This is a genomic window from Gaetbulibacter sp. NE (genome assembly GCF_025548475.1).
Lineage (GTDB): Bacteria > Bacteroidota > Bacteroidia > Flavobacteriales > Flavobacteriaceae > Gaetbulibacter_B > Gaetbulibacter_B jejuensis.
On sequence record NZ_JAOQHY010000007.1, the window covers coordinates 115,343 to 173,013 of the forward strand.

General features: G+C 32.6%; 56 protein-coding genes and 1 tRNA gene (2 of these 57 running past the window's edge). 35 read left to right on the forward strand and 22 right to left on the reverse strand.

Annotation, left to right across the window (positions count from 1 at the left end; genetic code table 11):
* A protein-coding gene (locus OD803_RS09890) for an energy transducer TonB (protein ID WP_262733287.1) crosses the window boundary here: on the forward strand, positions 1–40 show its 3' portion. The gene continues 887 nt to the left of window position 1, outside the view; the window shows 40 of its 927 coding nt (coding positions 888–927); its start codon lies beyond the left edge, outside the window; its stop codon occupies positions 38–40.
* Between the two features lie 22 nt (positions 41–62).
* Positions 63–1,847, forward strand: a complete 1,785-nt coding sequence (locus OD803_RS09895; RefSeq protein WP_262733288.1) for a 1-deoxy-D-xylulose-5-phosphate synthase — start codon at positions 63–65, stop codon at positions 1,845–1,847.
* Here the strand turns inward: OD803_RS09895 and OD803_RS09900 are convergent.
* Positions 1,821–1,988: a hypothetical protein gene (locus tag OD803_RS09900; RefSeq protein ID WP_161566756.1), complete on the reverse strand. Its 168-nt coding sequence runs from the start codon at positions 1,986–1,988 to the stop codon at positions 1,821–1,823. The two genes, OD803_RS09895 and OD803_RS09900, sit on opposite strands and share 27 nt — an antisense overlap.
* Positions 1,989–2,168: 180 nt before the next feature.
* Positions 2,169–3,512: a deoxyguanosinetriphosphate triphosphohydrolase gene (locus OD803_RS09905; RefSeq protein WP_262733289.1), complete on the reverse strand. Its 1,344-nt coding sequence runs from the start codon at positions 3,510–3,512 to the stop codon at positions 2,169–2,171.
* A gap of 179 nt (positions 3,513–3,691) precedes the next feature.
* On the opposite strand from OD803_RS09905, the gene OD803_RS09910 reads away from it, so the two are divergent.
* Positions 3,692–6,505: a TonB-dependent receptor gene (locus OD803_RS09910; protein ID WP_262733290.1), complete on the forward strand. Its 2,814-nt coding sequence runs from the start codon at positions 3,692–3,694 to the stop codon at positions 6,503–6,505.
* Between the two features lie 52 nt (positions 6,506–6,557).
* A complete protein-coding gene (locus tag OD803_RS09915) occupies positions 6,558–7,745 on the forward strand; it encodes a multidrug transporter (RefSeq protein WP_129760897.1) in 1,188 nt (395 codons plus the stop codon).
* Positions 7,746–7,818: 73 nt separating this feature from the next.
* On the opposite strand, the gene OD803_RS09920 is transcribed toward OD803_RS09915, so the two are convergent.
* On the reverse strand, positions 7,819–8,169 hold the full coding sequence (locus OD803_RS09920; RefSeq protein WP_131508765.1) for a toxin-antitoxin system YwqK family antitoxin: 351 nt from the start codon (positions 8,167–8,169) through the stop codon (positions 7,819–7,821).
* A 300-nt stretch (positions 8,170–8,469) separates the two neighbouring features.
* Here OD803_RS09920 and OD803_RS09925 point away from each other — a divergent pair, with 300 nt between their 5' ends.
* A complete protein-coding gene (locus OD803_RS09925) occupies positions 8,470–10,770 on the forward strand; it encodes an inorganic phosphate transporter (RefSeq protein ID WP_262733291.1) in 2,301 nt (766 codons plus the stop codon).
* A 1-nt stretch (position 10,771) separates the two neighbouring features.
* Here the strand turns inward: OD803_RS09925 and OD803_RS09930 are convergent, their stop codons facing one another.
* Positions 10,772–11,296 (reverse strand): RDD family protein, encoded by a 525-nt coding sequence (locus OD803_RS09930; RefSeq protein WP_262733292.1) that lies wholly within the window; start codon positions 11,294–11,296, stop codon positions 10,772–10,774.
* Positions 11,297–11,760: 464 nt separating this feature from the next.
* On the opposite strand from OD803_RS09930, the gene OD803_RS09935 reads away from it, so the two are divergent.
* On the forward strand, positions 11,761–12,495 hold the full coding sequence (locus OD803_RS09935; RefSeq protein WP_131508762.1) for a LytR/AlgR family response regulator transcription factor: 735 nt from the start codon (positions 11,761–11,763) through the stop codon (positions 12,493–12,495).
* 1 nt (position 12,496) lies between these two features.
* The gene (locus OD803_RS09940) at positions 12,497–14,485 is read left to right on the forward strand and encodes a tetratricopeptide repeat-containing sensor histidine kinase (RefSeq protein ID WP_262733293.1); all 1,989 of its coding nucleotides are present in this window, start codon (positions 12,497–12,499) and stop codon (positions 14,483–14,485) included.
* A 2-nt stretch (positions 14,486–14,487) separates the two neighbouring features.
* Here the strand turns inward: OD803_RS09940 and OD803_RS09945 are convergent, their stop codons facing one another.
* Complete coding sequence (locus OD803_RS09945; protein ID WP_262733294.1) at positions 14,488–15,057, reverse strand: DUF3109 family protein; 570 nt, start codon at positions 15,055–15,057, stop codon at positions 14,488–14,490.
* A 115-nt stretch (positions 15,058–15,172) separates the two neighbouring features.
* Between OD803_RS09945 and OD803_RS09950 the strand changes: the two genes are divergently transcribed.
* The 4 genes from OD803_RS09950 to OD803_RS09965 are packed head-to-tail and all read left to right on the forward strand — an operon-like array spanning position 15,173 to position 17,351.
* Positions 15,173–15,760, forward strand: coding sequence for a MarC family protein (locus OD803_RS09950; protein ID WP_129760890.1), 588 nt, complete (start codon positions 15,173–15,175; stop codon positions 15,758–15,760).
* 12 nt (positions 15,761–15,772) lie between these two features.
* Positions 15,773–15,976, forward strand: coding sequence for a hypothetical protein (locus tag OD803_RS09955; protein WP_131508760.1), 204 nt, complete (start codon positions 15,773–15,775; stop codon positions 15,974–15,976).
* Entirely contained in the window at positions 15,976–16,578 is a 603-nt protein-coding gene (locus OD803_RS09960) for an NAD(P)/FAD-dependent oxidoreductase (RefSeq protein ID WP_262733295.1), read from the forward strand. The genes OD803_RS09955 and OD803_RS09960 overlap by 1 nt, the downstream gene beginning before the upstream one ends.
* Before the next feature lie 29 nt (positions 16,579–16,607).
* The gene (locus OD803_RS09965; protein WP_262733296.1) at positions 16,608–17,351 is read left to right on the forward strand and encodes a hypothetical protein; all 744 of its coding nucleotides are present in this window, start codon (positions 16,608–16,610) and stop codon (positions 17,349–17,351) included.
* A 12-nt stretch (positions 17,352–17,363) separates the two neighbouring features.
* Here OD803_RS09965 and OD803_RS09970 read toward each other — a convergent pair whose 3' ends face one another.
* From OD803_RS09970 to OD803_RS09980, 3 genes are all read right to left on the reverse strand, one after another.
* The gene (locus tag OD803_RS09970) at positions 17,364–18,965 is read right to left on the reverse strand and encodes a S41 family peptidase (protein WP_262733297.1); all 1,602 of its coding nucleotides are present in this window, start codon (positions 18,963–18,965) and stop codon (positions 17,364–17,366) included.
* Positions 18,965–19,396: a deoxycytidylate deaminase gene (locus OD803_RS09975; RefSeq protein ID WP_262733298.1), complete on the reverse strand. Its 432-nt coding sequence runs from the start codon at positions 19,394–19,396 to the stop codon at positions 18,965–18,967. The genes OD803_RS09970 and OD803_RS09975 overlap by 1 nt, the downstream gene beginning before the upstream one ends.
* A gap of 110 nt (positions 19,397–19,506) precedes the next feature.
* Positions 19,507–20,097: a HupE/UreJ family protein gene (locus tag OD803_RS09980; RefSeq protein ID WP_262733299.1), complete on the reverse strand. Its 591-nt coding sequence runs from the start codon at positions 20,095–20,097 to the stop codon at positions 19,507–19,509.
* Positions 20,098–20,218: 121 nt separating this feature from the next.
* On the opposite strand from OD803_RS09980, the gene OD803_RS09985 reads away from it, so the two are divergent.
* Entirely contained in the window at positions 20,219–21,481 is a 1,263-nt protein-coding gene (locus OD803_RS09985) for a Y-family DNA polymerase (protein WP_262733300.1), read from the forward strand.
* Positions 21,472–21,921 (forward strand): LexA family protein, encoded by a 450-nt coding sequence (locus OD803_RS09990; protein ID WP_131508755.1) that lies wholly within the window; start codon positions 21,472–21,474, stop codon positions 21,919–21,921. The genes OD803_RS09985 and OD803_RS09990 overlap by 10 nt, the downstream gene beginning before the upstream one ends.
* 37 nt (positions 21,922–21,958) lie before the next feature.
* Here OD803_RS09990 and OD803_RS09995 read toward each other — a convergent pair.
* Positions 21,959–22,040: transfer RNA gene (locus OD803_RS09995), tRNA-Leu, on the reverse strand.
* A 145-nt stretch (positions 22,041–22,185) separates the two neighbouring features.
* Between OD803_RS09995 and OD803_RS10000 the strand changes: the two genes are divergently transcribed.
* From OD803_RS10000 to pth, 3 genes are all read left to right on the forward strand, one after another.
* Positions 22,186–23,127 carry a ribose-phosphate pyrophosphokinase gene (locus OD803_RS10000; protein ID WP_129760882.1) on the forward strand — a complete coding sequence of 314 codons (942 nt, stop codon included), beginning with the start codon at positions 22,186–22,188 and terminating at the stop codon, positions 23,125–23,127.
* A 90-nt stretch (positions 23,128–23,217) separates the two neighbouring features.
* A complete protein-coding gene (locus tag OD803_RS10005) occupies positions 23,218–23,853 on the forward strand; it encodes a 50S ribosomal protein L25/general stress protein Ctc (protein WP_262733301.1) in 636 nt (211 codons plus the stop codon).
* A 77-nt stretch (positions 23,854–23,930) separates the two neighbouring features.
* A complete protein-coding gene (gene pth, locus OD803_RS10010) occupies positions 23,931–24,563 on the forward strand; it encodes an aminoacyl-tRNA hydrolase (RefSeq protein WP_131508746.1) in 633 nt (210 codons plus the stop codon).
* A 48-nt stretch (positions 24,564–24,611) separates the two neighbouring features.
* On the opposite strand, the gene OD803_RS10015 is transcribed toward pth, so the two are convergent.
* Together OD803_RS10015 and OD803_RS10020 are read right to left on the reverse strand one after the other, a co-directional pair.
* A complete protein-coding gene (locus OD803_RS10015) occupies positions 24,612–27,965 on the reverse strand; it encodes a zinc-dependent metalloprotease (protein WP_262733302.1) in 3,354 nt (1,117 codons plus the stop codon).
* Between the two features lie 83 nt (positions 27,966–28,048).
* A complete protein-coding gene (locus tag OD803_RS10020) occupies positions 28,049–30,091 on the reverse strand; it encodes a zinc-dependent metalloprotease (RefSeq protein WP_262733303.1) in 2,043 nt (680 codons plus the stop codon).
* Positions 30,092–30,293: 202 nt separating this feature from the next.
* Here OD803_RS10020 and OD803_RS10025 point away from each other — a divergent pair, with 202 nt between their 5' ends.
* From OD803_RS10025 to mgtE, 9 genes are all read left to right on the forward strand, one after another.
* Positions 30,294–31,214, forward strand: a complete 921-nt coding sequence (locus OD803_RS10025) for a bifunctional riboflavin kinase/FAD synthetase (protein WP_131508740.1) — start codon at positions 30,294–30,296, stop codon at positions 31,212–31,214.
* Positions 31,215–32,528, forward strand: a complete 1,314-nt coding sequence (locus tag OD803_RS10030; protein WP_262733304.1) for an HTTM domain-containing protein — start codon at positions 31,215–31,217, stop codon at positions 32,526–32,528. It begins immediately after the preceding gene.
* 45 nt (positions 32,529–32,573) lie between these two features.
* Complete coding sequence (gene serS / locus OD803_RS10035; protein WP_262733305.1) at positions 32,574–33,842, forward strand: serine--tRNA ligase; 1,269 nt, start codon at positions 32,574–32,576, stop codon at positions 33,840–33,842.
* 434 nt (positions 33,843–34,276) lie between these two features.
* On the forward strand, positions 34,277–36,052 hold the full coding sequence (locus OD803_RS10040; RefSeq protein WP_262733306.1) for a tetratricopeptide repeat protein: 1,776 nt from the start codon (positions 34,277–34,279) through the stop codon (positions 36,050–36,052).
* An 8-nt stretch (positions 36,053–36,060) separates the two neighbouring features.
* Positions 36,061–36,468 carry a hypothetical protein gene (locus OD803_RS10045; RefSeq protein WP_262733307.1) on the forward strand — a complete coding sequence of 136 codons (408 nt, stop codon included), beginning with the start codon at positions 36,061–36,063 and terminating at the stop codon, positions 36,466–36,468.
* Positions 36,465–36,977, forward strand: a complete 513-nt coding sequence (locus OD803_RS10050) for a GNAT family N-acetyltransferase (RefSeq protein WP_262733308.1) — start codon at positions 36,465–36,467, stop codon at positions 36,975–36,977. Before OD803_RS10045 ends, OD803_RS10050 begins: the two co-directional genes overlap by 4 nt.
* A 51-nt stretch (positions 36,978–37,028) precedes the next feature.
* Positions 37,029–37,352 carry a DUF4286 family protein gene (locus tag OD803_RS10055; RefSeq protein WP_129760873.1) on the forward strand — a complete coding sequence of 108 codons (324 nt, stop codon included), beginning with the start codon at positions 37,029–37,031 and terminating at the stop codon, positions 37,350–37,352.
* A gap of 4 nt (positions 37,353–37,356) precedes the next feature.
* Positions 37,357–38,136, forward strand: coding sequence for a 16S rRNA (adenine(1518)-N(6)/adenine(1519)-N(6))-dimethyltransferase RsmA (rsmA, locus tag OD803_RS10060; protein ID WP_262733309.1), 780 nt, complete (start codon positions 37,357–37,359; stop codon positions 38,134–38,136).
* Positions 38,137–38,178: 42 nt separating this feature from the next.
* Complete coding sequence (gene mgtE / locus OD803_RS10065; RefSeq protein WP_262733310.1) at positions 38,179–39,549, forward strand: magnesium transporter; 1,371 nt, start codon at positions 38,179–38,181, stop codon at positions 39,547–39,549.
* Here the strand turns inward: mgtE and OD803_RS10070 are convergent.
* Positions 39,546–40,067 carry a porin family protein gene (locus tag OD803_RS10070; RefSeq protein WP_262733311.1) on the reverse strand — a complete coding sequence of 174 codons (522 nt, stop codon included), beginning with the start codon at positions 40,065–40,067 and terminating at the stop codon, positions 39,546–39,548. The genes mgtE and OD803_RS10070 overlap by 4 nt on opposite strands.
* Positions 40,067–40,846, reverse strand: a complete 780-nt coding sequence (locus tag OD803_RS10075) for a hypothetical protein (RefSeq protein ID WP_262733312.1) — start codon at positions 40,844–40,846, stop codon at positions 40,067–40,069. Before OD803_RS10075 ends, OD803_RS10070 begins: the two co-directional genes overlap by 1 nt.
* A gap of 191 nt (positions 40,847–41,037) precedes the next feature.
* Between OD803_RS10075 and OD803_RS10080 the strand changes: the two genes are divergently transcribed.
* From OD803_RS10080 to OD803_RS10110, 7 genes are all read left to right on the forward strand, one after another.
* Complete coding sequence (locus OD803_RS10080; protein ID WP_262733313.1) at positions 41,038–41,973, forward strand: 2-hydroxyacid dehydrogenase; 936 nt, start codon at positions 41,038–41,040, stop codon at positions 41,971–41,973.
* Between the two features lie 9 nt (positions 41,974–41,982).
* A complete protein-coding gene (locus OD803_RS14625; protein WP_269468234.1) occupies positions 41,983–42,393 on the forward strand; it encodes a response regulator transcription factor in 411 nt (136 codons plus the stop codon).
* Between the two features lie 108 nt (positions 42,394–42,501).
* Entirely contained in the window at positions 42,502–42,873 is a 372-nt protein-coding gene (locus OD803_RS10090) for a VOC family protein (protein WP_262733328.1), read from the forward strand.
* Positions 42,874–42,907: 34 nt separating this feature from the next.
* Complete coding sequence (locus OD803_RS10095) at positions 42,908–43,417, forward strand: DUF4199 domain-containing protein (RefSeq protein ID WP_262733314.1); 510 nt, start codon at positions 42,908–42,910, stop codon at positions 43,415–43,417.
* Between the two features lie 6 nt (positions 43,418–43,423).
* Positions 43,424–43,882, forward strand: coding sequence for a DUF1801 domain-containing protein (locus OD803_RS10100; protein WP_134200575.1), 459 nt, complete (start codon positions 43,424–43,426; stop codon positions 43,880–43,882).
* A 1-nt stretch (position 43,883) separates the two neighbouring features.
* Positions 43,884–44,270: a VOC family protein gene (locus OD803_RS10105; protein WP_262733315.1), complete on the forward strand. Its 387-nt coding sequence runs from the start codon at positions 43,884–43,886 to the stop codon at positions 44,268–44,270.
* 55 nt (positions 44,271–44,325) lie between these two features.
* Positions 44,326–44,790, forward strand: a complete 465-nt coding sequence (locus tag OD803_RS10110; protein ID WP_129760865.1) for a TM2 domain-containing protein — start codon at positions 44,326–44,328, stop codon at positions 44,788–44,790.
* 53 nt (positions 44,791–44,843) lie between these two features.
* On the opposite strand, the gene arsB is transcribed toward OD803_RS10110, so the two are convergent.
* From arsB to OD803_RS10150, 8 genes are all read right to left on the reverse strand, one after another.
* Complete coding sequence (gene arsB, locus OD803_RS10115) at positions 44,844–45,878, reverse strand: ACR3 family arsenite efflux transporter (protein WP_129760864.1); 1,035 nt, start codon at positions 45,876–45,878, stop codon at positions 44,844–44,846.
* Between the two features lie 2 nt (positions 45,879–45,880).
* A complete protein-coding gene (locus OD803_RS10120) occupies positions 45,881–46,492 on the reverse strand; it encodes a protein-tyrosine-phosphatase (RefSeq protein WP_262733316.1) in 612 nt (203 codons plus the stop codon).
* 216 nt (positions 46,493–46,708) lie between these two features.
* Positions 46,709–47,176 (reverse strand): DUF6428 family protein, encoded by a 468-nt coding sequence (locus OD803_RS10125; protein ID WP_262733317.1) that lies wholly within the window; start codon positions 47,174–47,176, stop codon positions 46,709–46,711.
* Between the two features lie 48 nt (positions 47,177–47,224).
* Positions 47,225–47,557 carry an ArsR/SmtB family transcription factor gene (locus OD803_RS10130; protein WP_262733318.1) on the reverse strand — a complete coding sequence of 111 codons (333 nt, stop codon included), beginning with the start codon at positions 47,555–47,557 and terminating at the stop codon, positions 47,225–47,227.
* Positions 47,558–47,620: 63 nt separating this feature from the next.
* Entirely contained in the window at positions 47,621–48,640 is a 1,020-nt protein-coding gene (locus OD803_RS10135; protein WP_262733319.1) for a carboxypeptidase-like regulatory domain-containing protein, read from the reverse strand.
* Positions 48,627–50,459, reverse strand: coding sequence for a GNAT family N-acyltransferase (locus OD803_RS10140; protein ID WP_129760859.1), 1,833 nt, complete (start codon positions 50,457–50,459; stop codon positions 48,627–48,629). The genes OD803_RS10135 and OD803_RS10140 overlap by 14 nt, the downstream gene beginning before the upstream one ends.
* Positions 50,460–50,481: 22 nt before the next feature.
* Complete coding sequence (locus OD803_RS10145; RefSeq protein ID WP_262733320.1) at positions 50,482–51,732, reverse strand: aspartate kinase; 1,251 nt, start codon at positions 51,730–51,732, stop codon at positions 50,482–50,484.
* Between the two features lies 1 nt (position 51,733).
* Positions 51,734–52,213 carry a GNAT family N-acetyltransferase gene (locus OD803_RS10150; RefSeq protein WP_262733321.1) on the reverse strand — a complete coding sequence of 160 codons (480 nt, stop codon included), beginning with the start codon at positions 52,211–52,213 and terminating at the stop codon, positions 51,734–51,736.
* Positions 52,214–52,335: 122 nt separating this feature from the next.
* Here OD803_RS10150 and fbp point away from each other — a divergent pair, with 122 nt between their 5' ends.
* Positions 52,336–53,346: a class 1 fructose-bisphosphatase gene (fbp, locus tag OD803_RS10155; protein WP_129760856.1), complete on the forward strand. Its 1,011-nt coding sequence runs from the start codon at positions 52,336–52,338 to the stop codon at positions 53,344–53,346.
* Positions 53,347–53,401: 55 nt separating this feature from the next.
* Here fbp and OD803_RS10160 read toward each other — a convergent pair whose 3' ends face one another.
* Entirely contained in the window at positions 53,402–53,833 is a 432-nt protein-coding gene (locus tag OD803_RS10160; protein WP_129760855.1) for a TerB family tellurite resistance protein, read from the reverse strand.
* A gap of 194 nt (positions 53,834–54,027) precedes the next feature.
* On the opposite strand from OD803_RS10160, the gene mfd reads away from it, so the two are divergent.
* Entirely contained in the window at positions 54,028–57,402 is a 3,375-nt protein-coding gene (gene mfd / locus OD803_RS10165; protein WP_262733322.1) for a transcription-repair coupling factor, read from the forward strand.
* Between the two features lie 32 nt (positions 57,403–57,434).
* A protein-coding gene (locus tag OD803_RS10170; protein ID WP_262733323.1) for a TlpA family protein disulfide reductase crosses the window boundary here: on the forward strand, positions 57,435–57,671 show its 5' end (the start). Its footprint extends 1,074 nt past the window's final position; 237 of the gene's 1,311 nt are visible here — the first part of the coding sequence; the start codon lies at positions 57,435–57,437; its stop codon lies off the right edge, out of view.

Sequence of the window (57,671 nt, forward strand, 5' to 3'; positions counted from 1 at the left end):
AATATATTCTTTACCTATTATTTTTGATATTAAAGACTAATTAATTCTTGTACTTTTGTATAGTGCAAAAAAGACATTTAGACCATATTAACGTTCCTAAGGATTTACGTCAATTATCAGTTGATGATTTACCTCAACTTGCCAAAGAACTGCGTGAATTTATCATTAACATTGTCGCAACTAAAGAAGGACATCTTGGTGCTAGTCTTGGTGTGGTAGAACTTACAATAGCGTTACACTACGTATTTAATACACCTGATGATATTTTGGTTTGGGATGTTGGTCATCAAGCGTATGTGCATAAAATTTTAACTGGCAGAAAAACCGTTTTTGACACCAACAGGCAATTTGGTGGTATTAGTGGGTTTCCTAAACGTAGCGAAAGTGAGTTTGACACCTTTGGTGTTGGGCATTCTTCTACATCAATATCAGCAGCTTTAGGAATGGCAATTGCATCTCAATTAAAGGATGAAAACAAACACCATATTGCAGTTATTGGTGATGCATCAATTGCAAGCGGAATGGCTTTTGAAGGTCTTAATCATGCTGGCGTAACTGATGCTAATTTGTTGGTGATTTTAAACGACAATGCTATTGGAATAGACCCAAGTGTTGGCGCTTTAAAACAGTATTTAACCAATGTAAAAAAAGGCACTCAAAAGCAAGACAATATTTTTGAAGCTCTAAACTTTAACTATTCAGGACCAATTGATGGCCATGATTTACCACTTTTAATCTCAGAACTCAACAGACTAAAAACCGTTAAAGGACCAAAGTTTCTTCATATAATAACTACTAAAGGAAAAGGGTTAAAGCAAGCTGAAAACGATCAAGTAAAATATCATGCTCCTGGAAAGTTCAATGCTAAAACAGGAGAACTGATTGTTAAATCGGGTTCTAGCCAACCACCTAAATTTCAGGATGTATTTGGATTAACTATTGTTGAGCTTGCAAAAAACAATAAAAACATAATTGGGATTACTCCTGCGATGCCTACTGGAAGTTCTTTAAAATACATGATGAAAGAATTTCCTAAACGTGCTTTTGACGTTGGTATTGCCGAACAACATGCAGTAACTTTTGCTGCTGGTTTGGTTACCCAAGGATTTACTGTATTTTGTAATATCTATTCTACATTTTTACAACGTGCTTACGACCAAGTAATACACGATGTTGCCACTCAAAATCTTCCAGTCATTTTTTGCTTGGACAGAGCAGGATTGGTTGGTGAAGATGGAGCGACACATCATGGTGTTTTTGATTTGGCTTACTTACGATGTATCCCTAATTTAATTGTTTTTGCACCTAGAAACGAAATTGAACTACGCAATATTATGTACACTGCGCAATTAGGTTTAGACCATCCAATTGCCATAAGGTATCCTAGAGGACGAGGTAGTGTAATAGATTGGAAAACCCCTTTTGAAGCTTTACAAATAGGTAAAGGTATTCAACTAAAAGAAGGTAAAGACGTTGCTGTTTTAAGTATTGGTTCTATTTACAAAAACGTTGAAAATGCTATTGAAAACTGCAAGTATACTGATACAATTGCTCATTTTGATATGCGTTTTGTAAAACCACTTGACGAGAGTTTATTGCATCATATTTTTAAAACATTTAAAGCTGTAATAACAGTTGAAGACGGAACAGTAGTTGGTGGCTTTGGTAGTGCAGTTTTAGAGTTTAAGTCAAAATATGATTACTCAGCAAAAACAGAAGTTGTTGGTATTCCTGATGAATTTATTCAACATGGAACTGTTGACCAATTACAAAAGGTTTCTAAAATGGATGTAGATAGCTTGGTTAAAACTATTGAAGAGCTATTCCTCAGTATCAGTAGTAGCTAAATCTGGTTGCTGATCTACATTGTACATATCAATGTTTTGTACATGCTGTGAATTTTTGCTTTTAGAGATATCGTCTATCATTAGCAAAAACGCTACTGTTACAAAAAATATAACTATCGCACCTAATAGATTTTTTTTCATCTTAGTAGATTTATGGGATTGTGTTAACAAATATAACAAATCATCGTTAAAATACAAATTTTATCGACGAAATGCAATTATTTAATTTCCCATCTATACTCTCAAAGTTCAGGCTTAATTCAACCACTTTAAAAAAAAACAGTTGAAAATTATCAACATTTATATTAACAATTTGAGTATTTATAGGTGATTACCTTTAAGTTTTCTATAGGTTAAAATTGCATTACTGTCAGAAAGTTTTGAAATATAATTACATACAGCCATTAGGCAACTGTAAAAATTATCATCATTCAAATTAACAGTTTTTGGTAATGATTTTAAAACTAAACTATTAAAACTAGAAAGTGAATTATTCAATTTATGGTCGACTGCATCAGTATATACACTCAATAACTGATTTAGGACTTCATAACCCGAAATTTCTTTATCAATCACCTCTTCAGACTGGTAAACATTTGAAATGCTTATTTGAATAATATCCTTTATTTGAGCCTTGTATTTGCTCAAATCCAATAAGGCTTTGGAAAATGTTCCATCCAAAATAGCTTCTTCATTTTCAATAAACAATTCAACAGCTTCATTAATTAGCGTATTAATGGCTAAAGCTCTTAAATAACTAACTCTATCTTGTGTGGTCGTTAATTCGTGATATTTTGAAGTGTTAATTGAGCCTCTAACAAGATTAATAAGATACTCAAGCGCATATTCTTCTTGTATTAACCCAAGATTGATACCATCTTCAAAATCAATAATAGTGTAGCAAATATCATCAGCAGCTTCAACCAAGTAAGTTAGTGGATGTCTACTAAAACTAATATCATTATCATTACCTCGCTTTACAAGACCTAGTTCTTTAACAACATCTAAAAAAACTGATTTTTCACTTTGAAAAAAGCCATATTTTTTATCAGCAATATGAGTTGTTGGCTTTTTAGGTAGTGACTCTTTAGGGTATTTTATAAAAGCACCTAAGGTTGCATAGCTCAACCTTAAACCTCCTTCTCTACCTGGTCTACTCTCGGTTAATATTTTAAAGCCATTGGCATTTCCTTCAAAGTCACATAAATCTTGATACTCTTTTTGCGTAAGTTTATCTTTAAACTTTACACCTTTACCTGTTTTAAAAAACTCTCCTATACTTTTTTCTCCAGAATGTCCAAAAGGCGGATTACCAATATCATGCGCTAAAGCAGCTGCTGCAACAATAGCTCCAAAATCATTTGCTTGATAACCATGAATATTTTGTAAATAAGGATGCTTCTCTATTAACCTTTGTCCTGCCTTTCTACCTAAAGACCTACCCACGACACTTACCTCTAAACTGTGCGTTAAACGAGTATGAACAAAATCGGTTTTAGAAAGTGGAATAACTTGAGTTTTGTCTTGAAGACTTCTAAACTCTGAAGAAAATATAACCCTATCATAATCAACCTCAAAACCTAATCTAGTCTCATCCTGCTCCTTTCTTAGCCTTTTATTAGTATCACCAAATCGTTTTAAAGAGAGTAACTGTTCCCAATTCATAACAAAATATTAAGTGCTCGCAAGATAGCTAATTCAATGTTAATTTAATGTTTAGAGAAACTCAAAAAATCAAGGTTTGGTAACATTTAAATAACTTTTTTATTACCAATGTTTAACTTCTGATTAACCTTGTCTTTACAGTTCAACAGTTTCTTTGCAGCATCAATTTAATTACAATAATGAGAGCATTTACATTACTATTAGTATTTATAATTTCTTCATTCGCTTATAGCCAAAACACAGGCTCTATAGTAGGGAAAATAACCGATAAAGATTACAACAACGAACCTTTAGCATTTGCCAATGTACTTATTAAAGGAACAACTACTGGAACTACTTCAGACTTTGATGGTTTGTATAGTTTTAATGAGATGGATCCAGGGAAATACACCTTAGTATTTAGTTTTGTGGGTTATGAAACTCAAGAAATAGAAGTTGAAGTGGTTGCTGGAAAAGTAACTGAAATCAATGTTCCAATGGGTGCCAATGCTGCTGCATTAGACGAAATTGTAATTAAAACTACTACAAAAAGAGAAAGTGAAGTTGCTTTACTTTTAGACCAGAAAAAAGCCACTGAAATAAAACAAAGTATTGGTGCTGATGAGCTATCAAGAAAAGGTGTTGGCGATGCAGCAGGAGCTGTAGCCCAAATTTCTGGTGTATCCAAACAAGAAGGATCAAGCAACGTTTATGTTCGTGGTTTAGGTGACAGATACCTTAATACAACTATGAATGGGCTTTCGTTACCATCAAACGATGTTAATAAAAAGAATATTGACCTAAACTTATTCTCTTCAGATATTATTGAAAATGTATCTATAAGTAAAGCTTACTCTAGTAAATATTATGGTGATTTTTCTGCTGGTAATGTAGATATCACTTCAAAAAACTACAAAGGAAAAAGCATGTTTGAAATTTTTGGAGGCACTGGTTTTAACACTAATGCTATTGATAAAGATTTTGTACGTAGCGAAGGTACAGGTTACTTTGGTTATTATGGAAGATATGATCACAATCCTTTTGCTGTAATATTATCTCACGGAATTGATCCAGAAAGTGCTGGCACTCCTTTAAATGTTAATTATGGTGCGTCTTTAGGTAGATCATTTGAATTTAACAACGGTTCTAGATTAAGTGTATTTTTAACAGGGTCGTTTGAAAACGGTTACGAGTACAGAAAAGGAAAAGCTGTAGACTATACACTTGTTGAAAAGAAGGCTTTTGATGAGTCAGAAGAATTTGAATACTCTACCACAACAACAGCTATGGCTAATGTTAACTTTAGAGTAGATGACAACAACACATTTAAATACAATTCATTATTTATTAATAACTCATCTGATGAAGTAGGTTATTTTGGTATTGACGGTAATGGACGTAGTAGAGATGCTATATTAAATACAGATGAAGGGTTTTATCAAATGAATGTTCAATTTGACCAAACTCAAATTTTTGTTAACCAACTTTTAGGTGAACATACTTCAGGTAAATTTGATTTGGATTGGGGATTAGGATATAACGTAGTATACTCTAAACAACCAGACAGAAAGCGTATAACATTAGAAAACTACCAATACGCTTTAGATAACGACCCTGCAACTAACCCTACTTTTTACAGTAACGTAGATTTTGACAACCAACGTTATTTTCAAAATATAGAAGATGAAGAGTATAATGGTCGTATTAACTTAGCTTACAACGCTAATGACAACCTAAAATTCAACTTTGGTTACAACGGAAGAAACAAAACAAGAACTTTCAACAACATTCGTTACGGTTATGATATCATTGATTCAGACTACGCTGTAACTGACGTTAATAATTTTAATGATATTTTCTCTTTAGAGAACATGCACATAAACGAAGGTTCTAATGGTGTTTATGAGATAAAAGTTATTAATACAATACCTACTCTATCAAACACTAACAGACCTGGATTACCTGAAAACACCTACAGAGGAGATCTAAGTATTTATGCTGGTTATGTTGATGCTGAAATTAAAGCTGGCGAAAAATGGTTGTTCATTCCAGGTGTTAGACTAGAATCTTTTGAGCAAAAAATTGCATTTGATGTTATTAACTTAGGTACCCAAGGAAATGCTGAAATAACATCTTACCAAAACTTCTTTTTACCAAGTTTAAACATTAAATACGCATTAAACGAAGACTCTAACTTACGTTTTTCTGCAAGTCAAACAGCTTCAATTCCGGAGTTTAAAGAGGTTGCTCCATTTGTATACGAAGATATTTCAACTCGTATTGGAGGTAACCCAGACTTATTAGACGAAGGCTATTCAAAAATATTCAACATAGACTTAAAATATGAGTGGTTCTTTAGTAAAAGTGAATTATTCTCTGTAGCTGCATTTGCTAAACAAATAAATGACCCTGTGAACTTAGTAGTAGGTGCTGATGCTACTGGAACTCAACGTTACTTTAGAACCGGTGAAAAAGCAGAGGTATATGGTGTTGAAGTGGAATTAAGAAAGAACTTAATTGTTAACGAAGATGAAGATTCTGAATTATCTTTTGGTGTTAACGCAACTTACATGCATACCAAACAAGACCTTTACTCTCAAATAGATGGAGACTTTTATGATGTAAGTTTCCAATCTTCTGAAGAAGAGCTACAAGGAGCATCACCATTTATTGTAAATGCAGATATTAACTACGCACCTACAATTAGTGAAAACTACAAACCAGTTGCCAACTTAGTATTCAATTATTTTGCTGATAGAATTGACGCTTTAGGATCAGGACAATTAGGAAACGTAATTGAGAAAGGTGTTCCAACTTTAGATTTTGTTTGGAAAAACACTATCAAGAAAAACTTTGAAGTTAACCTAAGCGCAAAAAACCTTTTAAACCCAAGTATCAAATATGTTAGAGAAACATCTTTAGGTGATATTGTAGTAAACTCTGCTAATGGAAAAGGAGTTTCAGATTACAAAAGAGGTATGAATCTAAGCTTACAACTTAAATATAAATTTTAAACACAAATAAATCTTTTTAAACATTTTAAAAATTAAATTAAACTCAGGAACAATGAAAAATAACTTAATTTTAGGATTAGCAATTATTACGATGCTATTCTCTTGTACTACCGATGATACTTCAGATATCATAATAAACGACAATAGCGTTATCAATAATGGCGGAAATGGTGGCGGAAATGGTGACGATGAATGTCAAGTTATCGCTGCAGCTCAGTACTCTTCAGATGTTGTATTAGAAGCAAACCAATGCTACATCATTAACGGTCCAGTAATTATGGCTGAAGGTAGTAGCCTTATCATTAATGAAGGTGTAACTATTTATGCTGAAGCTGAAGGAGCTGATGTTTATGTTGCTATCTCTCAAGGTGCTAAAATTTTTGCAAACGGTACAGCTACAAACCCAATTGTATTTACATCTAACGCTGCTGCTCCTGCTGCAGGTGATTGGGGAGGATTAATTGTTTTAGGTAAAGCTCCAATTAACTCTGTAACTGGTAATGCAACTTCAACTTCTGAAATCGCAAGTTTACCATTTGGTGGTACTGAAGATGCTGACAACTCTGGTGTTATTCGTTATGTTCGTGTTGAATATGGTGGTGGTGCTGCTGATGGTCAATCAGAAAACAACGGATTCTCTTTTTATGGTGTAGGAAACGGTACAACAGTTGAGTACATCCAAACTTATATTGGTAAAGATGATGGTATCGAGTTCTTTGGTGGTACTGTAAATGTTAGCTATATCTCTATGATTGGATGTGAAGACGATTCTATAGACTGGACTGAAGGTTATACAGGAACAATCACTAATGCTTATGTTGAGCATCTTGCTAGCCACGATAAAGGTATTGAAGCTGATGGTTACAACACAGATTTTAGTAACGAAGGTGGTTATTTCTCTAAACCAACAGTAAACAACTTAACAATTATTGGTCTTGGTTCTACAACTGGTAACGAAGCTATCCGTTTAAGAGCAGGCACACAAGGTATCTTCAACAATGTTTTAATTCAAGGTTTTGAAGAAGGTTTTGATCTTGATGGAGACCAAGGAGACAACCCAACTGGTGCTGGAGTATTAAGTGGAGATCTTTCAGTTACTAATGTTACTTTCACTGATGTAGTAACTAAACTAAAAAATGACACTGGTGAAACTTTTGGTGAAGCAGATTTCATTTCTGGTGATGGTAATGGTACTGGTACTGATTATGCTACTTGGGGAGCAGGTTGGACTCACCAATAAAAACATATCAACTATAAATCAAAAAGGCACTCTTTTCAGAGTGCCTTTTTGATTTAATTTAATAAGGATCAACTTAATTTCTTATAGCTACATCAGTAGATTGTTTCCACTCTTGTACACTAGCAATTTTAGAATCTTTGTAGTCTACTTCTTTTAGTGTATCATCTACCCAAAAAAACCATTTACCAGATTTTTGACCATTGTTATAATTACCAACAGCAACTTTATTACCTTTTAAATCGTAACTTGTCCAAACACCATGCAATTCACCCTTAGCATTAAAAGTTCCTTCTTGTTCAACATTACCATTATCATGATAATAAGTAACCATAGTTAAATCTCCTTTTTTTTCTACCTTAGCATCTACCTGAGCAAAACTTAAACTAGACACCAACATCAATACAACTAATACTATATTTTTCATGTTACTTTGGGTTTCAATTAATGATTATGTAACAAATATAAAGATATATTTACAATTTTAAAACATTTTGGTAACACTTACGTAACATTAAATTAATATTGAAATTATAAAGCCCTGATTTACAATTGTTTATTTTTTTAAAAAATTAAAAATTTAACATTGGAAGTTCACATTTCATAATAAAAACAATAGCTAACCTACTTCTATAATATATGTTAGTTAAAAAGAACATAACATTTTGGTAACATTTCGTTCAATTTAAAACAAGAAATTTGCTAATTAAATTTTGACTCTTTCTTAATGGAAAATATTTATATCTACATGTTGGTCGCTTTAGCTTTTTTAGCAATAGCTGACCTTGTAGTTGGTGTTAGTAATGATGCTGTTAACTTTTTAAACTCTGCTATAGGTTCTAAAGCAATTACGTTTAAAACTATAATGATAGTCGCTAGTCTTGGTGTTGCTCTTGGAGCGTTATCATCTAGCGGAATGATGGAAGTTGCAAGAAAGGGTATCTTTAATCCTGGGCAATTTATGTTTGATGAAATCATGGTCATTTTTATGGCTGTAATGATTACAGATATTCTTTTGCTAGATTTCTTTAATACACTTGGGTTACCTACTTCAACTACTGTATCTATTGTATTTGAATTATTAGGAGCTTCGGTTTGTGTAGCTTTACTTAAAATAAATGCTGATGACACTCAAAGCATTCTAGATCTTGGGACATATATCAATAACGAGAAAGCTATTGAAATCATATTGGGTATTTTGCTCTCAGTAGTTATAGCATTTAGTGTAGGTGCACTAATTCAGTTCATATCAAGAATTTTATTATCGTTTAAATTCGAATCTAAACCAAGTTGGTACGGAGCTGTATTTAGTGGGTTTGCAGTAACTTCAATACTTTATTTCATAATAATAAAAGGTTTAAAAAGTGCAACATTTATGAGTGGTAACTTTTTAGACTTAGTACAAGAAAACACTCTTGCTTTTTTAGGCATCAACCTTATTGCTTGGTCTTTAATATCAATGGTTGTTATCTCTGCATTTAAAACCAATATTTACAAAATGATTATCATCATAGGAACTTTTGCGTTAGCTATGGCTTTTGCTGGTAACGACCTTGTAAACTTTATTGGTGTTCCTATTGCTGCTTTTGACTCTTTCAATAAATGGTCTGCTAGTGGTATTTTGCCTACTGAATTCAGTATGGGCTCTTTAGCTGAAAAGGTTAAAACTGAACCTTACCTTTTACTTATTGCTGGATTAGTAATGGTGCTTACCTTATGGTTTTCTAGTAAGGCAAAGGCTGTTGTAAAAACATCAGTAGATTTATCTCGTCAAGATGATGTAAAAGAGCGTTTTGAACCAAACTTTTTATCGCGTAGTATCGTTAGAGGAAGTATTGCTATATCAAGTAGCTTCAATAGTCTTCTTTCTGCTTCTGCTAAAGAAAAAATTGAAAAACAGTTTGTTAAACCTGTACTTTCTTATACCTCATCTAAAGAAGATGCACCAGCTTTTGACCTTGTAAGAGCATCAGTAAACCTTATGGTTGCTAGTGTACTTATTTCTATAGCAACATCTATGAAATTACCTTTATCAACTACTTATGTAACATTTATGGTTGCAATGGGTACATCATTAGCTGATAGAGCTTGGGGAAGTGAAAGTGCTGTTTACAGAGTTGCTGGAGTTTTAAATGTTATTGGTGGTTGGTTCTTAACTGCTTTGTGCGCATTTACTGCTGCTGCTATTATGGCTGTAATATTATTTTACGGAAAAGGTTATGCGCTATCTGCATTATTAACTATTGCCATAATTCTTCTTGTAAAAAACTATTTAAACCACAGAAAAAAATCTTTATCAATTAAAGAAACTGATAGTTTAAATAAAGCTGAAAGCAGCTCGCTACAAGGCGTTATCGTTGAAAGCGCTGGTAACATTTCAAACGTTATTAAAAGAGGAAATAAAATATATACTGGTGCAATTAATGGTTTAGCTACTCAAAACTTAAACGCACTTAAAAAGAATAAAAAGAATATTGAAAAACTATCTTCTGAGATTGAGGATTTAAGAGATAACATCTTCTATTTTATTAAAAATCTTGAAGACCCAAGTGTTAATGCGAGTAATTTTTACATCAATATTTTAAGCTACTTGCAAGATATGGCACAATCTTTAGAATACATTTCTAAGGTAAGCCACAAACACATTAACAACAATCACAAAAAGCTTAAGTTTAGTCAAATAAAGGAACTTAAAGAGGTTGATGACCTAATTCAACGTTTATTTGATGATACAAAAACTTCATTTGACTCCGAAACTTTTGAAGAAATTGGCAAAGTGCTTAACAATAAAAAAGTGATTTTTGATACGCTTACCCAAAAAATTCAAAAGCAAGTGGAGCGTACTAGAACTGAAGAATCGAGTCCTAAAAACACGACACTTTATTTCAGCATTCTATTAGAAACTAAAGACTTACTTACAGCTACTATGAATTTACTAGAAGAGTATTATCAGGCTTATGACGATACCGTTGTACCTGCAACTATAGCTGTAAACAAAAACAAATCTAAATCGTCTGAAGAAGAGTAGTTTACTCGATTAGAGTATTACCAATAGCTTCAAGGTTAATTTCGGTTTGCTTTTTAGTTTCAAATTTATCAATGTCAACAACATAAGTTTTTGAGATAGAATCGTGCCATCCTTTACCATTTGTTCCCAAAAAGGATAACATATCAAAAGGAATTAATCTGCACAGGCTTCTTATAAAAGCATCTTTCAACGTTATAGGCTCAGCGTCAATTTTAATGACTTTTGTTCTTGTTACATATTTACCTAATGTTCTTTCGGTATACCCTTCCATTAAGGTGTAATAGATAAGTAATAGTAAATAAGTAAAAACGTAGTCCATTACTGTAGACATTCCATTAAACCAATCACTCAATGCATAATTTCCTGTGAACTCCCCTAAATAGTAAAACCCATAAGACAGTCCATATATAACTGCGTATTGTGGCACTAAATCTATAAGATGGTTAACAAAACGCTTGCCTTTGCTTGCTAGTAAGTCTTCAGTAATTTCCATAGGTATGATTTGTTTTTGTTGAGCTATGTACATATTGCGATTTAACCAAAAATAATACGAGAAAACTTACAAAACAAAAAAGAGAGCCTAGACAAGCTCTCTTTTTCCCCAATAATTAACTAAACTAACTAAAACTTTTTATTTAAATTAAAAGGATAGTCACCTTAAACCCTGTGGAAAATATAAAAGTCAGGAATAAACCTGACTTTTATTTGTTGATTAATAGCATTTAATCAGATAAGTGAATCCCCACGATCACTTTATATTTTGGTTAGGTTTCTATAAAATTTGTTACATCAAATATCTATAAATAAAATTGGTTTGTAAATTAGGTTTGTATAAATGGTTATGAAAATTGTATAGTTGGTAAGTAGGAATTTGATTTATTTTGTCAAAAACGCATTATTTAACGTTAATATTTAACATATTACACAAAAACACTGTCAAACCACACATATATTTAAAGTTGCAGATAATATATTGTTATATTTGATATTATGATAAAAGCTGTAATAGTTGATGATGAGCCAAAAGCTATTCAAAGTTTATCTTGGGAATTAACTAATTTTAGTAATGAGATAGAAATTACAAAAACGTTCTCTGACCCTGAAGTTGCCCTAGAATACTTAGAATACAATACTCCTGATTGTTTGTTTTTAGACATTCAAATGCCAGCAATGGATGGATTTCAATTTTTAGACAAGTTACAACACAAGGATTTTGCTGTTGTAATCACTACAGCATATAATGAATATGCCATTAAAGCTTTAAAACACGAAGCTATAGATTATCTTTTAAAACCAATAGACTCTGATGATCTTCAAGACACAATAAAAAAAATCAAAAAGTTTAATTCCAGACTTTTAAATTCATCAAAAATCGAAAAGGCTCTCATAAACTTTAATGCTAAATTTGACCAAAAAAAGATTACCATTAATACCGATGGCAAACTCATATTCGTTACTCTTGATGATATTTTATTTGTTGAATCTGATGGAAATTATAGCACTATATTTTTAGCCGATGGACAAAAAATTGTAGCTACAAAAAAATTAAAAGAAGTCAACGAAATTTTACCAGAACATTACTTTTTTAGAATACACAACTCTTTTATTATTAACCTTAATAAGATAAAAGAGTTTATAAAAAATGAAGGCTATGTTGTTATGCAATCTAACCACAAAATACCTGTAGCCAGACAACGTAAATCTGATTTTTTAGAAAAATTATAGCATGCACAATTTATTGGCAAATACAACTTACAGTAAAAAAGCTCTAGTCATTTTCTTGTTACTATGCGTTAATTGCATAGGTATTTTAAGTATAAGCGCTCAAAACAATAAAAGCACAGACTTTAAAGTCTTACTTGAAAATGTTTTAGACACAAAACCTAACTCTTACACTGTTTTAGACTCTATATTTTATAGAACCAAGTACGACAGCATTAATATGAAAGAGCTAGTCTCTAAGTCTAAAAAACTTGAATATCTTGAAGGTGAAAGCTATGGACTAAATGCACTAGGAACTATATACCGAAATGTCTCGCTATATGATAAAGCAATAGAAACTCATTTAAAATCAAAAGAAATTGCTGTAGAAGCAAAAAATCAAGAGCTAGAAGTTATCAATCTAAACATGCTAGGTGTTGTGTATCGTAGGATGGACTTAGTAAAACCTGCTTTAGATTATCATAAAAAAGCGTTGGATATTGCAAACTCGTTCAAAAACCCAACACAAGAAATGAAACACAGTATTGCTGTATCACAAAATAGTATGGGTAATATTTATTTAGCGTTAAAACAATACGATTTGGCAATTGCTCAGTTTAGTAAATCTCTAGTTTTTGAAACCGAAGCTAATAATAAGTTAGGACTAGCCATAAACTATCAAAATATTGGATATGCTAAAGAAGCCAAGGGCAACTTAGAAGACGCTTTAAAAGATTACCAAACTTCATTACAGTATAACAACGAAATAGACTCCGAAATAGGACGCGTAATTTGCTTTAATAGTATAGGGAAAATCTACATCAAACAAGGTAAATATAACGATGCTAAAACCATACTTGAAGATGCTCTGGAAAAAGCACTTCAGGTTGGAGACCAATTTTATATTGCTTCGTCTTACACCAACTTAGGTTGGGCTCAAATAGAGTTAAATTTAGATACTGAAGCTGAAGACAACTTAAAAAAAGCATTAAAAGTTGGAGAAACTTACGGATTAAAATCTGCAGTAGTTGAAGCCAATGAACATTTGTCTGATTTATACACCAAAAAAGGAGACTATAAAACTGCTATGCAGCATTACAAAACCTCTATAGAGCTTGAAGAAACCATCTCAAACGAAAGAAACCTACAGTATGTTAATGATATTATTGTTCAGTATGAAAACGAAATAAAAAACAATCAAATTCGTGCGCTTGCTAGCGAAAATGAAATGGTAAAATCCAAGCTTGAGAAAAACAAAAAAATATTTTGGTACACACTAGTAGGCCTAATACTTGTTGCTGGAGTTATAATTACACTTAACAGACAACGACAACTAGAGCAAGAAAAACAAATTTTAACCTTAGAGCAAGATATGTTAAGGAGTCAAATGAACCCTCATTTTATCTTTAATTCTCTAAACTCAATAAAGCTCTATATTATAAACAACGAAAAAGAAAACGCTGTTTACTACCTAAACAAATTCTCAAAGCTTATTAGAAAAATACTCATTGCTTCAACCGAAAAGGAAATTTCTTTAGAAGACGAGTTGGACACTATGAGGCTTTACATGAATATTGAAAACATTCGTTTTTCTAACGAAATCAATTTTAAAATTCATATTGACGACACTATAAATACTGCAAGTGTAAAAGTACCTTCAATGATTTTTCAACCTTTTTTAGAAAATGCACTTTGGCATGGGTTATCTACAAAAAAGGATAATAAAAAAATTGACCTTTATGTTACAAAATCCTCAAATGATTATGTAACTGTTACTATTTCTGATAATGGAATAGGTAGAAAAGAATCTGAAAAAATTAATAAGAGTAAACTATTAAAACGAAAATCGGTAGGTATTGCTATAACAAAAGCACGATTATCAAACTTTTCAAAAGGATATACCAGTCAGTACAAATTAAAGATTGATGATCTTTATGACAACCAACAAAAACCTGTTGGTACAAAAGTAATTATTGATATCCCTATACAAACTCAAGCTTTAAGAACTGCTTAAAACTATCTGTTTTGTTTTTGAGCTACTTTTTCGAGCTCCATATACCAATCTTCTCCAAACTTTCGTATTAGTGCTTCTTTTACGAATTTATATATAGGAACCTGAAGTTCTTTTCCCAACGTACACGCATCATCACAAATGTGCCATCTATTATAATTAACTGCTGAAAACTCGCTGTAGTCTTTAACTCTAATAGGATATAAATGACAAGACACTGGTTTTTTCCAGTTGACTTCTCCTTGGTTGTAAGCTTCTTCAATAGCACAAAGTGCAGTTCCTTTTTTATCAAAAATAACATAAGCACAATCAGCGCCATCAATTAAAGGCGTTTCAAACTCACCATCTTCTGTGGTAATAAAAGTACCTTGTTCTTCTATTGACGCAATCCCTTCTTTTCTTAAAAAAGGCTTTACTTTAGGATAAATATCTTCTAGAATTTTTGTCTCATCTTCCTCCAATGGAGCTCCTGCATCACCATCAATACAACACGCACCTTTGCATGCCGAAAGGTTACAAACAAAGTCGTTTTCTATAATATCTTCTGAAACTATGGTTTTTCCTAACTGAAACATGCAGCAAATATAGGTTATATTCAGCATAAAAAAAGCAAATAAACTTTACTGTTATTTAATAGCATATTTCATTTATAATTACCGAAATTTGCAAAAAATTTAAAACCCTATTCTGATGCAATTCGATGTTAAAGAAATATTTACGGCTTTTATGGTATTATTTGCTGTAATAGATATTATTGGTAATATTCCTATCATTATCGACTTACGTAAAAAAGTAGGTCATATTCAAAGTGAAAAGGCTTCAATAATTGCTGGTATTATAATGATTATGTTTTTGTTTTTAGGAAAAACAATTCTGTCATTAATTGGTGTTGGTGTTAACTCATTTGCAGTAGCTGGTGCCTTTATTTTATTCTTTATTGCCTTAGAAATGATTTTGGGTATCACTTTATACAAAGAAGATGAAAACACTGCTATGACAGCTTCGGTGTTCCCTTTGGCGTTTCCGCTAATTGCAGGACCAGGTAGTTTAACCACACTGCTTTCTTTGCGTGCTGAATATAGAATTGAAAATATTATAATTGCTGTAGTACTAAATGTAATTATTATATTTATAGTATTAAAAACCTCTTCTAAAATTGAGCGTTTAATTGGCCAAAACGGAATTAATATTATCCGTAAGGTGTTTGGTGTTGTATTATTAGCAATCGCTGTAAAACTCTTTGCTCACAACATTAAAGCGCTGTTTGAAGTTGTTTAAAACTTATATTAAATGAAAATTTTCACCATAATAGTAACTGTTATTGCTATTGCATTAATAATTTTTAATATCACTCAAGTAGATGTTAATGCTCCTTTTGAAGGACAAAGTGTTATTGCTCTTATCACTATTTTAACCTCACTTTGCGCAATTGTTTTGTTACAAATATTGAGAACCTCAAAATTAATTGAGAAAAAAACTAAAGAGAATAAATAATGTTTGACACTTTAATTATTGGAGGTGGAGCAGCAGGTATGTCTTGTGCATTAGTGTTAGGTTCTGCTAAATTAAAGCCCTACGCTGAAGACAAAAAAATAGGTATTATTGTGCATCAAAAAGCGTCTCATTTACAAAACGCTTTATTTTATAATGTACTTGGTTTAGCCGAAGGCACTACAGGAGAAGCTATTCTAGAAAATGGTAAAATGCATTTAGCATCTCGTTATCCTCATGTTGAACAGATAGACAACGAAAAAGTTTTAGAGATTTCTAAAACTGACAACTATTTTACTGTTACTACCAATAAAAGTAGTTATCAATCTAAAACTGTGGTTGTAGCTGTTGGCTACACTAATCTTTTATCTATTAAAGGATTAGAAAACTATGTAGAACCTCACCCAAGAGCTGCTATAGAAAAAGACCGTATTTGGCTTAAAAACGATGATCATTTAATAGAAGAAGGTTTGTATGTTGCTGGCACATTAGCTGGTTGGAGAAGTCAATTCGCCATAGCATCAGGTAGTGGTGCACAAGTAGCAACTGATATTCTTACGTTATGGAATAATGGCAAACAAAGCCATGTGCATGATAAGGTTTAGAAGGAAATCTCATTAGTAAAATAATATAAATGAAACTTTTTTTATACGGTATTTTTTTCCCTTCTATTTTATTTGCTCAAAATACTAGAACTATTCTTAAAAAAGATATAGAGTTTGTAATCGTAAATGAAATTACTGATAAAAACAGATTTGATACTTCAATAAATAAATTAGCTGAAAAAATAGACTCATTATTAGTTATAAGAGATGGTATAAATGAATGGTCGAACACTAATGTGCCAACTTTAAAACTATACTTTGACCCTAGAGCAGGAAATAACACTTCACCTGTAAAACTAAGATATAATTACTCTCACAAAAAAGTTGAGGTAATGCTTTACAAAAAAAGTAAAGAGCTAGAAAATTTTAAAATCATCAATTCTCTTAAAGAAACATATGATTTATATTCATCAAAAGACTCAACCTTAATTGGCAAGAATCTAAAATATAGATTTAATAATTCTAAAGATTATAATATTATAGAATATAGGGATAGTATTAAAACCATTCATGGTTTTAATTGTTTTAAAGTAATTATAAAAGAGTTAGACAAAAGAAGTTTTAATGATATCGATTTTCAAGAGGTTTTACCTAATTCATTTATTTACAAAGAGATGTACGTTACTGATGAATTCAACAGTATATATTACCCCTTAACTATTAACAAAAATGTTTTAAATGAATACTTCCCCTTGGAAGTGAAAATCTACTCAGATATTTTAAAAGGAAAAGTGACTTTACTTACTACACAAACTATTACTGAACAGCCTTAGAAGTAAAAAACACTACATTTGGTTTTCATCTTCACTAAGTTTAATCACTTCTAAAATCATTTCATCCTTTTCATTTATAATTTGCTCACTGGCATTTCCACCATATAATTGGTCTGCTAAGTCTGCTTTTATAAGTTGCTTCATTGCATCATGATACGCTACAAATGTGATTTTAGTACGCTCTTTTAGGTTTAGATAATCCTGAAACTTTATAACAATGTCATCGCTTACTTCAAAATTGGCTATAAAATCGTCTTTAGTTACGCTTTCATAAACGCTTCGATCTCTATCTAATTCTTCAAACACAAAATTACTTATGTAACCTCTACGTCTTATGTAGTTTAAAGTTTCGTTTTGAATACTAGTATCTAGTGGCACAAAAATATCAGGAATAATACCTCCTCCACCATATACCACTTTTCCGTTAGGTGTTGTAAATTTTAAAGAATCGGCAACCTTTATATTTTCTTGTTCACTCAACTCTCCACTACTTAAACGCTTGTAATAATCGTTATAGTAATCGTCACTATTGCCATTATGATATGGTCGTTGTATAGAACGACCTGTAGGTGTGTAATATCTTGAAACCGTTAAGCGCACAGCACTACCATCTCCTAAAGCCATTTCACGTTGTACCAGTCCTTTTCCATAAGAACGACGACCAACAATGGTTCCTTTGTCATTATCTTGTAAGGCTCCTGCAACTATCTCGCTTGCTGAGGCTGAGTTTTCATTAATAAGAATATAGACTTCGCCTTCTTCAAAATCGCCTCTTCGCGTAGCGTAACTTTTCTCAATTTTTCCTGATTTGTTTTTAGTAAACAAAATCAGTTTATCATCTTCTAAAAACTCATCTATAATTTGTTCAGCAACTCCAAGAAAACCTCCTGGATTATCTCTTAAATCTAATGCCAGTTGGGTTGCTCCTTGATTTTGTAGTTTATCTAATGCTTTTTTAAATTCTTTGTAGGTAGACTCTGCAAAACGATTGATTTTTATATAACCCAATTTGTTAGTAAGCATATAGGCTGCATCAACACTTTTAATAGGAATATCGGTTCGTTTTACAGTAAAATCTAGAAGTTCATCCTCTCCTTTTCTTAAAACTTTTAAATGGACTTTGGTGTTTTTCTCGCCTTTAAGTTTTTCAATAATAGCTTCATTACTCCATTCTCTTCCAAAAATAGAATCGCCATCAGCCATAATAATTCGGTCACCACCTTTTATTCCTGCTTTTTCACTCGGACCTCCTTCGGTTGGTCTTATTACTGTAACAGTGTCTTTATAAGTATAAAAACTCACACCTATACCAATAAAATCACCTTTCATGTTTTCGGTAACACGTTGTAATTCGCTTTTTGGAATATAAGTAGAATGTGGATCGAGATTGTCTAAAATCCCATTTACAGTTACATCAACAATACTATCAGTATTTACCTCGTCAACATACTCATAATCAATATAGTCTATTAACCTGTTGAGTTTGTCTTTTTTACTGTTTGATGTAAATAATCTATCTGAAGTATCTGTAAAGTTTAATTTGCCTCCAATAAAAACACCTGCTGCAACAGCAACACCTATAATAAGTGGTATGTATTTTTTCTGAAATGACATTATGCCTTTACATCTTCTATTAATTTCAATTCAATTCCTGCTTTTTCTAAAAACTTTAAACCTGAATCATCTTTATATGCAGCACTATACACTACTCTAACAATACCTGCTTGATGAATAAGTTTACTACACTCTTTGCATGGTGACAACGTAATGTAAAGTGTTGCTCCTTTACAAGATTGTGTTGATGCTGCTACTTTTAAAATAGCATTGGCTTCGGCATGTAATACATACCATTTTGTGTAGCCTTCATCATCCTCACAGTAATTTTCAAAACCAGTTGGTGTACCATTATAACCATCAGAAATTATCATTCTGTCCTTTACTATTAAAGCGCCTACTTGTTTACGCTTGCAATGTGACAGTTTTCCCCATTCTTTTGCTATTCTAAGATAAGCTTTATCGTATCTTAATTGTTTTTCTTTTGGCATTAATTAATTTGAATTGTGCGTTTAAAATCAAACATTTAACGAATATAAGTGCTTCGCAGTTTAATTTATAATAATTATGCGTTAAAATTTTATCAAAAAAAATATAATTTCTACGAAAATATATTGCTTCGAATAAGCATTGGTATAAGTAATCCAACAACTATAGCAGAAACAACCATAACCCAGTCGCGTTTAGAAAACCTAAAAATGGTTTGACATAAGAATCCTAAAAACACAACAATAAAAGCAACTATAATTTGTCCTACTTCTATACCTAACGAAATCTCTAATGCTGAAAGTAATTTATTATCTGATGCTTTTATAAGAGACTCAAAAGTGCCTACATAACCTAAGCCATGTATTAAACCAAAAAATAACGTTGACAAAAATAGTATCCCAACCTTTTCGTTATGCGCTTTTTTACCTGCTGTAAATACATTATAAAGCGCTACAACAAGTATTATAAGTGGTGTTAAAAAACCAACCAAACTACTGTTAACGCTAATTACATTGTAAGTAGCCAACAGCAAAGAAACAGTATGACCTAAAGTAAAAACTGTTATTAAAAGTAGTATACGTTTCCAGTCCTTAAACAAATAAGGCACTGCTAACACAATTAAAAAAACAATGTGTTCGTAGGCATTTACGTTTAGGATATGGTAAATTCCATGTTGTAAGTTGGACAAAAAATCGTCAAGCATCGTTTATTGTATTTGGGTTAATTCAAAGTTACAATTAATAACGTATCTGCAAAACAAATTTTAACATAACTGACCCACAAAAAATTATAATTATAAAGCCATTTGCATTAATTTTATACACATGTTTGCACTTGTAGATTGTAATAATTTTTATGCCTCTTGCGAACGCGTATTCCAACCTCAATTAAACCATAAGCCTGTTGCAATATTATCAAACAATGATGGCTGTGTAATATCGCGTAGTGATGAAGCCAAAGCGTTGGGTTTACCCATGGGAGCTCCTGCGTTTAAATATGATGCATTTTTTAAAGCAAACAATATTCATGTGTTTTCTTCAAACTATCCATTGTATGGCGACATGAGTAGTCGTGTTATGAAGATATTAGAACAATTTACTCCAGATGTAGAAGTATATAGTATAGACGAAGCCTTTTTACAATTTAAAGGGTTTAAAAACTATGACTTTAATTCCTACGGAAATGACATTAGGCAACGCATATTAAAATGGACAGGAATTCCTACCTGTGTTGGTATTGCACCTACAAAAGCACTTTCTAAAGTAGCCAATAAAATAGCACGAAAATTTCCTAAGCAAACCAAAGGCGTTTATGTTATTGACTCTGAAGAAAAACGCATTAAAGCCTTAAAATGGCTAAAGATTGAAGATGTTTGGGGAATAGGTTACAGGTTGCAAAAACGATTAAAAGCAAAGCAATGTCATACCGCTTTTGATTTCACTCAACTTTCAGATGAATGGGTTAAATCTAATTTTTCAATTACTGAATGGCGATTAAAAAAAGATTTAGAAGGCATCTCTAAAATACCTTTAGAATACAGAGAACCTAAACGCTCTATTGCTACAACCCGAAGTTTTGAATACACCTATTCAGACCTAGAAAACATAAAAGAGCGTATTTCTACATTTGCTACTAGTTGTGCTGAAAAACTCCGAAAACAAAAATCGCGTTGTCATGCAATAATAGTATTACTGAGTAGCGACAGACATAAAAAAGAACTACCACAACATAAAGCGAGCAGAATGGTTGCATTACCCTACCCAACTGATTCCTCGTTAACTATTAGCCAATGTGCTGTAAAAGCAGTTTCTGAAATTTATAAATCTGGAATTAAGTACAAGCGTGCTGGCGTTATTGTTACTGGCTTGGTACCAACTGACAATCATCAACTAGATTTATTTATTCATGAAAATCCAAAACATTCTTCATTAATGCACTCTATTGATGTATTAAACCAAAAATATGAAACCTACAAAATAAAAATAGGTAATCAAGATTTAAAACGCACCTGGAAAATGCGTCAAGAACGATTATCTCCAAGATACACCACAAATATTAACGAAATACTTACTGTAAAATGTCATTAAAATTCTTAACACCAAAAAACGCATTGGAGTTCTACTCTCCTGATGATTCTCACGATTTAGAAGTTGTGCTTGCGCAAACAGGTATTTCTGCTGGATTTCCATCCCCTGCTGATGATTTTAAAGAATTTAAAATAAGTTTAGACAAGACTTTAGTTAAAAACAAAGAAGCTACATTTTATGCTAGAGTAAGTGGTCAATCCATGATTGGTGCAGGATTGGATGATGGCGATTTACTGGTTGTAGACAAAAGTTTAGAACCGCAACACAATAAAATTGCAGTATGTTTTATTGATGGTGAATTTACCGTAAAACGTTTGAGAGTGACTAAAGAAGGGGTTTACCTTCAACCAGAAAACCCTGCTTATGAGCCATTATTAGTAACAAACGATAATGATTTTCAAATTTGGGGAATTGTAACTCATGTGATCAAGAAGCTATAAAAAAGCTCCAAGTTAGTATAAACTTGAAGCTTTTTAGTACTCAAGGTGGGAATCGAACCCACACTTCCGAAGAAACTGGATTTTGAATCCAGCGCGTCTACCAATTCCGCCACTTGAGCAAATTTGGATTGCAAAATTATAAAATAATTCTATACCAACAATCAAAAATAGTGGGTTTTATGCTTTTTCAGTTCAAATAAATTCCTAAATTTGCACCTCATTTAACAAAGGCGATTTAATACGTTACAAAACAATATTTTACAAATGCCAAATGTAAGCACAGAAGCAAAGATTTTTGGATGTACTCAAAGTAAAGAACTTGCTGAGAAAATTGCAGCTAATTTTGGAGTGAAATTAGGTAATGTTATTACATCAACTTACAGCGATGGTGAGTTTCAACCATCATACGAAGAATCAATAAGAGGAACCCGAATTTTTATTATTGGGTCTACACATCCTGGTCCAGAAAATTTAATGGAAATGTTGTTAATGATAGATGCAGCAAAACGTGCATCTGCAAGACACATTACTGCTGTTTTACCTTACTTTGGTTGGGCAAGACAAGACAGAAAAGACAAACCTAGAGTTCCTATTGCTGCAAAATTAGTAGCAAAAATGTTAGAAGCTGCTGGTGCAACACGTATTATTACTATGGACTTGCATGCTGATCAAATTCAAGGATTCTTTGAAAAACCTGTAGATCATTTATTTGCATCTACAATATTTTTACCATATCTAAAAAGCTTAAACCTAGATAACCTAACCATTGCATCTCCTGATATGGGAGGTTCAAAAAGAGCTTATGCTTATTCTAAAGCTTTAGAAAGTGATGTGGTTATCTGTTACAAGCAACGTGCTAAGGCCAATGTTATTTCACATATGGAATTAATTGGAGACGTTACTGGTAAAAATGTTGTTCTTGTAGACGATATGGTAGATACAGCAGGAACGCTAACAAAAGCAGCTGACTTGATGATGGAAAGAGGCGCAAAAAGTGTAAGAGCTATTTGTACACACCCAATTCTATCTGGAAGTGCTTATGAAAAAATAGAAAATTCTAAGTTAGAAGAATTAATTGTTACCGATTCAATCCCTTCTAAACAAGCTTGTGAAAAAGTTAGAATTTTAAGCTGTGCTGAACTTTTTGCTGATGTAATGCAAAATGTACATTACAACAAATCAATTAGTTCCAAATTTGTAATGTAATTTTTAATAATTATATAAATAATGAAAACAAGTTGATTTTTAATCAACGAAGTTTCCATAACACAAATAAGTAATAATAAATAAACAATTATGAAATCAATTACAATCAACGGATCTCAAAGAGAAAGCGTGGGCAAAAAAGCAACAAAAGCCTTACGTAATGCTGGTCAGGTTCCTTGCGTATTATACGGAGGAGATAAACCAGTGCATTTCTCTGCAGATGAATTAGCATTCTCAAAACTGGTTTATACGCCTAACGCGCATACAGTTGTGATTGCTTTAGACAATGGTGACACTTTCGATGCTGTATTACAAGACATCCAGTTTCACCCAGTAACAGATAAAATCTTACACATAGATTTTTACCAGTTATTCCCAGACAAACCAATTACTATGGAAATTCCTGTTCACATTATAGGAACTTCTAGAGGTGTATTAAATGGTGGTGTTCTTAGAAAGAATAATCGTAAGTTAAAAGTAAAAGCTTTACCAGCAAACTTACCAGACTTTTTAGAGGCTGATATTACACCTTTAAAGATTGGTGGTAAATTATATGTAACTGCATTAGCTAGTGATGACTTTACAATCATGCACCCAGACAACACTGTTGTTTGTCAAGTTAAACGTGCAAGAGCATCAGTTATGACTGATGATGAAGATGAAGAAGAACTAGAAGAAGGAGCTGAAGCACCAGCAGCAGAAGGAGAAGCTCCTGCTGAAGCTTAAAAAACTTAATAGTTTAAATTATAAAAAGCATTCTGATAACTCAGGATGCTTTTTTACTTTTACAGAAATTGATAAAAATGTGTAAATTTCTGTTTAACATATTTAAGAAAAAACAAACTTCCTTTAACGAAGAAGAACAAGTAATGAAGAAATTTTTAATAGTTGGATTAGGAAATATTGGTAGCGAGTATGAAAACACACGCCATAACATTGGGTTTAAGATTTTAGATTTTTTAGCAGAAAACGAGTCGCTTACTTTTGAAACTCAAAAATTAGGTGATTTATGCACTTATAAAATTAAGGGCAGACAGTTACTATTATTAAAACCTAACACCTACATGAATTTAAGCGGAAAAGCCATACTATACTGGATGACCAAGGAGAAAATTCCTCTTGAAAATTTGTTAGTTATTACTGATGATTTAAACCTTCCTTTTGGAACACTACGTCTTAAAACAAAAGGTAGTGATGGTGGCCATAACGGATTAAAGGACACTCAAAACAAATTACAAACCACCAAATACAACAGGTTTAGATTTGGAATAAGCGATAGTTTTAGCAAAGGCAAGCAAGTAGATTATGTTTTAGGAGAATGGACAGAAGAAGAATCGACTCAACTAAAAGAACGCTTAGAAAAATCGGTTGAGATTATAAAATCATTTGCTACAGCAGGTGTAAACAATACTATGAATACTTTTAACGGAAAATAAAAAGAGGAGCCGTAAGCTCCTCTTTTTTTATTTCAAACTAAAAAACGACTACTCTACAATAATCTTTTTAGTGGTTTTATTTACACCATCACTTACGGTAACTAAATACATACCTGCTTCTACACTATTTAACCTAATAGTTTGTGTAAAATCAGAAGCGTTAACATAAGAGTTATTAAAAATTCTTCTACCTCTAACATCATAAACACCAATTGTGATATCTCTACCTGAATTTGAATTTAACTTCACTGTAAACTCTCCTTGATTAGGATTAGGGAAAATTGTAAATTCACTTGTAGTAAACTCATCAATTGATAACGAGCCTTCTGTACAAAGCTCTAGAGTAAACTCAGTAATTTGACCTCCATCAAAAAGACCAAAATCATCATCTACTGATAAGGTCCAATCTCCTCCAGACATTTCACCATAAAGTGTAGATAAATCTCCTTCTGGAATAAACGTTCCTGTAAATGGTGATGTTCCACTTGTTATTGGTGTAGATGCTTCTTGATCAAAAACTGTATCAACATAATCATTATCTCCATCTGCACCATTATCTGTTGAAAGTTCAACAGTTGTTCCTGATGGGCTTATTAAAAATATATCTAAATCATTATTCCAGTCGTGTTGAATATTGATGGTTACGTTAACATCAGTAATTGGAGCATCGTTTGCTACGTTAATGATTGATGTGTAATTATCCGTTCCATTACCTGTTTCAAGAATATCTATAGGTAAATCGGTTGCACTATAGAAGTTACATTCAATATTAGCAGTTGTAAAACTAAACACAACCGATGAATTTGCTGTTCCACATAAATTAGATGCTGTAACTCTCCAATAATAAAGTGTGTTAGTTGACAGATTACTTACTGTATAAGATGTGCCTTGTAATGTAGCACTTTCAGTTATTGATGCAAAATTTGCTTCGGTAGAAACCTCAACAAAATATTCTTGTGCATTGTCACTTCCATTCCACATCAAATCTGCTTCTAAACTTACACCTGTTGCACCATCAGAAGGTGATGTAAGTACTGCAGGCGCTACTGTAGCACTATAGACATTCATTTCTAAATTTACAGTTTGAGTTATAGCTCCTGAAACTCCTTCAAGTGTAAAAGGATAATTTCCTGTTGCAAGAGACCCTGTACCACTAATAGTAATTGTACCTGTGGTTCCGTCAGCAATAGCTGAAGTTGGGTTTATCGTTGCACTTGCACCAGCAGGTAGCCCTGTAACACTAAAGTTTGTTGTATCACTAAACCCTAAAAATGTATTGTAAGTAAAAGAATATACTGCATCATTCGGTTGGCAAACATCTAACGAAACCTCATCAACCGTTATAACAAACTCTGACTCCTGAATACTAAACTCTGATGAGTTTACTGCATAAAATATATTATTGTTTCCTTCAACAATTACTCTTGCAGTTGAAGTATCTCCTCCTGTTAAAGGAACAGTAATATCATGTGATCCATCATTTGGCACATCAGAAGCTAAAGTATAAGGAAACGTTTGCCCACCATCAACAGATAATAAAATATTTACTGTTGGTGTATTTACAGAACCTGCATCAGTTCCTGCAACATTCCAGGTAACAGTTTGAGTTGAACCAGCATCCCAAGTAACATTTGAATCTTGAGATGTAACTGTAAAAGGCCCTGAACTTCCATCAACTGTAACTGTCATGGTATCGTAACTTGTTTGAGGTGTCTGCCCAACTCCTCCAGTTTCTTGTCGGTCTCTAACAGTTAAAGCAAAGTTTAAGTTTCTTCCTACAGTAGAAACAGTTTCCCAAGTTGTATTATCTATAGATTCAACAGGGTTGCTCTCGGTAAGTTCACCGTCTAAAACTCTTTGAAGAATTGGCATATAACGATTAGGAGATGTACTAGGAGGTCTTGATCTCCAAAGTGCTCCAGTAGTTTTAGTAGGTCCAAAATTGCTTGATGTTGTTACACCATTATCAATTTGCTCCCAAGTATAGGTTAATATATCTCCTCCATCAGGGTCAGTAGCACTTCCTTTTAAAATAAATGCTGTTCCTTGAGGAATTGTATAATTAGTTCCTGCATTAGCTACAGGCGGATTATTAGTAATGTTTGTTGTTACTGCACAATTATTTGGAGCAGACGAAACATTAGTCAAAATTTGATTAATTGAAAAATAATGGAAGTAAGGGTCGCTATGATCCTGAACATCATTAGCTCCTGTTATACCAGCGTAACCCATAATTGTTGTACCACTTCCTGGTTCGGCATTTACTCCAGTACCTTCAGATCCATATGAAAAAGTATGATTAGCTCCCATTTGATGACCAATTTCATGTGGTACATAGTCAATGTCAAAAAAATCAGACATGTATGGACCTCCATCATTATCTAAAAACGAATGCGAAGAAAACCCACTACCTTTTCCACTTTCACAAACACAGCCGATACAACCTGCATTACCATTATTTCCACCATAATGTAATAAGTGACCTATATCATAATCAGACTCACCAACTGTTGCTGTTAAATTTGTTTGTAAACCTCCATTTAAGTCACTACCATAAGGGTCAGGGAAAGTAGGTGAATAAATAAGATCTAATGCAGGATCATCTACAGTATCAACCAATAGAAATGTAATAGCCATATCTACTTCAAACACTTCATTAGTTCTATTTAAAGTTGATACCATTTGAGCTAATGCATCTTCTCTATCAATACCATTGGCGTCATTTCCATCATCCCAAAAGCTAGTATACTCTTGAGTAACTGAAACAGCTATTCTAAAAGTTCTTAACAACTGGTCATTAGCGTCTCTTGCTAACAATGTATTCATAGTCTCTCTAGAAGATAAATGAAGGTCTTCTGTTAAACATTCAAATGCATTATTAACAGTTGTTTCATTTCTTGCACTTCTGTTATATACAAGGTATTGTCCGTTTGAAACCTTAGTTACTGGTTGAATAAAGTAAGTTTCCTTTCCTGGTTCAGAAACCATTGCATTAAAGCCTAAAGGTGTAACACTAAAACGAATTCGAGTACCTGAATTATCAAGCCTAGAACCCAAATAAGTTTTTATATTTTTATGAAGACTAGCATTATCTTGTGAAGAAAAGATTGCTGTTTCAACAACTCTAAACTGTTGCAAATTACCTGAAACATCAGGAAAATAAACCACTGTATTTGATATCCCACTGTATTCACTTCTTAATGGTGCATCAACAAGTTTTGATTTCAAAGATTCTATATCTAGCTGAAAAATGCTAAAATTATCTTTGTCTAAATTTTCGAGACTGACGTCTTCTACTTTTCTAACTTCTTTTAATTGCTGCCACTCGTTATTTTGAGCAGACAACATTAATGGTAACAATAAGAAGAAAAGGGCTTTGATGGAAAGTAATTTTATTCTCATAATATTGAAAATTTTATTTACGTAAAGGTATTAAACAAAAAGAGAGACGTTAGTGTCTCTCTTTTTTATAAATCCTTAAATTATTATTCTACAATAATCTTTTTAGTTATTTTCTTAGCTCCATCACTTACGGTTACTAAGTACATACCTGCCTCTACACTATTAAGCTTAATAGATTGAGAGAAATCAGAATTATTTCTAGAATAAGAGTTGTTAAATATTTTTCTTCCTCTAATATCAAAAACATCAACAGCGATGTCGTTTCCTGAGTTTGAGTTTAATTTGATAGTAAACTCACCATTGTTTGGATTAGGGAAAATTGAGAACTCATTAGCTGAAAACTCATCTACGCTAAGTTGTTGTTCTGAACAAATTTCAATTGACCAATTATTTAATGTGCCCTCATCTCCTGCAAAATAGTCTAACATAATCAATGTCCAATCTCCTTGAGATTCTAACCCAGAAAAAGCACTTAATGCTTGAGCAGGCTGAAAAGTTCCTACAGTAGGAGAACCACAAGTAATAGCACTAGCTTCATCGTCAAAAGTCACATCAAAGTCATCGTTATTACCACAGTTTAAATTCCATAGATAGATAAAATCTGTTTGATTAGGGTGAAGTAAAACAGCTCTTACATCAGAAACATAAGTATGAGAAACATTTACATTCACTGTCATACTTTCTATTAATCCTGAATCAGGAATATTAATTACATGCTCTAAAATTGGTTGACCAGCGGAACCACCAGCACCATCTGTTATTGTTAAATTCAAGTTTGGAGCTGACTCATATGTATTACACTGTATTTCTGTACAATTATTATTTAAAACAACGTCAAAACTCTTAGTTACTGAACTAGAAGTTCCCGTAACAGTTATTGTATAATCTCCTTGAGCAGTCATTCCTAAGTTACCAATAGTCATAGTAAAACTCCCATTACTATTTAATGACGTTGGGCTAAAGGCTACACTTGCTCCAGCAGGAACGCCAGAAGCAGAAAAAGTTGTAGTCTCATTAAAATCTAAAATTGTTGAATAATTAAACGTAAATACAGCTTCTGTGTCTGTATTTGGACAACTGAATATTTCATTATCTGTTGTTGCTAAATTAAAACCTGGTGTAGCTGGCTCACAAACTCCTGGTTTTATTTGAGATGCTAAAACACTTGAAACATATGCATCCACAACATTCATTTGATCTGGTGTAAACATATACATACAAGCATCGTTAACATAATCCATATAATTCATCGTTAATGAATATTGACCTGGTGTACAAGCATTCACTGATCCAGCTGGTGGACAGTTATAAGATTCTGTGTCAATATTTGGCGTATCGGCAAGCCCATCATCACCTGTACATGTAAAGTCCGCAAATGTATGATTTAAATTATAAAAATGCCCTAACTCATGTGTCACTGTTCTACCAAGATTAAAAGGTGCTCCAGGTACAATTCCAGAACCAGGACAACCAGATCCAGTTCCAAAAGTACTAAGATTCATTACAACAGCTCCTCCATTTTCAATACTACCTCCTAATGGTGAATACCCAAGAGTTGTACCATCTAATGGTTTGATCAGAAAATTCATATATCCAGCCCAATTAGAGTCTAACTCTGGAAATCCAGAACCATTTGCAAAGTTATAACCAATAGTAACAGCTGGCTCTCCTTCAAGTAATTCTGGGTCAACTCCAACAGGGTGATCGGAAACTGCTAAACAAAAAGAAATATTTGCCACTCCAGGTTGTAATCCTGGATAAAACGGACTTGCTGCAGTCCAATTAGAAATGTCAGCATTCATTGCTGTATAGTCAGCATTTAAAACATCTACCTGACTTTGAGCCAATGCAACAAGACAGTCTCTATCTGCCTCATTTCCTGTTGGAAAGTGAACAGCTACGGGTATTACTATTGAAGCTCCTCTAGCACTATAGTCTCCATTAGCTCTTCTAGCAAGCTCTGCTTGAAATTTCTTTTGATTTTCTTCATATTTTTTAGCTAACTCAGGGTTTTTGAGCATTTCTTCCATATACTCATCCACTCCACAAGTCCTTTGTTGAGAGTAGCTATTAGCAACACATATTAGCATAAGCATTGCAAAAAGGGATTTAATAGTAAAGTTCATTTTCATATAAATTGTATTAATTAAAAAAGGATAATATCTATAAACATCCTCCAAATTTAATCAAAATCAATTGTTATATTAAGTTTTCTTTAACAAAATGTGATTTTTTAACATAAATAAACTGTAATATTTGTGAAGTTATTACCTTTCATATCTTCCTTTTTATTTCAATGCTTATTAGCTATTTTTACAAAAAAATCTTTTGAAAATATATAATTCCCTAACTTCCTATTCTAAAGCGCCATCAGTACTTACTATTGGCACGTTTGATGGTGTCCATTTAGGACATCAAAAAATAATTAATAGGTTAATAACTGTTGCAAAAGAAAAAAACCTAGAATCTTCATTGCTAACATTCTTTCCGCATCCTAGAATGGTATTGCAAACTCATGCTGATATTAAATTGTTGAATACTATTGATGAGCGCAAAACTATTTTGTCTCAAATTGGTATTGATAATCTTATTATAAAAAAGTTTACTCAAGATTTTTCTAGACTATCAGCAAATGATTATGTAAAGCATATTTTAGTTGATGAATTAAACGTCAAACACGTTATCATTGGTTATGACCATAGGTTTGGAAGAAATAGAAGCGCAAACATTGAAGACCTGAAAGGTTATGGTGCTCAATTTGATTTTGAAGTAGAAGAAATTTCTGTAAAAGACATTGAAGACGTTGCTATCAGTTCAACTAAAATTAGAAATGCCTTAAATAATGGTGATGTTAAAACCGCAAATACGTATTTAGGTTACAATTACTTTTTATCAGGTAACGTTGTAAAAGGAAAACAAATTGGTAGTAAAATAGGATTTCCTACTGCTAATGTTAAAATACCTGAAGATTATAAACTCATCCCAAAAAATGGTGCTTATGTAGTGCAATCTAATATTAACAACACTACAGTTTATGGGATGATGAATATTGGAACCAACCCTACTGTTAATGGAAAAACGCAATCTATTGAAGTACACTTTTTCAATTTTAATGAAGATATTTATGACACTTCAATACAAGTGGAATTAATTGACAGACTTAGAGACGAGCAAAAATTTGATTCGGTTGAATTACTTAAAGAACAACTCAACAAAGACAAAGAAAAAGCATTAACTTTATTTAACTAGATGAATAGGTTTTTATTTAAACATATTGACAACAGTGCATTAATTGTATTCCGAATTATTTTTGGTCTACTTATTTTCTTAGAAAGTGTTGGAGCCATCTTTACTGGTTGGGTAAAACGAACGCTTATTGAACCTGAATTCACTTTTACATTTATAGGGTTTGAATGGTTACAGCCTTTACCAGGAAACTGGATGTATCTCTATTATGCTATTATGGGAATATTTGGCCTTTTTGTAATGATAGGTTATAAATACAGATGGAGCATGTTTGCATTTACCATCATGTGGTCTGCCACTTACTTTATGCAAAAATCGTCTTATAACAATCACTACTACTTATTAATGTTATTGAGTGCCATAATGGTGTTTCAACCTGCGAACACTTACCTTTCTATTGATGCCAAACAAAACCCGAAATTAAAAAGAGGCTCAATGCCACAGTGGTGCAAATATGTATTTGTTATTCAGCTCTTTATTGTGTACACATACGCCTCAATTGCCAAGATATATCCTGATTGGTTAAACACCACTACTATTGAACTCATGATGAAAGCCAAACAACATTTTGTTTTAGTTGGTGATATTTTACAATACAAGTGGTTACACTATATGCTGGCTTATGGAGGCATTTTGTTTGACGGACTTATCATTCCGTTATTGCTATGGAAAAGAACAAGGAAATTTGCGTTTATCATTTCTATTTTCTTTCATCTGTTCAATTCATTTATTTTCCATGTAGGTATATTTCCATATTTGTCTTTAGCCTTTATTTTGTTCTTTTTTGAGCCTAAAACCATTCAAAATATATTCTTGAAAAAGAAACTGTTTTACAATGAAGGTGAAGTTATCATTCCTAAAGGAAATCAGTTTTATGTAGGATTATTTTCAGTGTATTTTATCATTCAAGTACTATTACCTATTCGTCATCATTTTATTCAAGATAATGTGCTTTGGACCGAAGAAGGTCACAGACTGTCATGGCGAATGATGCTACGCTCAAAAAGTGGGTTTTGCACTTATAAAGTCATTGACAAAAACACTAACAATGTATTACCTGTTAAATTAAACGACTATTTAACCAAAAAACAGCAACGAGGTGCAACCACCAAACCAGATGTCATCTGGCAATTTGCACAACATTTAAAACAAGATTTTGCAAAAAAAGGATTTGACGTGCAAGTCTTTGTAAACTGTAGCATAAGCGTAAATGGAAGACCAAGACAACAGCTTATTGATCCTAATATTGACCTTGCCAATGTAAAATGGGATGTTTTTAAACACAGCTCGTGGATTTTACCTTCAAAACTCGATTAAATGTTTTGGCAATTCATTAAATTTGTCGCTTAAATTTTTCACACCATGTTACAAGTCCCTTTTATTAGAGAAAACAAAGAGTTGGTTATTGAGCGTTTAGCAAAACGTAATATTGATGCTGAACAATCTATAAACGATGTTATTACTTTAGATGAAGACCGAAGAAATCTTCAAGCAACTTTAGATAACTTAAAAGCTGAATCTAATAGTATCTCCAAAGAAATAGGGAACTTGTTTAAATCTGGAAAAGCACAAGAAGCCAATGCTTTAAAAGAAAAAACAACTCAACTTAAAGAAGATACTAAACAATTAGAGCAAGAGCTTAATGATAAAGCTGAAGCACTAAACACTCTTTTATACCAACTACCTAACGTACCTCACAAAAGTGTTCCTAAAGGAAATACTGATGAGGATAACGAAGAGGTTTATAGAGAAGGTGATATTCCAAAATTAGTTGATGGTGCATTACCACATTGGGAATTAGCTAAAAAGTATGACATTATCGATTTTGAATTGGGTAATAAAATTACTGGAGCAGGATTTCCTGTGTATAAAGGTAAAGGTGCAAGATTACAACGTGCGCTTATTGCTTACTTTTTAGATAAAAATACCGAAGCTGGTTATACGGAGTTCCAGTTACCACATTTGGTTAATGAAGCGTCTGGTTTTGGAACAGGACAGTTGCCAGATAAAGAAGGTCAAATGTACCACGTTACTGGTGACAATTTATATTTAATTCCAACTGCTGAAGTTCCTGGAACCAATTTATTTAGAGACACCTTACTTAACGAAAGTGATTTACCAATTGGTATTACAGGCTACACACCTTGCTTTCGTCGTGAAGCAGGAAGTTATGGTGCACACGTTAGAGGGTTAAATCGACTACATCAATTTGATAAAGTTGAAATTTTACGTGTTGAACATCCTGAGCGTTCTTATACAGCTCTAGACGAAATGGTAGAGCATGTAAAAACCATTTTAAAAGAACTGAAATTACCTTACAGAATTTTACGTTTATGTGGTGGTGACTTAGGATTTACATCAGCATTAACCTACGATTTTGAAGTATTCTCAACTGCTCAAGACCGTTGGTTAGAGATTTCTTCAGTATCAAATTTTGAAACCTTTCAAGCAAACCGCTTAAAATTACGTTTTAAAAATTCTGAAGGTAAAAATGAATTAGCACATACCTTAAATGGAAGCTCATTGGCTCTACCAAGAGTGCTTGCAGGAATTTTAGAAAATTACCAAACTGAAGATGGTATAAAAATCCCTGATGTTCTAGTTCCTTATACTGGATTTGATAAAATCTAAAATCTGTAGTATTTTTTCTACAAATTTCGATAAAACGCTAAAAAAAGACGTTGTTTAACGAATTTTTAGCGTTTTCTTTTGTTTTTTCATAAAATTTTTTGATGTTAGTAAAGTATTAAAAGCTAACCTACTTATGAAAAATATCAAACGCATTATAATACTGGTTTCACTGGTCGTTATGGTCAGTAAAATTTTCTTTTAGAATACACCTTTGGTTAACAATAAAAAATGCCAGAGCAGAATAACTGAATCATTTTTTTAAAATAATGGTTAATAGCACATTTATTTTGGTTGGTAATGCCTAAACTTGCGTTTAGGCATTTTTTTTTATCAAAACATTTACAATATCCAAAGCTAGCATTTGTTATATTTACTAAATAATCGAAATAAGCGCACCAAAACCTGTATTTAGGTTGTTTATTTAAATTAGCTTTATGAAGAGGATATTAACTTTTGCCCTAATACTGTGTAGCACTTTAATGCTTGCCCAAAGTGAGCAGTTGGCAAGCGATTATTTTAAACGTGGTGAATTTGAAAAAGCCCTTATTGAATACCAAAAATTATATACTGAAAAACCAAGCACAACTTACCTTTACAAAATAGTTGAAACATTACAACAGCTAGAACGCTATACAGAAGTTCAAAACCTATTGCTCCAACGTTTAGAGAAAAGTTCTTTCCCAACTCTTATGGTTGAATTGGGTTACAACTATCAACTACAAGACAGTATAGAAATTGCAAAAAAATATTATAACGATGCGCTTTTAAAAATCGATGAAAAACCTATTTATACAAGTAGTATTGCTAGACAATTTGAAAATCATTCACTTTTAGATTATGCCATTTCTGCCTATAAAAAAGGTGCTGAACTTAATCCTAAACAAAACTATAACATTCAGCTGGCACGAATTTATGGTGAGCAAGGTAATGTGGAGCAAATGTTTTCTAACTATATAGATTATATAGAAACCAACCCTAGCTTTTTAAATAACTCAAAGCGCGCTTTTAGCGATTTTGTCTCAGAAAACAGCGAAAACGAAAACAACATTTTCTTAAAACGGTTATTACTTAAAAAGCTGCAAACCAATCCTGATGTGTATTGGTATGAGTTACTGAGCTGGTTGTTTGTTCAAGAAAAAGAGTATAACAAATCCTTTACTCAAGAGAAAGCACTTTATAGAAGAAACCCTGAAAGTCTAGACCGAATTATTGAACTTGCACTTACAACTCTAGATGAAAAACAATACAGCATTGCAACCGAAATATTCAATTTTGTATTAGAAAATTCACAAGATATTTCTAGTCTTTTAAGAGCTCATCAATTTTTATTGGAAATAGAAACCATAAATGCTACCAAAAAAGATTTTAATACTATAAACGATAAGTATCTAGCGCTTTTTAATCAATATGGTAGGTATGAGCAAACCCTTTCTTTACAAATTGCTTATGGCGATTTTTTGGCGTTTCACTTACACAAACCTGAAGATGCTAGCAAGTTTTTAAAAGAAATTTTAAACCTTAATGTTTCTGAATTTCAAAAGGCTACTGTAAAGCTAAAACTTGGTGATGTTTTGGTGTATCAAGAAAAATTTAATGAAGCTCTTATTTATTATTCTCAAATACAAGCCAATTTAAAAAACAGTACCATTTCGCAAGATGCACGTTTTAAAGTTGCCAAAACTAGTTATTATAAAGGTGATTTTGATTGGGCTGAATCGCAGCTTAAAATTTTAAAATCATCAACATCGCAGCTTATTGCTAATGATGCTTTAGATTTAAAACTACTTATTTCTGACAATAAATATGAAGATTCTCTACACGTAGCGTTAAAGCTTTATGCAAAAGCAGACCTTATGGCATTTCAAAATAAAACTGATGAAGCCATAACGCTTTTAGACAAGATTCTTACAGAGCATGAAGGTGAAAACATCGAAGGTCAAGCTTTGTTAATGCAAGCACAACTTTTCGAAAAAAAGAAACAGTATGAAAAAGCAACGGTTAACTATCAAAAAATTATAACAGACTTTAGTGACAGTATTTTAATTGACGATGCTTACTATTTTTTAGCTGAACTTTACAATAATATTTTAGGCGAACCCGAAGAAGCTAAAGCACTTTACGAAAAAATCATATTCAATCATCAAGACAGTATTTATTTTGTTGAAGCCAGGAAAAACTTCAGGATGCTACGTGGTGATACTATAAATTGAAATTATAAATGAAAAAAATTGGTTTCTTATTTATAGTGTTTTTAAGTATTAATTCTTTTAGTCAAAATTTAACTTGTAAAGATTTTAAAGAAGGTACTTTCTTTGTTCCTAGTGATTCTGAAACATTAGTTTCTTATAAAATAATACGAAATGGAAATTCTCAAGTTGAGATTGTTATAGACCCTGAATTTGAACAAACAATATATGTGATAATTGAATGGATTGACGATTGTTCATATAGAAGTTTTTATGATACAGAAAAAATGACGTTAAATGATTACCAAAAATTCATTAACGAAAATGATGGCATTTTAACCGAACTAAAAGAAATCAAAGGCAAGTGTTTCTTTTTTAAATCTACTTTATCTGCAAATGATGATATTCAGGTAATAAATGGAAAATTTTGCTCAGAATGATTATAGCTCAAACCAACCGTCTTCAGCTTTCTAAAATCACTTTAGAAGATGCTCCTTTTATACTAGAACTCATGAATTCCCCTCATTGGTTGAAATATATTGGTGACCGAAATGTGAGAACTGTTGCTCAAGCTGAAGACTATTTAAAAGAAAGAACCCTAAAAAGTTATGATACTCATGGATTTGGGTTTTATAAAATTCAGTTAAAAGATGAAAACCTAAAATCAATTGGTACTTGTGGTTTAGTAAAACGCGATGAGTTAGAACATGTAGATATTGGTTTTTCGCTACTTCCTAATTATGAAGGTAAAGGTTATGGGTTTGAAGCGTCTTCTGAAATTATAAAACTTGCCAAAGACCAATTCAAACTAAAAAAAATAACAGCAATCACATTGCCTACTAATACAAATTCAATTAAACTATTAGAAAAATTAGGCTTATCTTATGAAAAAAGAGTAAAACCTTTTGAAGATGATGAAGAACTCCTGTTATTTGCAAAAACACTATAATACAAGTTTTGTCTTTCCGTAACCAGTTCGGAATCCATTAAAATAACAACCATGATAATATACAACGTAACCGTTAATATTGACGAAAGCATACATGAAGAGTGGCTCAATTGGATAAAAAACCACATTGCATTGGTTTTGGCAACAGGTCATTTCACTGAAGCTAAGTTAACCAAAGTACTTATTGAAGAAGAAATGGGAGGCACAACCTACTCCATTCAATATCGTGCAAAATCAAGAACCGATTTAGAAGACTATTACAACAATCATGCTGATGCTTTACGTCAAGACGGACTTAAACGATTTGCAGATAAAATGTTAGCATTTAGAACCGAATTAGAAGTAATCGACGAATTTTCAGTAAGCTTTAATTAATACTATGTCAGTAAAAGCAAAAAAACATTTAGGACAACATTTTTTAACCGACGAATCTATTGCTGAAAAAATAGCTGATAGTTTATCGCTTAAAGGCTATAAACATGTTTTAGAAATTGGTCCAGGAATGGGCGTACTCACTAAATATTTGCTCAAAAAAGACATCACAACCCACGTTATTGAAATTGATACCGAATCGGTTGAATACCTTAAAGCCAATTATCTAAATCTTGCTGATAGAGTTATAGAGCAAGACTTTTTAAAGTACGATATCACACAAGTTTTTGGCGAGCAGCCTTTTGCTATCATAGGTAATTACCCTTACAATATTTCATCACAAATTGTATTCAAAACTTTAGAAATGCGCGACCAAATTCCAGAATTTTCAGGGATGTTTCAAAAAGAAGTTGCGCAACGTATTTGCTCTAAAGAAGGTAGTAAAGTATACGGTATTTTATCTGTTTTAACACAAGCATTTTATAATGCCGAATATTTATTTACAGTTCCACCTTCGGTGTTTAATCCTCCACCAAAAGTAGATTCTGGTGTGCTTTTATTAACAAGAAAAGAAAACTACACCTTGCCATGTGACGAAACTTTATTTTTCAAGGTCGTAAAACAAGGATTTCAACAACGCCGAAAAACACTTCGTAACAGTTTAAAAACATTCAATTTGTCAGATAATTTAAAAGCAAATGTTATATTTGGCAAACGTCCTGAGCAGTTAAGCGTTGAAGAATTTATAACTCTCACGCAATTAATTGAAAACGACACTCAAGAATAACACAATTTGTCACTTCAACAGTGTGCAACGACAAGAAATTTTATGCAAGAGGAAAAAGAGCACATACAATTTGAACTAACAGATGAACTCATCGAGCAAGTAGAGGTTCTTATCGAAGAGAAAAACGATAAGGAACTCAACACGCTTTTTAGTGAGTTTCACTATGCTGATATTGCCGAAGTTTTAGACGAACTAGATCTTGAAGATGCGACTTATGTTATAAAACTTCTTGATTCTGAAACCACGTCTGATGTGTTAATGGAGCTCGATGAAGACAATCGAGAAAAAGTCCTAAAAAATCTTTCTGCTAAAGAAATTGCCGACGAAATTGAAGAGTTGGATACTGATGATGCAGCAGATATTATTGCCGAACTTCCTGAAGAACGTCAAGCCGAAGTAATTTCAAACATTGAAGACCAAGAGCATAAAGCCGAAATTGAAGAACTTTTAGCTTATGACGAAGATACAGCTGGTGGACTCATGGCAAAAGAGCTTGTAAAAGTGTATGAAACCTGGACTGTTGCTGGATGCTTACGTCGCATTCGTGGACAAGCCAAAGAGGTTACAAGAGTACACTCTATATATGTTGTATCAAAACAAAATAAACTTATTGGTAGACTTTCGCTTAAAGATTTAATTGTTGCTAAAAGCGATCAAAAAATTGCTGATATCTCCAACAGCAATGTGGATTGGGTTCATGTACAAGACGATGTTGAAGATGTGGCAAGAGTTATGGCAAAATACGATTTGGAAGCCATTCCTGTTGTAGATGACAATCAAACACTTTTAGGTAGAATTACTATTGATGATATTGTTGACGTTTTAAAAGAAGAAGCCGATAAAGATTACCAGTTGGCAGCAGGTATCTCTCAAGATGTAGACTCTGATGATAGCGTTTGGAAACTTACCAGAGCACGTATACCTTGGTTATTTTTAGGACTTGTTGGTGGTGTTGGAGCCTTTTTAATTATGGAAGGTTTTCACGAAGCGTTTTCAAAATATGCAATCCTATTCTTTTTCACACCACTTATTGCAGCAATGGCTGGTAATGTAGGTGTACAATCTAGCGCAATTATTGTGCAAGGTTTAGCAAATGATGATATAAAAGGAAGTATTAATAGTCGTTTAATGAAAGAAATGCTTTTAGCGGCTCTTAATGGAGTTATTTTGGCTATTTTCTTGTTCCTTTTTGTTTGGGCAACGCAACAAGAAGCCGCAACTGCTTTTGCTATTTCAATTTCGTTAGTTGTAGTAATCATAGTAGCTGGTTTAATAGGAACTTTTGTACCATTATTCCTTGACAAACGTGGTATTGATCCTGCTATTGCAACAGGACCTTTTATCACTACCAGCAATGATATTTTTGGAATCTTAATTTACTTTACCATAGCTAAACTTATTTTAGGGATTTAAAATTTAAAATTTGAACCAAATTTAAACATGCTGGTATTGTAATAAATAATTGAAGGTTTTGTTGAATTTTTCTGAAAAACTGGCAACGAATACCTCGCCTCTAACATAATACTATTATTAACATCATATTGTAGTCCTGTTTCAAGTGACATATTCATACCGTTAGATGTATTGTTTAAAGGCTGTAATGTTGAAAACCCATTATTAATTTCCATATTTAACTTAGAACCAAAAAACACCCTGAAATTTTTATTGAAATTGTGTTTTATAAGTATTGGGACCTCAATAATTTTATAATTATCAACATTAGTATAGAGTAAACCCAACTCTAGGTTTACATTTTTTGACAGCCTATTGGTAATAAAACCACCATTATAAAATTGATAACCAATTAAACCTATTGGTTTTTGAAGTGAATCTGTAAACGTTGTATTTACAATAGTTAAGCTTTTGTTTTCTTTTGTCTGAGAAAAACAACACGCAGTAATTATTAAAAAAACAAATAATATGCTCTTCATTACATTTTAGCTTTTTTATTTTTATTTGCTAAGTAAATAGAAAACTCAATGCCAAAAGAGTTGCCTCTAAAACTAAACTTACCAGATTGGTCAGGAGATTGCTCTAAGTTTGTAAATTCAAAATCACCTTCATACAGCTTTTGAAATGCCATATTATAATATACGTTGGTACGCAGCATCCAACCTTTAAATGGAAAATACATACCAACACCAACCTGACCGTTTAAGTACCATGGCGCTGTGCTTCGGCTATAAACGGCAGTCGCTGAAGTATACTCTGATGAGCTATCTGCTCTAATATTGTGTTGAGAAAAAGTGCTTCCAAACTCTTCACTATACCCAAGGATTAAACCACCATTAAAATTCAATTTTCCAATTTTTGTATTCATAATATATTCACCTATAACAGGTAAATTAAAACGCCATGTGCCTGATCCTTCAACATATAAATGAAGGTCCCTATCAACATTTGGTATTTCACTATTATCTATTTTATACTCTTCAAAGTTTCTAACTAAAAGAGAAGAAACTCCAATTTTGAAATTCCAATTATCCGTTTGCAAAACATCGTAATAAAAACCAAAATGAGGAGAAGTATAGTTTCTAAATGTATATCGTAATGTAATTGGCAAAGGTGTGGTTTCTGCACCATTATAACGTGAGACACCAAACTGAAAACTAAGTTTATAATAGTCGTTGAAAAAAGCTGTATTGTTTTGGCTAAAAACAGTGCTTATAGCTAGAAAAAACATTACAATTATGCAGTAAATTTTATTCATTTTAATTGAGTTTAAAAAATTAAAATAATGTTTATAAATTTGGTGAAATGTTTTTTCAAAAACCAAATTTTTAAAGTTTTTTTAAGCTAAATAATTGTTAATGTGTTTTTTACATAATTTATACCTTACAACATATTGCTATAATTAAATAGTACGGAAAAACCGTAAATTTATTTATTGTAAATTTAAATATGAAAGTCCTACATCTAGATACCAATCACGAGCTTCTCATTAATCAACTTAATGTATTAGGATTTACAAATCATGAAGATTACACGGCATCAAAAACTGATGTTGAAGCAAAAATTCATGAGTATGATGGTATTGTAATAAGAAGTCGTTTTACTATAGATAAGCAGTTTCTTGATGCTGCTACAAACTTAAAGTTTATAGGTCGTGTTGGTGCTGGTTTAGAAAACATAGATTGTGATTATGCCGAAAGTAAAGGCATTTATTTAATTTCAGCACCAGAAGGTAACCGCAATGCTGTTGGCGAACACGCTTTAGGAATGTTACTTTCCTTATTCAACAAGCTCAATAAAGCTGATAACGAAGTACGACATGGTCAATGGTTACGTGAAGCCAACAGAGGTATTGAGCTAGATGGCAAAACCGTTGGACTTATTGGTTATGGCAACATGGGAAAAGCCTTTGCTAAAAAACTTCGTGGGTTTGATGTTGAAGTTCTTTGCTATGATATAAAACCCAATGTTGGCGACAATAACTGTAAACAAGTGTCTCTTGAAACTTTACAAGAAAACGCTGATGTTTTAAGTTTACACACACCACAAACACCACTAACGCTCAATATGGTTAATGCTGATTTTATTAATGGGTTTCAAAAACCGTTTTGGCTCATCAATACAGCACGTGGAAAAAGTGTTGTGACTACCGATTTGGTTTCAGCTTTAAAAAGTGGTAAAATTTTAGGTGCAGGATTAGACGTTTTAGAATATGAAAAAGCCTCTTTTGAAAGCCTATTTTCTTCGGATATGCCAGAGGCATTTCAATACATCATTCAAGCTAAAAATGTATTACTAACACCTCATGTAGCTGGTTGGACAGTTGAAAGCAAAGAAAAACTAGCGCAAACCATCGTTGATAAAATTAAAGCTAGATTTTGTTAACTTTCAACTATGAAAAAAACAATAGCTGTTTTTGCTGGTTTAATTTTTGCCTTGTTACTACTTTTTCAGGTTAGTAAATACGCTATCATATCTGGAAATGTAAACATTGAAATTATAATTGCTGTTATTGCGATTGTTTTCCTAATTGTTGGTATTTACCTCAACAAAAAAAGTCTTCAAAAAGAAACTGTTGATACAACCGAAATTGATCACAATAAAATAAAAGAATTAGATATTACATCACGAGAATATGAAGTACTTCAACATATTGCTCAAGGGTTATCAAACAAAGAAATTGCCGAGACATTATTCCTATCAGAAAGCACCATAAAAACGCATGTGTCTAACTTATTGGTAAAACTAAATGCCAAAAGACGCACGCAAGCACTTCAAGTTGCAAAAGAACTTCAAATACTATAAAATTATGTATTTTAGACCAAAGTACTAACGGTTTGGTACTTTAGTATGAGTCGATTTTTAAAGGCTTCTCGTAGTTTTGTATCAATAATTAATCAATACCTCACAATTATGGAATTAGGCGCATTTTCAATTAGTTTAAGCGTAAAAGACATTACTGTTTCAAAAACATTTTATGAAAATTTAGGATTCACAGTTTTTGCTGGTGATTTAGAAAAAAACTATCTCATCATGAAAAATGGGAAGGCTTTAGTAGGCTTGTTTCAAGGTATGTTTGAAAACAACATACTTACCTTTAATCCTGGTTGGGACGAAAATGCAAAAACGTTAGATACGTTTACTGATGTTAGGCAAATTCAGCAGCATTTAAAAAGTAAAAACATAGCGTTACAAAGTGAAGCAGACGAAACAACTTCAGGACCTGCAAGTTTGGTTGTAACCGATCCTGATGGTAATACCATATTAATTGATCAACATATTTAAACTCTTTTTTTAACTCTTAAAACTAACTAACAACATGAAAAAAACTGTACTAAAATATGGAGGCTACGGACTTATAACTGCCGCTGTTTTATTCTTTTTAGCATTAACCTTTGGTAAAAACTTAAGCTATTCGGCTCAAGAAGTTATTGGTTATACGTCAATGATTGCTTCATTATCATTTATATTTTTTGGGATAAAACACTATCGCGACAAAGTAAATAATGGTGCTGTAAGTTTTGGAAAAGCTTTGGTTATTGGCTTATTAATTTCAGCTTTAACTGGACTAGGAATTGCTATGGTAGATTACATTTATACAACCGTAATTAATCCTGATTTTGCTTCAGAATATTTAGAAGTCACTTTAAAAACTTATGAAAGCACTTACTCTGGTTCAGAACTAGAAGCTAAAAAAGCAGAACTCACAAAACAAATGCAAGATTATGGTGGCTCTGGATTTATGGCTGCCTTAATGTTTGTAACCGTTGTGTTAATTGGGTTTGTGCTATCTTTAATATCTGCTTTAATTTTACAACGAAAAAAATAAATCATTATGCAATACAAAGCATCATCTCCCGAAGATTATATAAGTCAAGTTCCTGAAGAACGTCAGGATGTTTTAAAAACATTACGCAAAACCATTAAAACCAACTTACCAAAAGGCTTTGAAGAAGGCATTCAATATGGTATGATAGGCTATTATGTACCACATAGTAAATATCCTGATGGTTACCATTGCACACCAGAAGAACCATTACCATTCATGAGTTTTGCTTCACAAAAAAACTCAATAAATCTTTACCATAGTGGTATTTATGCTGTACCAGAAATACACGATTGGTTTGTAAACGAATACCCAAAATACAGTAAGTACAAGCTAGATATGGGAAAAAGTTGCGTGCGTTTTAAGCGTATTAATGATATTCCAATGGAATTAATTGCTGAACTCTGCACAAAACTAACTCCAGATCAATGGATAGACATATACGAAACCAACCTTAAAAAGAAATAAAATGAAAAAACGCGTTACAGGCATTGGCGGATTGTTCTTTAAAACAAAAGATCCAAAAGCAACAAAAGACTGGTACAAAAAGCATTTAGGGTTTAATACCGATGATTATGGTTGTACCTTTTGGTGGAAAGATAAAGAAGGTAACGATTGCTCAACACAATGGAGTCCGTTTACTGAAGACACTGAGTATTATCAGCCTTCAAAAAAAGATTTTATGTTTAATTATCGCGTAGAAAATCTTGAAGAATTACTAAAAACATTAAAAGACGAAGGTGTTACCATTATTGGAGAAATGGAAGAATACAGCTACGGAAAATTTGGTTGGATTATGGATAACGATGGCAACAAAATTGAACTTTGGGAACCTATTGATAAAGCTTTTTTGTAAACCATTATATTTTTTTGTTACCTTTAGACTTCTAACCATATAAACAAATTTACAAATGTCAGATGAAAAAAATTTAAGCGACGACCTTAACGATATGTTAGACGACGCAAAAGATGGTGCAAAAAAAGCAGCAGACAAAGCAGAAGATATTGCTGATGACGCTAAAGAAAAAGCAAAAGAATTTGCTAGCGAAGCAAAAGAAACTGCAAAAGAATTTTCTGATGGAGCCAAAGAAGCTTTTGGTAAAGCATCAGGAGATAACAAAAAACTACTAGCTGGTATTTTAGGTATCATTTTTGGAGGCTTAGGTGTTCATAAATTTATTCTAGGTTACAACAAAGAAGGAGGAATCCTTTTAGGTGTTTGGCTATTAGGAGCAATACTATCTTGTGTAGGTATTGGTATTTTAATCGTTTGGATTCCTGGAATTATAGGTTTAATTGAAGGTATTATTTACCTTACAAAATCTGACGAAGAATTCTATAACACTTACCAAGTGGGTAAAAAACCTTGGTTTTAATCATACCTTAAAAACACAAAAAAGCCGCAAACAGTGTTTGCGGCTTTTTTATTCTAAAAATATTTTTTTCTGAGCCAAAAGGCTACTTTAACTAATAGTATTAATGCAGGAACTTCAACTAATGGACCTATAACACCTGCAAATGCTTGACCAGAGTTTAGCCCAAACACTGCAATAGCAACAGCAATTGCTAATTCAAAATTATTACCTGCTGCTGTAAAAGCCACAGCTGTGGTTTTATTATAATCTGCTCCCATAGCTTTTGTTACAAAAAAGCCAATAATGAACATTATGGTAAAATACAATAGCAACGGAATAGCTATAATAACAACATCCATTGGAATTTCAACAATCAGTTCTCCTTTTAAAGAAAACATGACTATGATTGTAAATAATAATGCGATTAAGGTTAGTGGTGAAATTTTAGGAATAAATGTATTGTTATACCAATCTTCTCCTTTGAGCTTTACTAAAATTAATCTGCTTAATATTCCTAAAACAAAAGGTAAACCAAGATAAATTGCTACACTTTCAGCAATTGTAGCTATTGATATGTCTACAATAGCTCCTTCAAATCCAAAATATGGTGGTAATACAGTTATAAATATCCAAGCATAAAAACTATAGGCAAACACCTGAAAAATGCTGTTTAAGGCTACTAATCCTGCTCCATACTCGCTACTACCTTCTGCAAGGTCATTCCAAACTAAAACCATAGCAATACAACGTGCCAACCCAATTAGTATTAACCCAACCATATATTCAGGATAGTCTTGTAAAAAGATAATGGCTAAGGCAAACATTAACACAGGACCAATAATCCAATTGAGTACCAAAGAAATGGATAGAATCTTCACATTTTTAAACACCTTTGGTAACAGTGCATAGTTAACTTTTGCTAATGGAGGATACATCATTACAATCAACCCAATAGCTATGGGAATGTTAGTAGCTCCACTACTCATAGTATTTATACGCTCAGGAATTGTTGGCACAAAGTATCCTAAAGCAACACCTAATGCCATGGCTAAGAAAATCCAAAGGGTTAAGTTTTTGTCTAAAAAGCTAAGTGATTTTTTTGCACTCATGATTATTGATTTACATTAGAAAACACATAAAATAACTCTGCTGCTATTTGCAAACTACGCTCTTTATATTTTGCTTCTTGTTCTGAAGTACCATCAAAAGCTTTAGGGTCTTCAAAAGTAATAGGAATACGTTTCTCAGCTCCTGGTACAAAAGGGCAACCTTCATCGGCTTGCGAGCAAGTCATTATTGCTGCAAAACCCGAAGTTGGGTTAAAAGTATTATCCATACGCTTAGAAAAGCCAATGATAGGTTGCGCATTTTCAGCATATTTAATGGCATATACAGGATTTTCTGCTTCAGACAATTTTTGAATTTCAAAACCTGATTGCTCTAATACGTTTACAACCATAGGAAACAATGCAGTAACTTCTGTTCCTCCTGAATAGCATGTTACTGTATGAAAACCGAAATGTTGTGCTATAGCTTGCGACCAAACTTGTGCTAAATGACTTCTTCGGGAATTATGGGTACAAATAAAATTAATATTAACAGGTTGTCCATTATCAATTTTACTTTGAATAAACGCTATAAGTGGTTGCAGTGTTTCTTTTCGGTCTTCTGAAATTGAATTTGTAGTTAAACTTTCAATTACTGAGGTTAGTTTTTCAAACATAACTGAATTTTAAAACGTTAAATCATTGTGCATTTTGAGAATAAATTTGTCAATTCGAGTGATTTTTTGAAACAAAGTGATAAAAATCGTATCGAGAATAGAATTTAAGCTTCTAAAAACTTGTTCTCGATACAAAATTCTTTTAGAATTTCACTCGAACTGACAATTTTCCTGAAAAAATTCTCAAAAGGCACAACAGGTAAAATTATTATTGTTTTAACAGCAATTACCATCTGGTGAGCAACATGGTTCGTTATTTAAATCGGCTAGTTTTAGTTTTGGTTTTTTTACAGGAATTCCACAATTGTCTTTTGCTAGACAATCCGTTTGTTTTGTAGTTAATAAAAAGTGGGTACCATCAAACTGTAACCCATATTTTTGAATAGACTCTCCTTGGTATTCTACTTCAATGTCTAAATTTTCCAAGCCTAGTTTAGCTTCAGAAAGTTCTATAATATGGATTAACTTTTCTGGATGCAGCCTGTGATTATAATCATTTGCACTCCAAAGCTGTAAACTTATAACGCTCTCGTTACGTAATGTGCCTCCACAATCGATAAATTTTTTATCAATTTGCCCTACTTCAGTCACATGAAAATGACTTGGCACTAAACTACCATTTGGCAGTTGAAATGCAATCTGCTGTAATGGTTTTAAATTTGTTTTTAATTCTGAAAGTTTCATTTTAATATTGTTTTATTGCGATATTGCGATTAATTAAGATAAATTTTTTTAGCAGCAATTAGATGCATCTTCCATATCTTGATCTAAGAACTCTGAAAGTAATTGCTTCATTTGGCTCCAATTATTAGTATCAATACAGTAACACACACTTGTGCCTTCAATTGTGCCTTTAATTAAACCTAATTGTTTTAGTTCTTTTAAATGTTGAGAAATGGTAGGTTGCGCTAAACCTATTTCGTTTACCAAGTCACCACAAACACAGCTATTGGTTTTAAATAGGTATTCTAAAATAGCTACACGAGCAGGATGCCCAAAAGCCTTAGCTAATTGTGCTATTTGGTTCTGCTTATCTGTAAATATTTCTGACTTTGTTAAACCCATCGTTTTATTTATTCATTGTAATATTACGATAAATGTCTTTTGTGAGCAAATTATTGCGTTAAATTATTCAGATAACATAAAATCGAAAGGTAAAGAGTCTCCAATACGTTGGTTACCCATATGACCTCCAAAAAGCACTTGATGTATTGGAGAGTGATTACCATATTGGTCTATAATAAACTCATCAACCCTCGACTCTATTGCAGACTGTTCGTTATCATACAAAATGCTTAGTTTATTCAATAGTTTAACTCCTACAGCTTTGCTACTATCTATTTGTTTTACATTGATGTATCGATAAGGGTTGACTTTAAATCCACCACTAAAAATTTGATAACCTTCTTCTTCAAGTTGTTTTTTAGAAAGCGCTCTCATAAAGTGAAGCACTGAACCTTTATAAGCTTTATTCCTAGATTTAGTAGTTTTTTTAGAATTGGATTCTTCCAACTCTTTATAAAAAGATGTACCAGTATAAATTACTGAATTAATGAAAAAACGGTCTCGCTTAATGTTGATATGATGATAAGTTATATCAAAATCCTTAATTTCAAAAGACACCAAATATTGTAATTTTTCATTCTTAATTAAAATAGGTTTTTTAGAACTTGCGCTTAAGGTTTGAGTCTTCTTATTATATCTTAAAATAAGATCTTCTTCATTAAGTATTTTGCACGATTTGGCATTATCAGAAAACCCTAAAAATTGCTGTCTAAACTGTTGTAGTTTTAGTTCTTTTGGCATTCCATCATCTGTAGTAATCACAACCTCATCTAAAGCATCAATATCTTCTTGAAGCAACACTTTGTAAAACTTACCAACTTGATAATTGGTTATAATCATTCTCTTATAACCTAAAAAAGAAATAACTAAAGGCGAGGTAATTCCTTCTTGATACTCAATACTAAATTCACCTTTATCATTAGTAGAAGTGCCAATTGTAGTGTTGTCAAAATATATAGCAGCACTTTCTATAGGTTGGTTTGTAGCTTGGTCTAAAACAAGTCCGCTTATGGTTTGGGAACAAACAGCAAAATAGCTTAAAAACAAAAGTCCTGTTAAGACAATGTGTTTAAGCTTCGCCATTGTTTTCAGTGAGTTTACGCTCTAATTCAGCCTGAAATTCTTCCATTACAGGTTTTACTGTGCTTTCAGGTAAATCGGCAATTTTTATGTACATCAAGCCATCAACCGAGTTATTAAACAACGGATCCACATTAAAAGCTATTAACCTTGCGTTTTGTTTAATATACTTTTTAAGTAGCACTGGTAGCCTAAGTGCTCCTGGTTCAACCTCGTCAATAATTTTATCAAATTTATTTAAGTCGGCTTCGGTTTCATCAAACACAAAATCCTTATCAGCATCTTTAAGTTTTACCTTAAACTCTTTTTTAGGGTGAACGTATTGCGCTAAATATGGATCGTAATAATGTGATTTCATAAACTCAATCATTAACGACTTTGAAAAGTTTGAAAACTGATTACTAATACTAACACCTCCTATTAAATACTTATGCTCAGGATGCCTTAACGTAGTGTGTACAATACCTTTCCAAAGTAAAAAGAGAGGCATTGGCTTTTGTTGATATTCTTTAATAATGAACGCTCTTCCCATTTCAATAGATTCGCTCATCATTTTATAAAGTTCAGGTTCAAATCTAAATAAATCCTGAAGGTAAAATCCGTCTATACCATAGCTTTCATAAATTTTAGAGCCTAATCCCATACGATACGCTCCAGCAATGACTTTTGCCTCATCGTCCCATAAGAACATGTGGTGGTAATAGGTGTCAAAAGTATCTAAATCAATCGCTTCATTAGTACCTTCTCCTACTTCCCTAAAAGTAATTTCTCGTAAACGACCTATCTCTCTAAGTATATTTGGGATATCTTTTGCTTGAGCTAAAAACACTTCGTAATTTTTACTTTGTAGCAATCTTAAATCGTTATCTCTTAAGGTTTCCACCTCTTTTATCATCACGTCTGAAGCAATAGGAGTTACAATACGTTTTGGTGGTTTTGGCACTTTTAAAGTTGAAGATATGTTGCTTAATAAATTTCCTTTTTCATCAAAGGAATTAGAAAGCATATAGGTTTTTCTTCGTATAAATTCAGAAAACTCTTCGAGTGTTTTATGCTCTTTTTGATCGCTTAATGTTATAGGTCGACCAATCCTTACTTTAATTGTTCTTCGTTTTTGGGTTAACAATTCAGAAGGTAACTTAGCAGTTCTAAAGGTGTCGCTTATTTTAGACAGTTTGTAAAACAACTGGCTGTTTTTTGCGTGAAAATATATAGGTACAATTGGCACTTCAGCTTTTTGAATCAACTTCATTGCTGCTTCTTCCCAAGGTCTATCTACAACCAACTTTCCGTCTCTGTAAGTAGATACTTCTCCTGCAGGAAATACACCAAGTGGATGTCCATCCTTTAAATGCATAATAGCATTTTTAAATCCTGTAATACTAGACTTGGCATCTTTTCTATCCTCAAACGGATTTACAGGCATAATGTAAGGTTTTAAAGGCTCTATTCTGTGTAATAAAAAATTGGCTATAATTTTAAAATCCTCACGTTGTTCTAGCATTAATTTAAGCAACAAAATGCCGTCAATACCACCAAGTGGATGGTTAGAAACCGTTATATAAGCTCCATCTTTAGGCAATCGTTTTAAGTCTTCTTCAGGAATTTCAAATTTAATTTGAAACTCTTCTAAAATACCGTCTAAAAACTCAAGTTTTTCAAGGTGCTTATTACGATTGTAAATTTTATTGAGTGTAGATATCTTTAAGGTCTTCATTAGCAACCAACCTACAAATGTTCCTATAAATCCATACTTATCCATTTGTATGGCTTTAGCGACTTCTTTGGCTGTTACTAATCCAGATTTTGGTTGCTTGGTCATACTTACAAATGTAATAAAATGTTTATTTAGTAACTATTTGAACGGTTTCTTGTGTTAATTGCTTTAATAACACCTCTTTATCTTGCTCCAATTGGTTAATTGCAACCTCATTATAATGCCTGATGGTGTATAAAGATACGTTTTCGGTACAATTAACTTTAAATTTTGCTTTTAAATGCTGCAATAAGTTTTCTAGGTTGCGATAGCCATCATCTACACATACCGAAAAACTAATGGCAGAGTTTTGTATGACATCTACTTTCATTTTGTACTGATGCAATAAATTGAATATATCACTGATATTTTCTTCTACGATATAAGAAAAATCTAATGACGACAACGAAATGAGCACTTGTCCTTTTTTAACAATAAAACACGGAATATTAGGCTCAATACCACTGGTTTTGCATACTGTGGTTCCGTTGTTATTTGGATTTAAAAACGACTTTACATGTAAAGGAATTTCCTTTCGCTGTAATGGTTGTAAGGTTTTTGGGTGAATTACTGAAGCTCCATAAAACGCTAGCTCAATAGCTTCTTTATAGGAAATGGTATTGAGTAGCTGTGCATTTTCAAAATAACGAGGGTCAGCATTTAAAACTCCTGATACGTCTTTCCAAATGGTAACACTTTGGGCATTTAAACAATAGGCAAAAATCGCTGCTGTGTAATCGCTTCCTTCTCGACCTAAAGTGGTCGTAAAATTGTTGGCATCGCTTCCTAAAAATCCTTGTGTAATGTTTAAGACATTGTTTTGAAACTGTTTTGTAATATTGGTTTGAGTCGCTTCCCAATCAACATTGGCTCTTCTATAATAGTTATCCGTTTTTATGTAGTCGCGAACATCTAACCAAGTGTTTTTAATCCCTGAAGCATTTAAGTATTCGCTTACAATTGTGGTAGAAACCAACTCGCCATAACCTATAGTTTGGTCGTACACAAAGTTGTAATCTGGAGATTTATTTCTGTCAAAAAACAATGATAATTCATCAAATAGGTTTGCTACTTTTTTAAAAACCACATGTTGTTCATTATCAAACAAATCTAAAAGTATAGCATTGTGAAATTTTCGAACATCTTGAATAGAACTTTGTAACTCACTAGGATTATTAAAGTAATTGCCAATAACTACTTCTAAAGCATTAGTGGTTTTTCCCATTGCTGATATAACTACCAGCGTATTTTTATAACCCACATTTTGTAATACTTTTACTAGGTTTTTAACACCTTCAGCATCTTTTACTGATGCTCCTCCAAACTTAAATACCTGCATGCTATAGTTTTGAAATATAATTTTTAATGGCTTGTTCATCTAGATGTACTACGTCCCAATCTCTCATTACATTCGCTCCTTTTTTTTCATAAAAATCAATTGCAGGCTCATTCCAATCTAGTACTTCCCAACTCACACGTTTTACATTTAACTTTTGGCCATATTTAACTACTTCATCCAGCAACGCTCCTCCCAAACCATAACCTCTTTTATCTTGCTTTACTATTAAATCTTCAAGGTGCAAAACTTTACCTTTCCATGTTGAAAATCGAGTGTACACCAATGCTATACCAGCAATATTTTTTTCTGCTTCAGCTACAAAACAATGAAACGAAGGATGATTGCCAAAGCCGTAATTTTCAAGATCGTTAACCGTTATTTCAACAGCATCAGGTTCTTTTTCATAAACCGCTAATTCGTTTATGAGCTCAAGTACTTGAGGCATATCAGTTTTATTTGCAGATCGAATAGTAAATTCCATAACCTAATTTTTGATACTCAAAGATAACTTAAACTTAAGGATTATGTGACATAAACTTCCACGAAAACGTTGTAGTTGTCATAAAAAATAAGATATTTGTACAAACAATCAACACACACTTCATGTCTCGAAAAAATCAAACTTTAGGAGAGTTTATTATTGAAAACCAAGCTTCATTTAAATACTCTTCAGGAGAACTTTCAAGATTAATTAACTCCATAAGATTAGCTGCTAAAGTTGTAAACCATGAAGTAAACAAAGCTGGATTGGTTGATATTATTGGAGCTGCTGGCGAAACAAACATTCAAGGTGAAGATCAACAAAAACTAGATGTGTATGCCAATGAAAAATTTATCCAAACCTTAACCAACAGAAATATTGTTTGTGGTATTGCCAGTGAAGAGGAAGATGACTATGTATCCATAAACAGTCAGGATGAAAACAACCAAAACAAGTATGTGGTTTTAATCGATCCTCTTGATGGTTCTTCAAATATTGATGTTAATGTTTCTGTAGGTACTATTTTTTCGGTTTACAGACGTATTACTCCTGTTGGAACTCCTGTAACCATGGACGATTTTCTACAAAAAGGAAGCCAGCAAGTTGCAGCTGGATATGTGGTTTATGGTACCTCAACCATGTTGGTTTACACTACAGGTGATGGCGTTAATGGCTTTACTTTAAACCCAGCAATTGGTACATTTTATTTGTCACATCCAAACATGCAATTTCCACTTGATGGTAGAATTTACTCTGTTAACGAAGGAAATTACATTCACTTCCCTCAAGGCATTAAAAACTACATCAAATACTGCCAAATGGAAGAAGGCGACAGACCTTACACTAGTAGATATATTGGTTCTTTAGTTTCTGATTTTCATAGAAACATGATTAAAGGTGGTATTTACATGTATCCTAAAAGTTCTAAAAACTCAAACGGAAAACTACGCTTGCTCTATGAATGTAACCCAATGGCTTTTTTAGCTGAACAAGCCAACGGAAAAGCAAGTGATGGTTTTAATAGAATTATGGACATTGAACCAACTGAACTCCACCAACGTGTACCGTTTATATGTGGTAGCAAAAACATGGTTGAAAAAGCCGAAGAGTTTATGAGGAATGCTGAAAATTAAACATAAAAAAAGCGAACAAAATTGTTCGCTTTTCTTTTTTTATAACTACTGAATACTATCTATTCATTGTTTTAATTTCATCCATAAAAGTATCAATATCAACACCTTCATGTACTAAGCTTAACGCTTTATCGGTAACATACTTAGCGTTGTCTGCTCTAAACCCAAGACCAACACAAAGTTTTTCAAGCATAATAACCTGATCTTCTGTTTCCATATGGTCAACCCATACCATACGTGCCAAATCGTACAAACGCTCTAAACGTCTATCGTAAGATGTTGGAGGGTTAATAGGATGCGTTTTATAGTCTTTTAATATTTGCTTATAATCGCTATCACTAATATCTAAATTTCTAGCTAATCTATCTAAAAAAGCACGTTCTCCATCAGTGATAATTCCGTCACTCATTGCAACTCTTACTATGGCTGCAAAATGGTCTTCATTACGTTTTCTAAAACCACTATCAAATAAATCTGAAATTGACATATATTCTTGTTTTTTAAAGTCGTGCAAACCTACATATTATTTTTCTTTTTTTAATCATAAAAGACTAATAAAAAGGTTGACTTCTTCCTTAATTTTAAATAAAATACACTTAGAGTAAATATACTATTTATTAATAGTTTTTAAACATAAACTAAGTCACAAAATTTTATATTTGCACTACAAAATACATTGTCTTGAGTAAATCCATCCTCTCGCAAACCTATGCACAGACTTTGCAAACGCAAAATCTGCAGATTGCTATTGCCCAATCCCAAAGTAAAACACACCTTAAAGGACTTATTGGTTCCTCTTTATCTTTTGTAATTACAGAAGTTTTCAAACAAGCAGACAAACCCTTTTTACTGATTTTTAATGATAAGGAAGAAGCTGCCTTTTACCTTAACGATTTAGAATTGATGCTCAATGATAAAGACGTTTTGTTTTATCCAGGAAGCTATAGAAGACCTTATCAAATTGAAGAAACCGATAATGCTAATGTGCTTTTACGTGCAGAGGTTTTAAACCGCATTAACTCGCAAAAAAAACCTGCAGTTATTGTGACCTATCCTGATGCTTTATTTGAAAAAGTAGTTACCCGAAGAGAGCTAGAAAAAAACACCTTAAAAATTAAGGTTAATGATAACTTGTCTATCGATTTTGTAAACGAAGTTCTTTTTGAATATAAATTTAAACGTGTTGATTTTGTAACCGAACCTGGAGAATTTTCGGTACGTGGTGGAATTGTAGATGTGTTTTCATTTTCGCACGATGAGCCTTATCGTATTGAGTTTTTTGGTGATGAAGTGGACAGCATTAGAACCTTTGATGTAGAAACTCAACTCTCAACCGAACAGGTTAAAAAAATCAACATTATACCCAATGTTGCCAATAAATTTTTAGAAGAAACTAGACAAAGTTTTTTTAAATACATTGCTCAAAAAACAGTAGTATTTGCTAAAAACACTAACCTTCTATTTTCAAGAATTGATGACTTTTTTAGTAAAGCCGAAGACGCTTTCCAAAACCTTTCAAAAGACATTAAACATGCTGAACCTGAGGAGCTGTTTTGCAATTCGGCATTGCTTAAAAAACAATTATTAGAATTTACTTTAGTAGAATTTGGCTCAGAAGCTTTCTTTAGTAATGCGTCTGAAAGTAATAGCGCTATTACGTTTAACACGTCACCTCAGCCATCATTCAATAAGCAATTCAATCTGTTAATTGATGATTTAAACTCAAATCATAATAAAGGTTACACCAACTATATTGCATGCGTAAGTGAGCAACAAGCCAAACGTTTTCATGATATTTTTGAAGATGCTAGTGCTGAGCGCAGTCGAAGTATAGAACAAGAAGTACACTATCAAACCATTGTGTTGTCTTTATTTCAAGGTTTTGTTGACCATGATGCTAAAATAACTTGCTATACAGACCATCAAATTTTTGAACGCTATCATAAGTTTCATCTTAAAAATGGTTATGCTAAAAAGCAAGCTATTACCTTAAAAGAACTTACCAATTTAGACATTGGTGACTATGTAACCCATATTGATCATGGTATTGGGAAATTTGGAGGGTTACAAAAAATTGATGTTGAAGGAAAAAAACAAGAAGCCATCAAGCTTATTTATGGCGAACGTGATGTGTTGTATTTAAGCATTCATTCGCTACATAAAATTACCAAGTTTAATGGTAAAGACGGGAAACCTCCAAAAGTATACAAACTAGGAAGCAAAGCATGGAAAACCCTTAAACAAAAGACCAAGTCTAAAGTCAAAGAAATTGCTTTTAACCTTATAAACCTGTATGCTAAGCGAAAGCTAGAAAAAGGCTATCAATACAATCCTGATAGCTATATGCAACACGAGCTAGAAGCATCGTTTATTTATGAAGACACACCAGACCAAAGTACTGCAACTGCTGATATAAAAGCAGATATGGAAAGCGAGCGTCCTATGGACAGATTGGTTTGTGGTGATGTAGGTTTTGGTAAAACCGAAGTTGCCATAAGAGCTGCTTTTAAAGCTGTAGACAACGGTAAACAAGTAGCGGTTTTAGTGCCAACAACTATTTTGGCTTATCAGCATTATAGAACGTTTAAAGAACGTTTAAAAGATTTTCCTGTAACTGTTGATTACCTCAACCGTTTTAGAACTGCAAAAGAAAAGCGTGAAACCTTAGAAAACCTATCAAAAGGAGGTGTAGATATCATTATTGGCACACATCAATTGGTTAATAAAAATGTAAGCTTTAAGGATTTAGGATTGCTTATTGTTGATGAAGAACAAAAATTTGGTGTTGCAGTAAAAGAAAAATTAAAAACCATTAAAGACAATGTTGATGTGCTTACACTCACAGCAACACCTATACCTAGAACACTTCAGTTTAGTTTAATGGCTGCAAGGGATTTATCGGTTATTACAACTCCTCCACCAAACAGATATCCTATTGAAAGTCACGTAATCAGGTTTAACGAAGAAACCATAAGAGATGCTATAACTTATGAAATACAACGTGGTGGTCAAATTTTCTTCATTCATAATCGTATTGAAAACATTAAAGAAGTGGCTGGTATGATTCAGCGTTTAGTACCTGATGCTAAAATTGGTATTGGTCATGGACAAATGGATGGTAAAAAACTAGAGCAACTTATGTTAGGATTTATGAATGGCGATTTTGATGTTCTTGTAAGTACAACCATTGTTGAAAGTGGATTAGATGTACCAAACGCCAACACCATTTTTATAAACAATGCCAATAACTTTGGGTTGAGTGATTTACACCAAATGCGTGGTCGTGTAGGAAGAAGCAACAAAAAAGCATTTTGCTATTTTATTACTCCAGAATATTCGGCTATGACTAATGACGCTAGAAAACGTATTACTGCCTTAGAGCAGTTTACCGAATTAGGGAGTGGATTTAATATTGCCATGAAAGACCTCGAAATTAGAGGCGCTGGAGATTTATTAGGAGGCGAACAAAGTGGCTTTATAAATGATATAGGTTTTGATACCTATCAAAAAATATTAAATGAAGCTATTGATGAATTAAAAGAAAACGAGTTTAAAGATTTATACAAAGACGATGGTAAAGAACGAGACTACGTAAAAGACATTACTATTGATAGTGATTTTGAACTCTTGTTCCCTGATGATTATGTCAACAATATTACCGAACGCTTAAACCTGTATACCAAGTTAAACGATATTAAAACCGAAGCTGAATTAGATAAATTTGAGTCAGAAATTATAGACCGTTTTGGTGAGTTGCCAACCCAAGTTATCGACTTAATAAACAGTGTTCGTATAAAATGGATTGCGACAAAAATTGGTTTAGAAAAAGTGGTGATGAAACACGGTAAACTTGTAGGTTATTTTATTAACGATCAACAAAGTGGTTTTTATCAAAGTAGCGGATTTACCAAAGTGTTACAATTTGCACAAACACACCCAAAAGCCTGTAAGATGAAAGAAAAGCAAACCAGAAATGGTTTACGATTATTGCTTACATTTGATAATATAAAATCAGTTCATCAAGCTTTAGCTGCTTTAAAGCCTATTTTGGCTTGATAATTGGTACTTATTTTGAAAACTAAAAACACATGAAAAAACTATTTATACTTACAGTTTTATGTCCTTTTTTAATGGTTTCACAACATAAAATTGAAGGAAACTTTCAACCAGTAACAGATTATACTTATGCCTTTTTATACCATTCTACACCAACAGGCTCAAACTATATAGATAGAGCTGAACTTGATGAAAAAGGTGATTTCAGTATTTCTTTTGATTCTACTACTGGTCCTGGAATCTATAAAATAGTGTATGCTTTACCTCCT

What these genes read in the sequence shown, in the direction of transcription:
- OD803_RS09900 (WP_161566756.1), bottom strand. Translation starts at nt 1,988, where the DNA reads ATGAAAAAAAATCTATTAGGTGCGATAGTTATATTTTTTGTAACAGTA.
- OD803_RS09905 (WP_262733289.1), bottom strand. Translation starts at nt 3,512, where the DNA reads ATGAATTGGGAACAGTTACTCTCTTTAAAACGATTTGGTGATACTAAT.
- OD803_RS09910 (WP_262733290.1), top strand. Translation starts at nt 3,692, where the DNA reads ATGAGAGCATTTACATTACTATTAGTATTTATAATTTCTTCATTCGCT.
- OD803_RS09915 (WP_129760897.1), top strand. Translation starts at nt 6,558, where the DNA reads ATGAAAAATAACTTAATTTTAGGATTAGCAATTATTACGATGCTATTC.
- OD803_RS09920 (WP_131508765.1), bottom strand. Translation starts at nt 8,169, where the DNA reads ATGAAAAATATAGTATTAGTTGTATTGATGTTGGTGTCTAGTTTAAGT.
- OD803_RS09925 (WP_262733291.1), top strand. Translation starts at nt 8,470, where the DNA reads ATGGAAAATATTTATATCTACATGTTGGTCGCTTTAGCTTTTTTAGCA.
- OD803_RS09930 (WP_262733292.1), bottom strand. Translation starts at nt 11,296, where the DNA reads ATGTACATAGCTCAACAAAAACAAATCATACCTATGGAAATTACTGAA.
- OD803_RS09935 (WP_131508762.1), top strand. Translation starts at nt 11,761, where the DNA reads ATGATAAAAGCTGTAATAGTTGATGATGAGCCAAAAGCTATTCAAAGT.
- OD803_RS09940 (WP_262733293.1), top strand. Translation starts at nt 12,497, where the DNA reads ATGCACAATTTATTGGCAAATACAACTTACAGTAAAAAAGCTCTAGTC.
- OD803_RS09945 (WP_262733294.1), bottom strand. Translation starts at nt 15,057, where the DNA reads ATGTTTCAGTTAGGAAAAACCATAGTTTCAGAAGATATTATAGAAAAC.
- OD803_RS09950 (WP_129760890.1), top strand. Translation starts at nt 15,173, where the DNA reads ATGCAATTCGATGTTAAAGAAATATTTACGGCTTTTATGGTATTATTT.
- OD803_RS09955 (WP_131508760.1), top strand. Translation starts at nt 15,773, where the DNA reads ATGAAAATTTTCACCATAATAGTAACTGTTATTGCTATTGCATTAATA.
- OD803_RS09960 (WP_262733295.1), top strand. Translation starts at nt 15,976, where the DNA reads ATGTTTGACACTTTAATTATTGGAGGTGGAGCAGCAGGTATGTCTTGT.
- OD803_RS09965 (WP_262733296.1), top strand. Translation starts at nt 16,608, where the DNA reads ATGAAACTTTTTTTATACGGTATTTTTTTCCCTTCTATTTTATTTGCT.
- OD803_RS09970 (WP_262733297.1), bottom strand. Translation starts at nt 18,965, where the DNA reads ATGTCATTTCAGAAAAAATACATACCACTTATTATAGGTGTTGCTGTT.
- OD803_RS09975 (WP_262733298.1), bottom strand. Translation starts at nt 19,396, where the DNA reads ATGCCAAAAGAAAAACAATTAAGATACGATAAAGCTTATCTTAGAATA.
- OD803_RS09980 (WP_262733299.1), bottom strand. Translation starts at nt 20,097, where the DNA reads ATGCTTGACGATTTTTTGTCCAACTTACAACATGGAATTTACCATATC.
- OD803_RS09985 (WP_262733300.1), top strand. Translation starts at nt 20,219, where the DNA reads ATGTTTGCACTTGTAGATTGTAATAATTTTTATGCCTCTTGCGAACGC.
- OD803_RS09990 (WP_131508755.1), top strand. Translation starts at nt 21,472, where the DNA reads ATGTCATTAAAATTCTTAACACCAAAAAACGCATTGGAGTTCTACTCT.
- OD803_RS10000 (WP_129760882.1), top strand. Translation starts at nt 22,186, where the DNA reads ATGCCAAATGTAAGCACAGAAGCAAAGATTTTTGGATGTACTCAAAGT.
- OD803_RS10005 (WP_262733301.1), top strand. Translation starts at nt 23,218, where the DNA reads ATGAAATCAATTACAATCAACGGATCTCAAAGAGAAAGCGTGGGCAAA.
- pth (WP_131508746.1), top strand. Translation starts at nt 23,931, where the DNA reads ATGTGTAAATTTCTGTTTAACATATTTAAGAAAAAACAAACTTCCTTT.
- OD803_RS10015 (WP_262733302.1), bottom strand. Translation starts at nt 27,965, where the DNA reads ATGAGAATAAAATTACTTTCCATCAAAGCCCTTTTCTTCTTATTGTTA.
- OD803_RS10020 (WP_262733303.1), bottom strand. Translation starts at nt 30,091, where the DNA reads ATGAACTTTACTATTAAATCCCTTTTTGCAATGCTTATGCTAATATGT.
- OD803_RS10030 (WP_262733304.1), top strand. Translation starts at nt 31,215, where the DNA reads ATGAATAGGTTTTTATTTAAACATATTGACAACAGTGCATTAATTGTA.
- serS (WP_262733305.1), top strand. Translation starts at nt 32,574, where the DNA reads ATGTTACAAGTCCCTTTTATTAGAGAAAACAAAGAGTTGGTTATTGAG.
- OD803_RS10040 (WP_262733306.1), top strand. Translation starts at nt 34,277, where the DNA reads ATGAAGAGGATATTAACTTTTGCCCTAATACTGTGTAGCACTTTAATG.
- OD803_RS10045 (WP_262733307.1), top strand. Translation starts at nt 36,061, where the DNA reads ATGAAAAAAATTGGTTTCTTATTTATAGTGTTTTTAAGTATTAATTCT.
- OD803_RS10050 (WP_262733308.1), top strand. Translation starts at nt 36,465, where the DNA reads ATGATTATAGCTCAAACCAACCGTCTTCAGCTTTCTAAAATCACTTTA.
- OD803_RS10055 (WP_129760873.1), top strand. Translation starts at nt 37,029, where the DNA reads ATGATAATATACAACGTAACCGTTAATATTGACGAAAGCATACATGAA.
- rsmA (WP_262733309.1), top strand. Translation starts at nt 37,357, where the DNA reads ATGTCAGTAAAAGCAAAAAAACATTTAGGACAACATTTTTTAACCGAC.
- mgtE (WP_262733310.1), top strand. Translation starts at nt 38,179, where the DNA reads ATGCAAGAGGAAAAAGAGCACATACAATTTGAACTAACAGATGAACTC.
- OD803_RS10070 (WP_262733311.1), bottom strand. Translation starts at nt 40,067, where the DNA reads ATGAAGAGCATATTATTTGTTTTTTTAATAATTACTGCGTGTTGTTTT.
- OD803_RS10075 (WP_262733312.1), bottom strand. Translation starts at nt 40,846, where the DNA reads ATGAATAAAATTTACTGCATAATTGTAATGTTTTTTCTAGCTATAAGC.
- OD803_RS10080 (WP_262733313.1), top strand. Translation starts at nt 41,038, where the DNA reads ATGAAAGTCCTACATCTAGATACCAATCACGAGCTTCTCATTAATCAA.
- OD803_RS14625 (WP_269468234.1), top strand. Translation starts at nt 41,983, where the DNA reads ATGAAAAAAACAATAGCTGTTTTTGCTGGTTTAATTTTTGCCTTGTTA.
- OD803_RS10090 (WP_262733328.1), top strand. Translation starts at nt 42,502, where the DNA reads ATGGAATTAGGCGCATTTTCAATTAGTTTAAGCGTAAAAGACATTACT.
- OD803_RS10095 (WP_262733314.1), top strand. Translation starts at nt 42,908, where the DNA reads ATGAAAAAAACTGTACTAAAATATGGAGGCTACGGACTTATAACTGCC.
- OD803_RS10100 (WP_134200575.1), top strand. Translation starts at nt 43,424, where the DNA reads ATGCAATACAAAGCATCATCTCCCGAAGATTATATAAGTCAAGTTCCT.
- OD803_RS10105 (WP_262733315.1), top strand. Translation starts at nt 43,884, where the DNA reads ATGAAAAAACGCGTTACAGGCATTGGCGGATTGTTCTTTAAAACAAAA.
- OD803_RS10110 (WP_129760865.1), top strand. Translation starts at nt 44,326, where the DNA reads ATGTCAGATGAAAAAAATTTAAGCGACGACCTTAACGATATGTTAGAC.
- arsB (WP_129760864.1), bottom strand. Translation starts at nt 45,878, where the DNA reads ATGAGTGCAAAAAAATCACTTAGCTTTTTAGACAAAAACTTAACCCTT.
- OD803_RS10120 (WP_262733316.1), bottom strand. Translation starts at nt 46,492, where the DNA reads ATGTTTGAAAAACTAACCTCAGTAATTGAAAGTTTAACTACAAATTCA.
- OD803_RS10125 (WP_262733317.1), bottom strand. Translation starts at nt 47,176, where the DNA reads ATGAAACTTTCAGAATTAAAAACAAATTTAAAACCATTACAGCAGATT.
- OD803_RS10130 (WP_262733318.1), bottom strand. Translation starts at nt 47,557, where the DNA reads ATGGGTTTAACAAAGTCAGAAATATTTACAGATAAGCAGAACCAAATA.
- OD803_RS10135 (WP_262733319.1), bottom strand. Translation starts at nt 48,640, where the DNA reads ATGGCGAAGCTTAAACACATTGTCTTAACAGGACTTTTGTTTTTAAGC.
- OD803_RS10140 (WP_129760859.1), bottom strand. Translation starts at nt 50,459, where the DNA reads ATGACCAAGCAACCAAAATCTGGATTAGTAACAGCCAAAGAAGTCGCT.
- OD803_RS10145 (WP_262733320.1), bottom strand. Translation starts at nt 51,732, where the DNA reads ATGCAGGTATTTAAGTTTGGAGGAGCATCAGTAAAAGATGCTGAAGGT.
- OD803_RS10150 (WP_262733321.1), bottom strand. Translation starts at nt 52,213, where the DNA reads ATGGAATTTACTATTCGATCTGCAAATAAAACTGATATGCCTCAAGTA.
- fbp (WP_129760856.1), top strand. Translation starts at nt 52,336, where the DNA reads ATGTCTCGAAAAAATCAAACTTTAGGAGAGTTTATTATTGAAAACCAA.
- OD803_RS10160 (WP_129760855.1), bottom strand. Translation starts at nt 53,833, where the DNA reads ATGTCAATTTCAGATTTATTTGATAGTGGTTTTAGAAAACGTAATGAA.